This window comes from Mesorhizobium sp. 10J20-29 (genome assembly GCF_054130485.1).
Genome location: NZ_CP199156.1, coordinates 500001 through 554982 on the forward strand (window position 1 = coordinate 500001; position 54982 = coordinate 554982).

54 protein-coding genes, 1 tRNA gene and 1 pseudogene (1 of these 56 running past the window's edge) are annotated in these 54982 nt (G+C 66.1%); 20 read left to right on the forward strand and 36 right to left on the reverse strand.

What is annotated here, in order from left to right; translation table 11 throughout:
- The first annotated feature begins 386 nt into the window (after positions 1 to 386).
- Positions 387 to 2348, forward strand: a complete 1962-nt coding sequence (locus ACT2BZ_RS02415) for a M23 family metallopeptidase (protein WP_457939015.1) — start codon at positions 387 to 389, stop codon at positions 2346 to 2348.
- Positions 2349 to 2498: 150 nt separating this feature from the next.
- Here the strand turns inward: ACT2BZ_RS02415 and ACT2BZ_RS02420 are convergent, their stop codons facing one another.
- From ACT2BZ_RS02420 to ACT2BZ_RS02475, 12 genes are all read right to left on the reverse strand, one after another.
- The gene (locus ACT2BZ_RS02420; RefSeq protein WP_457939017.1) at positions 2499 to 3968 is read right to left on the reverse strand and encodes a L,D-transpeptidase family protein; all 1470 of its coding nucleotides are present in this window, start codon (positions 3966 to 3968) and stop codon (positions 2499 to 2501) included.
- A gap of 135 nt (positions 3969 to 4103) precedes the next feature.
- Positions 4104 to 4505 (reverse strand): MmcQ/YjbR family DNA-binding protein, encoded by a 402-nt coding sequence (locus ACT2BZ_RS02425; protein ID WP_457939019.1) that lies wholly within the window; start codon positions 4503 to 4505, stop codon positions 4104 to 4106.
- A 95-nt stretch (positions 4506 to 4600) separates the two neighbouring features.
- Entirely contained in the window at positions 4601 to 5377 is a 777-nt protein-coding gene (locus ACT2BZ_RS02430) for a hypothetical protein (RefSeq protein WP_457939021.1), read from the reverse strand.
- Positions 5378 to 5781: 404 nt separating this feature from the next.
- Positions 5782 to 6180: an SRPBCC family protein gene (locus ACT2BZ_RS02435; RefSeq protein ID WP_457939022.1), complete on the reverse strand. Its 399-nt coding sequence runs from the start codon at positions 6178 to 6180 to the stop codon at positions 5782 to 5784.
- Positions 6177 to 6500 carry an ArsR/SmtB family transcription factor gene (locus ACT2BZ_RS02440; protein ID WP_457939023.1) on the reverse strand — a complete coding sequence of 108 codons (324 nt, stop codon included), beginning with the start codon at positions 6498 to 6500 and terminating at the stop codon, positions 6177 to 6179. The genes ACT2BZ_RS02435 and ACT2BZ_RS02440 overlap by 4 nt, the downstream gene beginning before the upstream one ends.
- Positions 6501 to 6875: 375 nt before the next feature.
- Positions 6876 to 9488 carry an ATP-dependent chaperone ClpB gene (gene clpB, locus ACT2BZ_RS02445; RefSeq protein WP_457939025.1) on the reverse strand — a complete coding sequence of 871 codons (2613 nt, stop codon included), beginning with the start codon at positions 9486 to 9488 and terminating at the stop codon, positions 6876 to 6878.
- A gap of 226 nt (positions 9489 to 9714) precedes the next feature.
- On the reverse strand, positions 9715 to 10503 hold the full coding sequence (locus ACT2BZ_RS02450; RefSeq protein ID WP_457939026.1) for a DUF4167 domain-containing protein: 789 nt from the start codon (positions 10501 to 10503) through the stop codon (positions 9715 to 9717).
- Between the two features lie 305 nt (positions 10504 to 10808).
- A complete protein-coding gene (gene prmC / locus ACT2BZ_RS02455; protein ID WP_457939027.1) occupies positions 10809 to 11681 on the reverse strand; it encodes a peptide chain release factor N(5)-glutamine methyltransferase in 873 nt (290 codons plus the stop codon).
- A complete protein-coding gene (gene prfA / locus ACT2BZ_RS02460; protein WP_457939028.1) occupies positions 11671 to 12750 on the reverse strand; it encodes a peptide chain release factor 1 in 1080 nt (359 codons plus the stop codon). The genes prmC and prfA overlap by 11 nt, the downstream gene beginning before the upstream one ends.
- A gap of 9 nt (positions 12751 to 12759) precedes the next feature.
- Positions 12760 to 15030: a phosphoenolpyruvate--protein phosphotransferase gene (gene ptsP / locus ACT2BZ_RS02465; RefSeq protein WP_457939030.1), complete on the reverse strand. Its 2271-nt coding sequence runs from the start codon at positions 15028 to 15030 to the stop codon at positions 12760 to 12762.
- Between the two features lie 105 nt (positions 15031 to 15135).
- Positions 15136 to 16389, reverse strand: a complete 1254-nt coding sequence (locus ACT2BZ_RS02470; RefSeq protein WP_457939031.1) for an aspartate kinase — start codon at positions 16387 to 16389, stop codon at positions 15136 to 15138.
- Positions 16390 to 16577: 188 nt separating this feature from the next.
- Complete coding sequence (locus ACT2BZ_RS02475; protein WP_457939032.1) at positions 16578 to 17987, reverse strand: DUF5939 domain-containing protein; 1410 nt, start codon at positions 17985 to 17987, stop codon at positions 16578 to 16580.
- Between the two features lie 187 nt (positions 17988 to 18174).
- Between ACT2BZ_RS02475 and ubiG the strand changes: the two genes are divergently transcribed.
- Positions 18175 to 18924 (forward strand): bifunctional 2-polyprenyl-6-hydroxyphenol methylase/3-demethylubiquinol 3-O-methyltransferase UbiG, encoded by a 750-nt coding sequence (gene ubiG, locus ACT2BZ_RS02480; protein WP_457939034.1) that lies wholly within the window; start codon positions 18175 to 18177, stop codon positions 18922 to 18924.
- Positions 18925 to 18933: 9 nt separating this feature from the next.
- On the opposite strand, the gene ACT2BZ_RS02485 is transcribed toward ubiG, so the two are convergent.
- The 5 genes from ACT2BZ_RS02485 to ACT2BZ_RS02505 all read right to left on the reverse strand — a co-directional run bounded on the left by ACT2BZ_RS02485 (position 18934) and on the right by ACT2BZ_RS02505 (position 22274).
- Positions 18934 to 19824 (reverse strand): DMT family transporter, encoded by an 891-nt coding sequence (locus ACT2BZ_RS02485; protein WP_457939035.1) that lies wholly within the window; start codon positions 19822 to 19824, stop codon positions 18934 to 18936.
- A gap of 81 nt (positions 19825 to 19905) precedes the next feature.
- Positions 19906 to 20331, reverse strand: coding sequence for a DUF1178 family protein (locus tag ACT2BZ_RS02490; RefSeq protein ID WP_457939036.1), 426 nt, complete (start codon positions 20329 to 20331; stop codon positions 19906 to 19908).
- The gene (locus tag ACT2BZ_RS02495; RefSeq protein WP_457939038.1) at positions 20328 to 21185 is read right to left on the reverse strand and encodes a carbon-nitrogen hydrolase family protein; all 858 of its coding nucleotides are present in this window, start codon (positions 21183 to 21185) and stop codon (positions 20328 to 20330) included. Before ACT2BZ_RS02495 ends, ACT2BZ_RS02490 begins: the two co-directional genes overlap by 4 nt.
- Before the next feature lie 9 nt (positions 21186 to 21194).
- Positions 21195 to 21464 (reverse strand): glutaredoxin 3, encoded by a 270-nt coding sequence (gene grxC, locus ACT2BZ_RS02500; protein WP_457939040.1) that lies wholly within the window; start codon positions 21462 to 21464, stop codon positions 21195 to 21197.
- Between the two features lie 33 nt (positions 21465 to 21497).
- On the reverse strand, positions 21498 to 22274 hold the full coding sequence (locus ACT2BZ_RS02505; RefSeq protein ID WP_457939042.1) for a ComF family protein: 777 nt from the start codon (positions 22272 to 22274) through the stop codon (positions 21498 to 21500).
- A gap of 93 nt (positions 22275 to 22367) precedes the next feature.
- Here ACT2BZ_RS02505 and ACT2BZ_RS02510 point away from each other — a divergent pair, with 93 nt between their 5' ends.
- Complete coding sequence (locus tag ACT2BZ_RS02510) at positions 22368 to 23234, forward strand: SAM-dependent methyltransferase (protein WP_457941201.1); 867 nt, start codon at positions 22368 to 22370, stop codon at positions 23232 to 23234.
- 30 nt (positions 23235 to 23264) lie between these two features.
- Here ACT2BZ_RS02510 and ACT2BZ_RS02515 read toward each other — a convergent pair whose 3' ends face one another.
- The 5 genes from ACT2BZ_RS02515 to argJ all read right to left on the reverse strand — a co-directional run bounded on the left by ACT2BZ_RS02515 (position 23265) and on the right by argJ (position 26445).
- Positions 23265 to 23441 carry a Flp family type IVb pilin gene (locus tag ACT2BZ_RS02515; RefSeq protein ID WP_457939043.1) on the reverse strand — a complete coding sequence of 59 codons (177 nt, stop codon included), beginning with the start codon at positions 23439 to 23441 and terminating at the stop codon, positions 23265 to 23267.
- 139 nt (positions 23442 to 23580) lie between these two features.
- A complete protein-coding gene (locus ACT2BZ_RS02520; protein ID WP_457939045.1) occupies positions 23581 to 23886 on the reverse strand; it encodes a hypothetical protein in 306 nt (101 codons plus the stop codon).
- A gap of 120 nt (positions 23887 to 24006) precedes the next feature.
- Positions 24007 to 24420, reverse strand: a complete 414-nt coding sequence (locus tag ACT2BZ_RS02525) for a (deoxy)nucleoside triphosphate pyrophosphohydrolase (protein ID WP_457939047.1) — start codon at positions 24418 to 24420, stop codon at positions 24007 to 24009.
- 1 nt (position 24421) lies between these two features.
- The gene (locus tag ACT2BZ_RS02530; RefSeq protein WP_457939049.1) at positions 24422 to 25189 is read right to left on the reverse strand and encodes a GNAT family N-acetyltransferase; all 768 of its coding nucleotides are present in this window, start codon (positions 25187 to 25189) and stop codon (positions 24422 to 24424) included.
- Positions 25190 to 25203: 14 nt separating this feature from the next.
- Positions 25204 to 26445, reverse strand: coding sequence for a bifunctional glutamate N-acetyltransferase/amino-acid acetyltransferase ArgJ (argJ, locus tag ACT2BZ_RS02535; RefSeq protein ID WP_457939050.1), 1242 nt, complete (start codon positions 26443 to 26445; stop codon positions 25204 to 25206).
- A gap of 76 nt (positions 26446 to 26521) precedes the next feature.
- Here argJ and ACT2BZ_RS02540 point away from each other — a divergent pair, with 76 nt between their 5' ends.
- Both ACT2BZ_RS02540 and ACT2BZ_RS02545 read left to right on the forward strand, forming a co-directional pair.
- The gene (locus ACT2BZ_RS02540) at positions 26522 to 26782 is read left to right on the forward strand and encodes a hypothetical protein (protein WP_457939052.1); all 261 of its coding nucleotides are present in this window, start codon (positions 26522 to 26524) and stop codon (positions 26780 to 26782) included.
- A gap of 56 nt (positions 26783 to 26838) precedes the next feature.
- Positions 26839 to 29376 (forward strand): amino acid permease, encoded by a 2538-nt coding sequence (locus tag ACT2BZ_RS02545; protein ID WP_457939053.1) that lies wholly within the window; start codon positions 26839 to 26841, stop codon positions 29374 to 29376.
- A gap of 86 nt (positions 29377 to 29462) precedes the next feature.
- Here ACT2BZ_RS02545 and ACT2BZ_RS02550 read toward each other — a convergent pair whose 3' ends face one another.
- Complete coding sequence (locus ACT2BZ_RS02550) at positions 29463 to 30401, reverse strand: peptidylprolyl isomerase (protein ID WP_457939054.1); 939 nt, start codon at positions 30399 to 30401, stop codon at positions 29463 to 29465.
- Positions 30402 to 30629: 228 nt separating this feature from the next.
- On the opposite strand from ACT2BZ_RS02550, the gene secA reads away from it, so the two are divergent.
- Positions 30630 to 33368: a preprotein translocase subunit SecA gene (secA, locus tag ACT2BZ_RS02555; protein ID WP_457939056.1), complete on the forward strand. Its 2739-nt coding sequence runs from the start codon at positions 30630 to 30632 to the stop codon at positions 33366 to 33368.
- Positions 33369 to 33436: 68 nt separating this feature from the next.
- On the opposite strand, the gene ACT2BZ_RS02560 is transcribed toward secA, so the two are convergent.
- The 5 genes from ACT2BZ_RS02560 to ACT2BZ_RS02580 form a co-directional block, all read right to left on the reverse strand.
- Positions 33437 to 33838: a hypothetical protein gene (locus tag ACT2BZ_RS02560; protein WP_457939058.1), complete on the reverse strand. Its 402-nt coding sequence runs from the start codon at positions 33836 to 33838 to the stop codon at positions 33437 to 33439.
- Positions 33839 to 33878: 40 nt separating this feature from the next.
- Entirely contained in the window at positions 33879 to 34496 is a 618-nt protein-coding gene (locus tag ACT2BZ_RS02565; protein ID WP_457939059.1) for a hypothetical protein, read from the reverse strand.
- A 29-nt stretch (positions 34497 to 34525) separates the two neighbouring features.
- Positions 34526 to 35842 (reverse strand): hypothetical protein, encoded by a 1317-nt coding sequence (locus tag ACT2BZ_RS02570; RefSeq protein ID WP_457939061.1) that lies wholly within the window; start codon positions 35840 to 35842, stop codon positions 34526 to 34528.
- 115 nt (positions 35843 to 35957) lie between these two features.
- Positions 35958 to 37850: a TPR end-of-group domain-containing protein gene (locus tag ACT2BZ_RS02575; RefSeq protein WP_457939063.1), complete on the reverse strand. Its 1893-nt coding sequence runs from the start codon at positions 37848 to 37850 to the stop codon at positions 35958 to 35960.
- Between the two features lie 130 nt (positions 37851 to 37980).
- Entirely contained in the window at positions 37981 to 38505 is a 525-nt protein-coding gene (locus tag ACT2BZ_RS02580; RefSeq protein WP_457939065.1) for a winged helix-turn-helix transcriptional regulator, read from the reverse strand.
- A gap of 90 nt (positions 38506 to 38595) precedes the next feature.
- On the opposite strand from ACT2BZ_RS02580, the pseudogene ACT2BZ_RS02585 reads away from it, so the two are divergent.
- The 3 genes and pseudogenes from ACT2BZ_RS02585 (at position 38596) to ACT2BZ_RS02595 (ending at position 40781) form a co-directional block, all read left to right on the forward strand.
- Positions 38596 to 39233: pseudogene (locus ACT2BZ_RS02585) on the forward strand (dihydrofolate reductase family protein).
- A 7-nt stretch (positions 39234 to 39240) separates the two neighbouring features.
- On the forward strand, positions 39241 to 39897 hold the full coding sequence (locus tag ACT2BZ_RS02590) for a glutathione S-transferase family protein (RefSeq protein ID WP_457939066.1): 657 nt from the start codon (positions 39241 to 39243) through the stop codon (positions 39895 to 39897).
- Between the two features lie 89 nt (positions 39898 to 39986).
- Positions 39987 to 40781: a GGDEF domain-containing protein gene (locus ACT2BZ_RS02595; RefSeq protein WP_457939068.1), complete on the forward strand. Its 795-nt coding sequence runs from the start codon at positions 39987 to 39989 to the stop codon at positions 40779 to 40781.
- Between the two features lie 36 nt (positions 40782 to 40817).
- Here the strand turns inward: ACT2BZ_RS02595 and ACT2BZ_RS02600 are convergent, their stop codons facing one another.
- Positions 40818 to 41747, reverse strand: a complete 930-nt coding sequence (locus tag ACT2BZ_RS02600) for a LysR family transcriptional regulator (protein WP_457939069.1) — start codon at positions 41745 to 41747, stop codon at positions 40818 to 40820.
- A gap of 105 nt (positions 41748 to 41852) precedes the next feature.
- On the opposite strand from ACT2BZ_RS02600, the gene ACT2BZ_RS02605 reads away from it, so the two are divergent.
- Both ACT2BZ_RS02605 and ACT2BZ_RS02610 read left to right on the forward strand, forming a co-directional pair.
- On the forward strand, positions 41853 to 42302 hold the full coding sequence (locus ACT2BZ_RS02605) for a cupin domain-containing protein (protein WP_457939071.1): 450 nt from the start codon (positions 41853 to 41855) through the stop codon (positions 42300 to 42302).
- A gap of 11 nt (positions 42303 to 42313) precedes the next feature.
- On the forward strand, positions 42314 to 42727 hold the full coding sequence (locus tag ACT2BZ_RS02610; protein WP_457939072.1) for a hypothetical protein: 414 nt from the start codon (positions 42314 to 42316) through the stop codon (positions 42725 to 42727).
- Positions 42728 to 42785: 58 nt separating this feature from the next.
- Here the strand turns inward: ACT2BZ_RS02610 and ACT2BZ_RS02615 are convergent, their stop codons facing one another.
- Complete coding sequence (locus ACT2BZ_RS02615; RefSeq protein ID WP_457939074.1) at positions 42786 to 43046, reverse strand: hypothetical protein; 261 nt, start codon at positions 43044 to 43046, stop codon at positions 42786 to 42788.
- A gap of 83 nt (positions 43047 to 43129) precedes the next feature.
- On the opposite strand from ACT2BZ_RS02615, the gene ACT2BZ_RS02620 reads away from it, so the two are divergent.
- Positions 43130 to 44539, forward strand: a complete 1410-nt coding sequence (locus ACT2BZ_RS02620) for a lipopolysaccharide biosynthesis protein (RefSeq protein WP_457939075.1) — start codon at positions 43130 to 43132, stop codon at positions 44537 to 44539.
- Complete coding sequence (locus ACT2BZ_RS02625) at positions 44539 to 45822, forward strand: GNAT family N-acetyltransferase (RefSeq protein WP_457939076.1); 1284 nt, start codon at positions 44539 to 44541, stop codon at positions 45820 to 45822. The genes ACT2BZ_RS02620 and ACT2BZ_RS02625 overlap by 1 nt, the downstream gene beginning before the upstream one ends.
- Here ACT2BZ_RS02625 and ACT2BZ_RS02630 read toward each other — a convergent pair.
- Entirely contained in the window at positions 45819 to 47474 is a 1656-nt protein-coding gene (locus tag ACT2BZ_RS02630; RefSeq protein ID WP_457939078.1) for an AMP-binding protein, read from the reverse strand. The genes ACT2BZ_RS02625 and ACT2BZ_RS02630 overlap by 4 nt on opposite strands.
- 27 nt (positions 47475 to 47501) lie before the next feature.
- A tRNA-Leu gene (locus tag ACT2BZ_RS02635) sits at positions 47502 to 47586 on the reverse strand.
- Between the two features lie 188 nt (positions 47587 to 47774).
- Between ACT2BZ_RS02635 and ACT2BZ_RS02640 the strand changes: the two genes are divergently transcribed.
- Together ACT2BZ_RS02640 and ACT2BZ_RS02645 are read left to right on the forward strand one after the other, a co-directional pair.
- Positions 47775 to 48362 (forward strand): YqaA family protein, encoded by a 588-nt coding sequence (locus tag ACT2BZ_RS02640; protein ID WP_457939079.1) that lies wholly within the window; start codon positions 47775 to 47777, stop codon positions 48360 to 48362.
- 46 nt (positions 48363 to 48408) lie between these two features.
- Positions 48409 to 48924, forward strand: coding sequence for a disulfide bond formation protein B (locus ACT2BZ_RS02645; protein WP_457939081.1), 516 nt, complete (start codon positions 48409 to 48411; stop codon positions 48922 to 48924).
- Positions 48925 to 48937: 13 nt separating this feature from the next.
- Here ACT2BZ_RS02645 and ACT2BZ_RS02650 read toward each other — a convergent pair whose 3' ends face one another.
- Complete coding sequence (locus ACT2BZ_RS02650) at positions 48938 to 49495, reverse strand: HNH endonuclease (protein ID WP_457939083.1); 558 nt, start codon at positions 49493 to 49495, stop codon at positions 48938 to 48940.
- Between the two features lie 112 nt (positions 49496 to 49607).
- Positions 49608 to 50267 carry a DNA-3-methyladenine glycosylase family protein gene (locus ACT2BZ_RS02655; protein WP_457939085.1) on the reverse strand — a complete coding sequence of 220 codons (660 nt, stop codon included), beginning with the start codon at positions 50265 to 50267 and terminating at the stop codon, positions 49608 to 49610.
- Between the two features lie 44 nt (positions 50268 to 50311).
- Here ACT2BZ_RS02655 and gluQRS point away from each other — a divergent pair, with 44 nt between their 5' ends.
- Positions 50312 to 51199: a tRNA glutamyl-Q(34) synthetase GluQRS gene (gene gluQRS / locus ACT2BZ_RS02660; RefSeq protein WP_457939086.1), complete on the forward strand. Its 888-nt coding sequence runs from the start codon at positions 50312 to 50314 to the stop codon at positions 51197 to 51199.
- 6 nt (positions 51200 to 51205) lie between these two features.
- On the opposite strand, the gene ACT2BZ_RS02665 is transcribed toward gluQRS, so the two are convergent.
- Positions 51206 to 51493, reverse strand: a complete 288-nt coding sequence (locus ACT2BZ_RS02665) for a hypothetical protein (protein ID WP_457939087.1) — start codon at positions 51491 to 51493, stop codon at positions 51206 to 51208.
- 150 nt (positions 51494 to 51643) lie between these two features.
- Between ACT2BZ_RS02665 and ACT2BZ_RS02670 the strand changes: the two genes are divergently transcribed.
- Positions 51644 to 52531 carry a DMT family transporter gene (locus tag ACT2BZ_RS02670; RefSeq protein WP_457939088.1) on the forward strand — a complete coding sequence of 296 codons (888 nt, stop codon included), beginning with the start codon at positions 51644 to 51646 and terminating at the stop codon, positions 52529 to 52531.
- Between the two features lie 6 nt (positions 52532 to 52537).
- On the opposite strand, the gene ACT2BZ_RS02675 is transcribed toward ACT2BZ_RS02670, so the two are convergent.
- Entirely contained in the window at positions 52538 to 53389 is an 852-nt protein-coding gene (locus ACT2BZ_RS02675; RefSeq protein ID WP_457939089.1) for a YihY/virulence factor BrkB family protein, read from the reverse strand.
- Positions 53390 to 53479: 90 nt separating this feature from the next.
- Here ACT2BZ_RS02675 and ACT2BZ_RS02680 point away from each other — a divergent pair, with 90 nt between their 5' ends.
- The 3 genes in view from ACT2BZ_RS02680 to ACT2BZ_RS02690 are tightly spaced (at most 26 nt apart) and all read left to right on the forward strand, a layout consistent with a single transcriptional unit that may run on beyond the window.
- The gene (locus tag ACT2BZ_RS02680) at positions 53480 to 54340 is read left to right on the forward strand and encodes an SDR family oxidoreductase (RefSeq protein WP_457939090.1); all 861 of its coding nucleotides are present in this window, start codon (positions 53480 to 53482) and stop codon (positions 54338 to 54340) included.
- A gap of 22 nt (positions 54341 to 54362) precedes the next feature.
- The gene (locus ACT2BZ_RS02685) at positions 54363 to 54554 is read left to right on the forward strand and encodes a twin transmembrane helix small protein (RefSeq protein ID WP_457939091.1); all 192 of its coding nucleotides are present in this window, start codon (positions 54363 to 54365) and stop codon (positions 54552 to 54554) included.
- Between the two features lie 26 nt (positions 54555 to 54580).
- A protein-coding gene (locus tag ACT2BZ_RS02690; protein WP_457939092.1) for a cob(I)yrinic acid a,c-diamide adenosyltransferase crosses the window boundary here: on the forward strand, positions 54581 to 54982 show its 5' portion. The gene runs 180 nt beyond the window's last position; the window shows 402 of its 582 coding nt (coding positions 1-402); its start codon is at positions 54581 to 54583; its stop codon lies off the right edge, out of view.

Sequence of the window (54982 nt, forward strand, 5' to 3'; positions counted from 1 at the left end):
CCCACAACGGACCCGTCGCCATCCGCCGCTCCGGGCTGGCCGATCACTCCTCGTCGCGGCGCCTTCTTCCGTTTAGCCCGGCAAGCCCGGAGCAATCTCGCCGCGCAATCGGGTGGATAACCGCCGGCGACCAGAACGCGCGCTGGCCACCCTGTCGGCAAGTCGTCACAATAGAGCCGCATTGAGGCCTCACTTCGGGGTTGTGCTTAGTCGACAAGTGAGGGGTGCCCGTCGGTTCGCGGCCGGGTATTTTTGTACAAAGCAAACAGGGGATTGCGCGCCCGTAAGCCGGCTTCGTTGACTTAGCTCGCCACGACAGGCAAATGTCGGGGCACAGACATCAGTCGATCAAGCCGACGCGCCTGGGGAAGAAGCCGCCGTACTGAATGCACGACATGGATGAAACCATAGCCGAGCTCGGCAACGAACCGCCGCTTATTGCGGACGGGCGTAGTGGTCCGCCGGATCGGCGCGAGGTCTCAGCGCGGTGGCTGTCGGGCACTTTCCTCACCGGCGTCACCTCCAGCGTCCTGATGGGCGTGGCATTGTTTGCCGCCCTCGACGGCCGCGAGCAGTTGGCAACCCCACCGGAAATCGCCGAACTCGTCGGCCTCGCCAAGACCGGCGACTCGGGCGAATCGGCCAAGACCGCGCGGCTCGCGCCGCTGCGCCAGATCGCCAAGGCCAAGGACCGGCGGCGCATGGAAGTGTCAATGGTCACCAAGGTCGGTGACCGCGACGTGATCCGCACCATGCCCTTTGTGCAGATCAAGATGGCGCTCGGAGCCGGCCACAAGACCAACCGCGCCTACCCCGCCTTCGACCCGCTCGCCATCTTCGCCGAGGACGGTGCCGCCCAGACGGCGGCGAGTTCCAGCACGACCGGCCAGATCTACGGCGCCAAGGTCGAGAGCGACATGAGCCTCAAGACGGTCGACTTCCCGCTCGACCAGGCGACCTTCGACGAGAAGAGCGGTCTGTCGACCGACGAGGTCGAGCAGGTCGTGCGCGAGACCGGCATGATCCTCAGCGACGGCGCCGTGCAGGTGGCAGCACTCCACTACATCGTCCCGGAGCGCTTCGGCGACACGCTGGCGACGCAGGCGCTCAACGCTTCCTACGGCGTCCGCATCGTGCCGGAGAACGTTTCGGTGACGCCGCGCACGCCGGGCGAGGAGCAGTCGGTCGTCTTTGCCGAGGACATCATTCCTTTCAATGCCGAGGGCGAGATCGCCAAGACCTTCGCCGACGCCGGCTACGAGGGCGATGACGCCACGGGCATGGCCGAGGCCATATCCAAGCTGCTCGAGACCACGAAGCTGAAATCCGGCTCGGTGCTGCGTGTAGGCCTTGAGGTCCGCGGCGACGAGGCCAAGGTCGTTCGCACCAGCGTCTACGACCACCAGAACCATCTTCTGTCCATTGCGCTCGACGATCACGGGCAGTTCGTGCCCGCCGCAGAGCCCGAGCCCAACCCGGAACTGCTGACCGCCTTCGACGACGCGCCGCCCGTTACCGTGCGCGGCAACCTGCCGACCGTCTATGACGGCATCTACCGGGCCGCGTATTCGTACGGGATGTCGAAGGACATGACCAAGCAGCTGGTCAAGCTGCTCGCCTCCGATGTCGACTTCCAGTCGCGGCTGAAGCCCGCCGACCGCGTCGAGGTCTTCTTCTCGCAGCCCAACGGCAATGACGAGATGTCGGAAGACTCCGAATTGCTCTACGTCTCGGCGACCTTCGGCGGCAACACGCGCAACCTCTACCGCTTCCAGCTGGAAGACGGCGCCTTCGACTATTTCGACGAGGACGGCCGCAGCGCCAAGCAGTTCTTGCTGCGCAACCCGCTTCCCAACGGCAAGTTCCGCTCCGGCTTCGGCAGCCGCCGCCATCCGATCCTGGGCTATACCAAGATGCACACCGGCGTCGACTGGGCCGCGCCCACCGGCTCGCCGATCATCGCCGCCGGCAACGGCGTCGTGGAGAAGGCAGGCTGGGCCGGCGGCTACGGCAAGCAGACGATCATCCGCCACGCCAACGGCTACGAGACCTCCTACAATCACCAGAGCCGCATCGGCAACGGCGTCAAGCCCGGCGCCCGCGTCAGGCAGGGCCAGGTCATCGGCTATGTCGGAACGACCGGCCTGTCGACCGGCGCCCACCTGCACTACGAGCTGATCGTCAACAAGCGCAAGGTCGATCCGATGCGCGTGCGCCTGCCGGTCGGCAAGGTGCTGAAGGGCGAGCAGCTCGAGGCCTTCAAGCGCGAGCGCGCCCGCATCGACGAGTTGCTGCGCGAGGAAGAGACCGATCCGCTGAAGGTCGCGAGCGCCAAGGTCTCGGGCTGAGCCCCGCCGCAGGTCGCGGCCCTATCCATACTTCCGAAGTTTCCAGCACCGGCCAGGCAGCGCCCGCCAGGTTTCGCCGCGCGCCATAGGAAAAGGGCGAGGCGGCCCGCAGCCGCCTCGCCCTCAACACATCGTATGGTGGACGGCCGCCTAGTTGATGAACTCGACGTTGACGCCCGGCTTGACGATCTTGGCCAGTTCCTGCGCGTCCCAGTTGGTCAGGCGCACGCAGCCATGGCTTTCCGTCTTGCCGATCTTGGCCGGGTCGGGCGTGCCGTGGATGCCGTAGGTCGGCTTGTCGAGCGCGATCCAGATCGACCCGACCGGGCCGTTCGGGCCGGGCGGAATGGTCAGGATCTTGTTGTTCTCGCCCTGCTTGAAGTTCAGGTTCGGATTGTAGGTGTAGTTGGGATCGACCGCGATGCGCGTGACCGCATGGGTGCCGGTCGGCGACGGCGTGTCGGTCGAACCGATGGTCGCCGGATAGGCGACGATCAGCTTGTTGTCGGCGTCATAGGCGAAAACCTGCTTCTTGCCCTTGTCGGCGACGATGCGCGCGACCTCGCGCTTGGCCGGCGTGCCGATGTTGGCGACCCGGATGATGGTGCCCGGGCGGTTGAAGTTGGCCCCCGGGTTGAGCGCCTTGAGATAATCCTCGTCCATGTGGAAGCGCTCGGCCAGCGCCTCGGGCACCGAGGTGAAGCTCAGCCGCTCGAGCTTGGCCTTCTCGCCATAGTCGGACGGCACCGAGGCGACATAGGGCCCGGCCGCGTCCTGCGGCGTGATCGTGTAGGTGGTGAAAGGATCGCCGCCGGATTCGGCGAGCGCCTTCTTGATGCCTGCCGAATCGGTCGACTTCAGGTTTTCCCGGGTGATGGCGCGGTAGGCGACGATCGCCTTGTCGACATTGGAGCCGAAGCGCCCGTCGATGACGCCGGGCGATGCGCCGCGGCGGTCGAGCAGCACCTGCAGCGCGGCAACCTCCTCGCGCGCGCCGAAGCTGGTCGGCGGCTCGGCCTGTTCCTCGATGATCTCGGTCGTCGTCGGCGTATTCGGCTTCAGCCGGCGATACTCCTCGGTCGGGGCGTTCGGCTCGGCCAGCGGCGCACGCTCGACCAGCGGGGCGCGCTCGATCGGTTCGCGCGCGATGATCTCAGGCTCCTCGCGATAGGTGCGGCGCGGCGCTTCGGGAAAGGTGTTGTCCAGCCCGCGCGGCAGGCCGCGGCCGGAATAGTCGTCATACTCCTCGATCGGCGGCGCCGTCAGGATGCCCTGCTCGCGCAGCCGCTCGCGGCGCAGCCGCTCCATGTCCTCGGGATCGTCGAGATAGTAGCGCTCCTGGCGGCGGTCGCGGCGCGCCTGGCGCAGCTCTTCGCGACGTTCGCGCAGGCGGCGCGGCCGTTCGACCGACAGGACCTCGCCCGTATAGGCGTCGACGATGACGCGCCGGCCGAACTCGTCATAGAAGATCTCGACGTCGCCGGACTGGGCCAGCACGACGCCTTCGGGCCCCGCGGCACGCGGCGCATCCGGCCACAGATTCGCCGAAGCGAGGGCGCTGGTCGACGAAAGTCCGGCGGCGAGCGCCGAAAGCACGATTATCCTGCGAAATTCTGGCAAGTAAGTTCTCCGGTACCACTGCGCCGCAAGGCGGATCTCAGATCGCGCGTCGCCGCGCGAGCCAAACGTGAATGCAAGGATAATGGTTGCAACATGAACCGGGCATGAAAATGGCTGCATCGCGGCGCGCTCCGCCTATTGCGCAGGTTTTCCCTCGCCGGCGCCCCGGCCGCCACGCGGCGCCGCCGCGAGTTCGGCCTGCACCCGCTTCGGCAGCTTTTGCAGGATCATCCCGTAGCTCGCCCGCAGATAGTCCTTCAGCGCGGCGTCGTCCATGCTCTCCTGAGTCCGGCGCTGGATCCATTTCATGCCGCGCGAGGCGAGATAGGGCGCGGGCCTTAGCCCCGGCTGCTCGCGCAGGATGTCGAACGCCAGGTCCGAACATTTGAAGGTGACGCCGGCCAGCGCGCCGTCGCTCCAGCCGGCGATGGCAAACACCTTGCCGCCGATCTTCCAGACATGCGCCCCGCCCCATTGCACAACATGGGTGGTGGGACCGAGCGAGGCGCAGAAGGCATTGTAGTCGTCGAGCGTCATGGGCCCTGTCTCGCACACATGCGCGATCGATGCCACGCGCCGGAATTCTTGGCCGGCGTGCTCCTGCTGCCCGAAAAGTGCTGCGGCAGGGCGCCTCATGAGGTGTCGGGCCGCAGGGCATTGTGCGCGAGCGAATGGGCGTGGGCGAGAATCCGGTCGACCTCGCGGGTTCTGCGCCGGGCCCAGGCGTCGGGATCGTAGCGCGCAAGGCGCCCGCCCGGCGGCCGGCCGGGCCGCAGCGGCGTGGTGCGATGGCGACGTCCAGCAGCCAGCGCCAGGTCGCGCCGCGCTTGCCAGCGCAGGAAGCGTCTTGCCAGCCCCGGCAGGTCGTCGAGCGCCCGGCCGAGCGCGTCGAGCCGCCCAAAAAGCCGGCCGGCATCGAGCGGATCGTCGGGCAGCGGCGGCCGCCACGCCGGGATTTCTTGCCGCGCTGCGCCATCGAAGAGCGAGATGCGCGGCACGCCGGGCCGCCAGCGGCGGCGGCCGCCGCTCCAGCGCGGCAGCGGATCGAGCAGCGGCAGGCAAAGCGTGCGGGACGCGGGTCTTTTTGGCGGAGCAAGCGACGCCGGAACCGGCGCGCCGGCTTTCCAGACAATGCCGGTGCCGACCCCGTCGCGCACCAGGATCGACGGACGCGGCTTCTGCGGGGCGCGCCTGCGCCGGACCGGCGGCAGGGAAAGCCCGCGCGACAGCACGATGGCCAGCCGCCGCGCCGCCGATTCGGCCGGCCGAAGCAGGCTGAGCACGGCGCGGTGGAGGTGGCGCGGCAGGCTTTTGGGCGCGCCGCCGCCAAGCGACACCATGGCGACCAGCCCGGCCAGAATGGACTTCAGCGCCTCGCGGTGTTCCTCAATTATTGCAGTCCAGACCATCCTCGGCTCCTTCGGCCGGCGATTATGCGGGAGGCGCGGAGGGTGTGGATGAAATGGGGGAGCCGAGGGGACGAAGCGGAGTTGGCTGGCTCGCAGGACCGGTCGTTGCGCGGTGCGCTCACGCAACGTTGGATATGGCCGGGAGAGGACCGTCCGGTTTTTTGGGGGCACCCAGCGGTAAGCTGTTTTTCGGGATCTGCCTGACAGGCAAAGTTCGCCACCCCCGTGAAACTGATGACCGCTTTTCCACGCTCGTCGCTATCCGCGTTCCAACTGACTTTTCCCCTTCAGTATCATGTCACGTGCTTGCCATCCGGTTCGTTCGAGTTTCCGGTCGCCGTTCGGCCTGCCATCTGGCATCACCGCGCAACGATTCAACAGTGATCGCGGTCTTTTCGAACGCGTCAGCCCATCTTCGCCAAGACGCCTTCGAGGTTATCGAGAAACCGTTTCCACCCATGTTCTGCACCGTTGCGGGCTTGGTCCTGACCGGTGGCGAAGCCTGTCTGTTCCATTCGAAGGCGGGTTCCATTCCCAGTTGGGGTCAATTCCCAGGTCACCACAGTGTTGATCCCCATGCCAACCCACGTGTAGGAGAGTGACTTGCCGGGTTCATTCTGCAGGACTTTGTAATCGACTGAACCCCAGTCGCCGCTCATCGTGAAGGTCTGGCCGGGCTTGGCCGAGAAGTTGTTCTTCATTAGCCACTCCTCGATCAAATGTGGTTGGGTCAGTGCGCGCCAAATCCTGTCTGGCGGAAAGGCGAGGTCTCGTTCGATCACGACGGATTGCAACTGTTTCATTGGTCTATCCTTTTCAGCAGGTCTTCGAGATCATCAAATCGCGCTTCCCAGAAACCAGCCATCTCCATGGTCCAGTTTGTGAGTGGCACAAGCGCAGCAGGTAAGGGTGAATAGTGTGTCTTGCGACCGTCCTGGCGATCGCGCACGAGGCCCGCACGCTTCAGCACGCCCAAGTGCTTGGAGACGGCGGGCTGAGAGATTCCGGCATGCTCCGTCAGGGCCACGACCGTCAACTCACCCCCGCGACACAAGCGCTCGAAGATCGCGCGGCGGCTTGGATCAGCAAGAACCTTCAAAAGCGTGCTTACATTCTCGGACATTATTCATAACCCGTCAGATATGATTCATTTCATAGCCGCACAGTTATGATTAAGTCAAGGTCGCTTCCGGGCATTCGACCGGGCCGGGTTGCGAACAATGGTGTGAGATGCGGGAAACAAAAAGGCGACTTTGTCGCCCAAAGCAACCTCCGACAAGAAATTCCCCGCCTTGCGACGGGACATTCTCGTCTGCCCGTCGACCGCCCTGGTTGCAGACCATGACCTCTTCGCCAGTTCGCGCTGCGGCCATCGGATCGCGGCGGCTTGCCGCCGGAACAAAAAAATGCCCCGCCTTGCGACGGGGCATTCTGGTTTGTCCGATAGGCCACCCAGGTGGAATAGCCAGGGCCGCCGGATGCCGGGCGGTTCTGCCCCTTAGGCCGCTTCTTCTTCTGCGGCGGGGGCGACCATCGGCTTGGACCGGAAGTTCAGCCGGTCGGAGCCGTTGGTGATCTTCACCACCGAGCCGTCGCGGACCTCGCCGAGCAGGATCTTTTCCGACAGCGGATCCTGCAGCTCCTTCTGGATCACCCGCTTCAGCGGGCGGGCGCCGTAGGACGGGTCGTAGCCCTTCTCGGCCAGCCATTCGAGCGCGTCCTTGTCGAGCTCGAGCACGATCTTGCGATCCTCGAGCAGCGATTCGAGACGCTTCAGCTGGATCTCGACGATCTTCGCCATGTGCTCGCGGCGCAGCCTGTGGAACAGGATGATCTCGTCGACCCGGTTGAGGAATTCCGGCCGGAACGACGCGCGCACCACGCCCATGACATCGTCGCGCACCACGTCGACATCCTGCTCGTCGGTCAGCGCCACGAGATATTCGGAGCCGAGGTTGGAGGTCATGATGATCAGCGTGTTGCGGAAGTCGACCGTGCGGCCCTGTCCGTCGGTCAGGCGGCCGTCGTCGAGCACCTGCAGGAGCACGTTGAAGACATCCGGGTGCGCCTTCTCGATCTCGTCGAACAGCACCACCTGGTAGGGCCGGCGGCGGACGGCTTCCGTCAGCGCGCCGCCCTCCTCGTAGCCGACATAGCCGGGAGGCGCGCCGATCAGCCGGGCGACGGAGTGCTTCTCCATGAACTCCGACATGTCTATACGCAACAGCGCGTGCTCGTCGTCGAACAGATAGTCGGCGAGCGCCTTGGTCAGCTCGGTCTTGCCGACGCCTGTCGGCCCGAGGAACATGAACGAGCCGATCGGCCGGTTCGGGTCCTGCAGGCCGGCGCGCGCCCGGCGGACGGCCTTCGACACCGCCTGCACGGCCTCGCCCTGGCCGACCACCCGCTTGCCTAGCTCATCTTCCATGCGCAAGAGCTTGTCGCGCTGGCCTTCCAGCATCTTGTCGACCGGAATGCCGGTCCAGCGCGAGACGATGTAGGCGACGTGCTCGGAAGAGACCGTCTCCTCGACCAGCGTGCCCTTCTCTTCCTGCGTCTCGGCCACCTTCAGCTGGGCTTCCAGCTCGGGGATGCGGCCATAGGCGATCTCGCCGGCCTTCTGGAACTCGCCCTTGCGCTGGGCAATGGCGAGTTCGTTGCGGGCGTCGTCGAGCTCCTTCTTGATGTCGGCGGCGCGGCCGAGCTTGTCCTTCTCGGCCATCCACAGGCTGGTCAACCGCGCGGATTCCTCCTCGATCGAGGACAGCTCCTTCTCGATCTTGACCAGCCGGTCCTTCGACGCCTCGTCCTTCTCGAGCTTGAGCGCCTCGCGTTCGATCTTCAGCTGCATGATGCGCCGGTCGAGCTCGTCGAGCTCCTCAGGCTTGGAATCGATCTGCATCCTGAGACGCGCGGCCGCCTCGTCGACGAGGTCGATCGCCTTGTCGGGCAGGAAGCGGTCGGTGATGTAGCGGTTGGACAGCGTCGCCGCGGCGACCAGCGAGGAGTCCGAAATGCGCACCTTGTGGTGCTGCTCGTACTTCTCCTTCAGGCCGCGCAGGATCGAGATCGTGTCCTCGACGCTCGGCTCGTCGACCATGACCGGCTGGAAGCGCCGCGCAAGGGCTGCGTCCTTCTCGACATGCTTGCGGTACTCATCGAGCGTGGTGGCGCCGACGCAGTGCAGCTCGCCGCGCGCCAGAGCGGGCTTCAGGAGGTTCGACGCGTCCATCGCGCCGTCCGACTTGCCGGCGCCGACCAGCGTGTGCATCTCGTCGATGAACAGGATGACGCCGCCGGCGGCCGACGTGACCTCGGACAGCACGGCCTTGAGCCGCTCCTCGAACTCGCCGCGGTATTTCGCACCCGCAATCAGCGCGCCCATGTCGAGCGCCATCAGCTGCTTGTCCTTCAGCGTTTCGGGCACGTCGCCATTGACGATGCGCAGCGCCAGGCCCTCGGCGATGGCCGTCTTGCCGACGCCCGGCTCGCCGATCAGCACCGGGTTGTTCTTGGTGCGCCGCGACAGCACCTGGATGGTGCGGCGGATTTCCTCGTCGCGGCCGATCACCGGGTCGAGCTTGCCGGCGCGCGCGTCGGCGGTCAGGTCGCGGGCGTATTTCTTCAGCGCGTCATAGCCCTGCTCGGCACTTGCCGAGTCGGCGGTACGGCCCTTGCGAAGGTCGTTGATCGCCTGGTTCAGCGCCTGCGCGGTGACGCCGGCCTTGGAGAGGATATCCGAAGACTTCGCCGACTTCTCGACGGCCAGCGCGGTGAGCAGGCGCTCGACCGTGACGAAGCTGTCGCCGGCCTTGGTGGCCATGTCCTCGGCGCTGGTGAAAACCTTGGCGAGCGGCTGCGCCATGTAGAGCTGGCCGTTGCCGCCTTCGACCTTGGGCAGTGCGTTGAGTGCTGCCTCGACGCCGAGCTGCACGGCCTTGGCGTCGCCGCCGGCGCGCGAGATCAGCGAGGCCGCAAGGCCTTCCTGGTCGTCGACCAGGACCTTCAGAAGATGTTCGGGGGTGAACTGCTGGTGATTGCGCGAAAGCGCCATGGTCTGCGCCGACTGGATGAAGCCGCGCACGCGCTCGGAGTATTTCTCGATGTTCATGTCTTCCTGTCTCCACTCCAAATCCGACCTGATTGCAGCATCGGAAAGGCCAAAGGTGACGGACCCGCTCGATGAGCCGAATCCAACTTGGACCTGATATGGGTACTGGCCCGGATGGGCTCAAGAAGCATTGACCGGCGTCAATGAAACAAAACAGGCGGACAAACAAAATCGGCGGGGACTTTCGCCCCCGCCGCCGGTAAATGCTGCTAAATTCGCCGGACGCCTAGCTGTCGGCGTCGATCAGCGGTGTGTCGGACTTTTCTGCCTTTTCGGCGACCGGCTCCGGAGGAGCGCCCCGCGACAGGGTCTGCGCGAGACCCGAATCCGGGGCGACCTCGTCATCGCCTTCGGGGCGGGCGCGTTCACCGCGGCGCGGACGGCGGCCGCGGCGCGGCGCCGGGGCGTCGCCATCCGGCGTGCTGCCGTTCTGTCCCTTGGCGTGGCGCCCGGAGCTGTCATTGCCTTCGCCCGAAGCGTCCGAATTGAGGGCCACCTCGGCCGGCGTTCCGTCGATCACCGGCTGCGGGCCGGTGCCGTGGCTTGCCTGGCGGTTCTGGTCGCCGTCGCCGTCACCCTGGCCGCTGCGCTCCTGATTGCCGCGATCCTGGTTGCGGTCCTGGTTACGATCCTGTCCGCCCTGGCCGGCATTGTCGCCGCTGCCCTGGTTGTCGAAATCGTCGCGATCATCGTCGTTGTCGTTGTCGTCGGAGTTGTCGCGCGCGTTCTGGTTCTGGATCGGCAGCTGGGCCTGAGCGGCCGCGATGATGCGGTTGTAATGCTCCGCGTGCTGCAGGTAATTCTCGGCCATGACGCGGTCGCCGGAGCTGTGCGCATCGCGAGCAAGCTGGGCGTATTTCTCGGCGATCTGCTGGGCCGAACCGCGGATCTTTACGTCCGGGCCGTTGCTCTCGTAGCTGCGGGTCAGGGGATTTGGGCCCTTGCGGTTGTTATTATTGTTGCCGCCACTGTTGTTGCGGCCGCGCATGCGCCTGTTCTGCTGTTGTGGCCTCATTAGACTCTCTTGGGTTTGCAATAAAATGCGGTATCGGGGGCGCTCAAGCTGCCAGCCGATCCGTGGTGTTCTTAACGGTGTTCGCCCGCAATAGCGTCGGCGCCACGTCCATCCCGATCCAGTTACTTGTTAACCGCCGGATATCCCCGCACGAAGCTCAGGCGATATTCCCGCAAGAAGGCAGTTTGCATCAAAAAGGAAACCGAATTGATAACAGCACTGCCTGCTTCGTTTCATCCGGTGCCGGGACCCTAGCCGCTATCGCCATCCTTGCCAAGCGCTTTTTGCGTTGCGGTAAGTAAGCGTTAACGCTGGAAAACCAACACCCTGTCATGCCCGGCGAGATCGCTCCTGGCCTCGACGGCACGGTAACCGGCCGCCTCGAACAGGCGCGTCACCGCCTCCTTCTGCGTATGCCCTATCTCGAGCGCAACGCGCCCGGACGGTTCAAGATAGTTCTCAGCCTGTTTCGCGATCACCCTGTAGGCATCCAGCCCGTCGGCACCGCCATCAAGGGCCCTAGCCGGATCGAAATTCCTGACCTCGCGCTGCAGGGATAGGAGGTCGTTTGTCGGTATATAGGGCGGGTTTGCGGCAATTGCATGGAATTTGCCGTGGATTTCGGTAAACCAGTCCGACTTTTGCACAGAAAACCGCGCGCCGAGGCCCAGACGCTCCGCATTGCCGCGGGCGGTCGCCAGCGCATCCTCCGACAGGTCGACGCCGGTGGCCGTTGCCAGCGGGACTTCCGACAGCAGCGCCAGCGCGATCGCGCCGGTCCCCGTGCCGAGGTCGATGATGCGGCAGCCGCCTTCGCGGGCCGCGACGTCGCGCAGGAAGGGCAGCAGCGCGTCGACAAGAACCTCGGTGTCCGGTCGCGGCTCGAGCGTTTCTGCCGAGAGCGCAAGCTGCAGGCCGTAGAACTCGCGAAAGCCGAGGATCCGGTGCACCGGCTCGCCGGTGATTCGCCGGCCAAGCGCGGCGTCGATCGCCATGACCGCGTCGACGGCGACGATTCGATCCGGCGCCGAGATCGCATCGGCCCGGCTCGTCGCGGAAAAATGTTCGACGATCAGCCTGGCGTCGAGTGCGGCATCGGGGATTCCGGCCTTGGCAAGCAAGCTGCGCGAAGACGCCAGCAGTTGCGCCAGAGAGCGCGGCGTAGTGTCAGCCGTCATTGCCGGCATTGGCGAGCAGCTTCGACTGGTGGTCGGAAACCAGCGCCGAGATGACCTCGTCGAGCTCGCCCATCATCACCCGGTCGAGCTTGTAGAGCGTCAGGTTGATGCGGTGGTCGGTAAGCCGCCCCTGCGGGAAGTTGTAGGTGCGGATGCGCTCCGAGCGATCACCCGAGCCGACCTGCAGCTTGCGCGACTCCGAGCGTTCCTCGTCGGCCTTGCTGCGCTGCATGTCGTAGAGCCGCGCCCGCAGGATCTGCATGGCGCGGGCACGGTTCTGGTGCTGCGATTTTTCCGCCTGCACCACCATGATGCCGGTCGGCAGGTGGGTGATGCGGACCGCCGAGTCGGTGGTGTTGACGTGCTGCCCGCCCGAGCCGGAGGCGCGCATCGTGTCGATGCGGATCTCGTCCGGCTTGATGTCGATGTCGACCTCCTCGGCCTCCGGAAGCACCGCCACCGTCGCCGCCGAGGTGTGGATGCGCCCGCTTCCCTCCGTCGCCGGCACGCGCTGCACCCGGTGCACGCCGGACTCGAACTTCAGCTTGGCGAACACGCCCTTGCCCGAGACGGTGGCGATGATTTCCTTGTAGCCGCCTGCCTCGCCCTCGCTCGCCGATGCAACCTCTATGCGCCAGCCCTGGGCGGCGGCGTAGCGCTCGTACATGCGGAAAAGATCGCCGGCAAACAAGGCCGCCTCGTCGCCGCCGGTGCCGGCGCGGATTTCGAGGATGGCGTTCTTCTCGTCGGCCGAATCCTTGGGCAGCAGCAGGATCTGGATTTCCTGGCCGAGTTCCTCGATCTGCTCCTCGACGCCCGGCAGGTCGGCCTCGGCCAGATCGCGCATCTCGCGGTCGGTCGCCTTGTCGGCAAGCATGGCTTCCAGATCTGCCAGCTCGCCCTCTGCCTTCGTCAGGTCCCTGATCTTGCCGACCAGTTCCTGCAGGTCCGAATATTCCGACGCGAGCTTGACGTAGGCCTCCGGGTCGGGGCCGGCCGCCATCTGCGCTTCGAGCATGTCGAATCGCTTGACGAGTTGGTCCATCCGGGCACGGGGCAGGCTGATCATGAGCTGGCTTTACAAGGGAATCGAGCGGTCGTCTGCAAAGGCCTGCAGCAGCGCACGCATCGGCAGCCGGGCGGACATGCCGGTGAGGTTTTCCTCGAAGAATTGTTCCAATTCCCCGACGTTGAGCTCGGTCAGCATGGCTTTCACCGGCCCGATCGATGCCGGCGACATCGAGATCGAACGGTAGCCGATGCCAATCAGTGCCATGGCGGAGATCGGCTTGCCGGCAAGTTCGCCGCACAGCGTCACCGGCGTGTGGTTGCGGCGGCCGGCATCGGCGATCTGCTTCAGCGCGCGCAGGAAGGGCACCGACAGCGTGTCGAAGCGGTCGGACAGCTGCGTGTTGCCGCGGTCGGCCGCCATCATGAACTGGAACAGGTCGTTCGAGCCGACCGACACGAAGTCGACGGCCTGCATCAGCTCGTCGAGCTGCCACAGCAGGGTCGGCACCTCGAGCATGGCGCCGACCTTCAGGCTGGTCGGCAAGTGATGCGCGAAACGAGACAAATGGCGCACTTCGCGGTCGATGATCTCGCGCGCCTGGGCGATCTCGCCAAGCTCGGTCACCATCGGCAGCATCAGCTTGAGCTCGCGCCCGCCCGCAGCCTTCAGCAGCGCGCGGATCTGCGTGCGCAGCAGGCCCGGCCGGTCGAGCGTCAGGCGGATGGCGCGCCAGCCGAGCGCCGGGTTCTCCTCGTGCGAGGTGTTCTTGAAGTAGGGCAGCACCTTGTCGCCGCCGATGTCGATGGTGCGGAAGGTCACCGGCTTGTCGCGCGCCGCGTCCAGCACGTCGCGGTAGAGCCCCTCCTGCGCTTCGGCGCGCGGGAAGGTCGAGGCCACCATGAACTGCAGTTCGGTGCGGAAGAGGCCGATGCCGGCCGCACCCGATTCGACGAGTTGCGGCAGGTCGACGGCAAGCCCGGCATTCATCATCAGGTCGATGTGCACACCGTCCCTTGTGTCGGAGGGCTTCTTCCTTAGTTCCCGGTAGAGTTCCTGGCGGCGCGCCCGGAAACGCACCTTCTCGGCATAGGCCGCCTCGAGGTCGGACTGCGGCCTGAGGTGGATCGCGCCCTCGTCGCCGTCGACGATGATGGCGTCGCCGTTCTCCGACATAGACACCGCGCCCTTGACCTGGCCGGCGACCGGAATGCCGATGGCGCGCGCCACGATGACGACGTGGCTGGTGATTGCGCCTTCCTCGAGCACCAGACCGCGCAGCTTGTCGCGCGGGTAGTCGAGCAGTTCGGCAGCGCCCATCGAGCGGGCCACCACGATGGCGTCCTTGGGCAGCGTCGCGGCGACCGTGTCAGGCCCGCGCCCCATCAGCTGGCGCAGCAGACGGTTGGCGAGGTCGTCGAAGTCGCTCATCCGCTCGCGCAGATAGGGGTCGGTCATGTGCAGCATGCGCGCGCGCATGTCGCTCTGCACCTTCTCCACCGCGGCTTCCGCCGTCAGCCCGTTGCGCACGGCCTCGTCGAGCCGCCGCGCCCAGCCGCTGTCATTGGCGAACATGCGGTAGGCTTCGAGCACGGCGCGGTGCTCGCCCTCGAAGGCGACGTCGCGGCGCGACAGCATGTCATCGATCGACAGCCGGAGCGAGCCGAGCGACGCCTCCAGGCGGCGCATTTCCTCTTCGGAATCCTCGTTGAAGAGGTTGGTGACGACGATGCGCGGCTCGTGCAGCACGACGTGGCCGAGCCCGATGCCCTCGTTGAAGGAGACGCCGGTGAAACTCGCAGGGCGGCTGAGGTCGAGTTCCAGCCCCGGCCGCGTCAGACGCGCCAGGTCGCCCGCGGCGATCATTTCGGCGATTACCATCGCCGCTGTCTCCAGCGCCTCGACCTCGTCGTCGCGGTACTGCCGCTTGGTGCGGTTCTGCACCACCAGCACGCCGAGCGTGCGGCCGGCGCGCAGCACCGGCACGCCGAGGAAGGAGCTGTAGATCTCCTCGCCGGTTTCCGGGAGGTAGGTGAAGGCTGGATGCTGCTGGGCTTCCGACAGGTTGAGCGTGCGCGCGCTGGACGCGATCGTGCCGACGAGGCCCTGGCCGAGCCGCAGCTGCGCAAGGTGGACCGAACCGGGGTTCAGGCCCTCGGTAGCGTAGAGCTCAAGCACGGAGTCGGCGCGCAGCACATAGAGCGAGCAGACCTCGGCCACCATGTTCTGGGCGATGTCATGCACGATCCTGTCGAGCCGCTCCTGAGGCTCAAGCGCCTCCGCCATGAGCTCGCGGAGGCGTTTCAACAGGACGCGCGGGCCAGCGGTCATGTCACGCATAAAGCGTCGTCTCCTGCGGCGGAGCCTGAAAGCCCCGCCAGAACATAAGGCGCCTCATTCCGGAAGATGCATAAGGCCGGAAACGCGAGACCGAATTACCTGTTTCTACTGCTTATCCAGACCGTAGACGGAATGCAAAGTGCGAACTGCAAGTTCCGTGTAGGGACCGTCGATCAGGATGGAAATCTTGATCTCCGAGGTGGTGATGGCGCGGATGTTGATGCCCTTGTCGGCTAGTGCCCTGAAGGCGGTCGCCGCGACGCCCGCGTGGCTGCGCATGCCGATGCCGATGACCGACACCTTGGTCATGCCGGCCTCCGACTGCACGACGTCGAAACCGATCGTCGGCTTGGCCTTGTCGAGCACGGCCAGCGCCTTGTCGACATCGCCCGACGGGACTGTGAAGGTCATGTCGGTGAAGGCGCCGTCCTCCGAGATGTTCTGGACGATCATGTCGACGTTGATGTTGGCCTCGGCAAGCGGGCCGAAGATGCCGGCCGACACGCCAGGCCGGTCGGCCACGCGCCGGAGAGAGATCTGGGCTTCGTCCTTGGCGTAGGCGATGCCGGTGACAACCTGCTGTTCCACGATTTCATCCTCGTCGCAAATGAGCGTACCGGGCGGGTTGTCGAAATCCCCCATCCCCGGCGCATCCGGATCGTCAAACGAAGAGCGCACGAAGGTCCGGACCTTGTGCACCATAGCAAGTTCGACCGAGCGCACCTGCAGAACCTTTGCCCCGAGCGAGGCCATTTCGAGCATTTCCTCGAACGACACCTTGGCCAGCCGGCGCGCCTTGGGCTCCATGCGCGGGTCGGTGGTGTAGACGCCGTCGACGTCGGTGTAGATGTCGCAGCGGTCGGCCTTCACGGCAGCCGCGATGGCCACCGCGCTGGTGTCGGAGCCGCCGCGCCCGAGCGTCGCGATGCGGTTGTCGGGCCCGATCCCCTGGAACCCGGAGACGACTGCCACCTGGCCGATCTTGAAGCGCTCGATCAGCCGGCTGCCGTCGATGTCCAGGATGCGCGCCGCGCCGTGCGAATTGTCGGTGCTGATCGGGATCTGCCAGCCCTGCCAGGAGCGCGCGTCGACACCGATATGCTGCAGCGCCGTCGCCAGCAGGCCCGAAACGATCTGCTCGCCGGTCGAAACCACGGTGTCGTATTCGCGCGCGTCGTGCATGGGAGACGCCTCGCGCATCCACGCCACCAGCTCGTTAGTCTTGCCGGCCATGGCCGAAACCACCACCGCGACCTCGTGGCCGGCGTCGACCTCGCGCTTGACGTGGCGCGCGACATTGCGGATGCGGCCAATGTCGGCCACGGAGGTCCCGCCGAATTTCATCACGATGCGCGCCATGGAAGTGGCAGGTCCCCGTCTGCGGGCCGCCGTTCCCCGGCGGCACATCTAAGCAAAGCGCCCCGGCAAAGCGGGGCGAAGTCGCGGCCTCCATAGCCAAAAGGACAGCCGTTCGCAAGCTGACGTCGTCAGCCTGATGCCGGTCGGGTCCTGCGCCGGCGCAGGATCCCTGAACGGTCAGGGCAGCCTCAGGGAATCTCGTAGACGCGCAGCTCGCGCTCGATGCCGCGCAGCGAAACGTCGTGCGACTGCGGCGTCAGCGCCTTTTGCCTCAGCAGCGTCGCCGTCTGCAGGTCGTCGACGACGGCGCCTGTGGCGAAGATGGACTGCGAATTGGCCAGTCCCTGGACGCGCGAGGCGATGTTGACGGTCTGTCCGAAATAATCCTGGCGCTCGTTCATCGAGACGGCGATGCAGGGGCCTTCGTGCAGCCCGATCTTGAGCAGCAGGTCCTCCCGCCCGTGCTTGCGGTTGAGGTCGCGCATGGCCTCGCGCATCCGCAGGGCCGCGGCGATCGCCCGCTCGGGCGTCGGAAAGGTCGCCATCACCGCGTCGCCGATCGTCTTGACCACCGCGCCGGCCTCCGCGGCGACGATTTCGTTCAGCACCTGGAAATGCGCCCGCACGAGATCGAAGGCAACGAGGTCGCCGACCCTTTCGTAAAGCTCGGTCGAGCCCCTGAGGTCGGTGAACAGGAAGGTCAGGCTGGTGATCTTCAGCCGCTGTTCGACGGCAAGCGTATCGGTCCGGTAGAGGTCGCGGAACGTCTGGTTGGACAACAGCCGCTTGGCCGTCAGGAAGGGCCGGCGGCGGCCGAGCAGGTCGTGCAGCGTGCCGCCGGCGATGCAAACGCTGGGCAGCGCGCGGGCGTCGCTGCGGTTCTCGACGGCGATGCGCAGGGGACCCGGGCGCATCTCCATCTTCTGGTTGTGCACGTGGTCGCGGTCGTAGATCATCGACAGCGTCTGGCGCTCGCGGGTCGGCTCGCCCCTGACATCGATGAACTGGGCCGAATGGCTGACCGGCTCGAAGACGACGATGAATTCCGCCGGCAGCTGGATCGACAGCACTGCCTTCTCGCCGGGCGCCAGCTCGACATGGTCGATGATGAAGTCGTTCACGATGGCGTCGTAACCCTCTTCGGGGAGATCGACGCCCGATCCCCAGTACATCTGCCGGTAGTACTCGGCGAGCGGCAGCCCGTCGGGGTTGTGTGCCGCGATCCGGCGCAGCCTCGGGCTGACCGTGAAGGTGACGTCGACCATCTCGTCGAGCGTCGGCGCGTAGGAATCGGCGCACAGCGAGCAGGCATACGCCTCCTTCTGCAACGTCTTCAGCGAGGCATTGGTCTCGAGCACGCCGCCGCAGCCGGGGCACAGCACGTTCCAGGCGATATCGAACATGCCGATGCGCGATCCGTGCAGGAAGGCGGCGATGCTGGCCTCCTCATCAAGGCCGTTGCGCGCCGCGAAGGCCAGCGGGTTGATGCGGCAGAGCCGGTAGTCGGGTTCGTCGGCGACCAGCCGTTCGATTGCCTCGACGACCCCGGGATCGGCCGACTGGCCAAGCAGTGCAAGGAAGTCCGTGGCTTCACTCATCGGAGTGGCTCCGGGCGGCGGTCCGGCCTCCCGGCCATCCGCTTTCGCCCGCTGCCATGATACACCCGCGCAGTTCCGGGCGCCATGGTCAAAGGACACTCGCCGCGGTTGCGTCACGCGCTAGATTGTTGTCTTGACTTTCGCACCGGGGGACACGACTTCCTTGGGCCGAAGAGGAGACCCGACCATGGCTGAAGCCCGACGAACGACCATCGATACTGCGGAAGTCGAGCGCTTTTCGGCATTGGCTGCCGAATGGTGGAATCCGAACGGCAAGTTCCGGCCGCTGCACAAGTTCAACCCGGTGAGGCTGGCCTATATCCGCGACCAGGTTGCAGCGCGCTTCGGCCGCGATCCGCATGCCGCAAAGCCCCTCGAGGGCCTGCGCATCCTCGACATTGGCTGCGGCGGCGGGCTGCTCTGCGAGCCGCTGGCCCGGCTCGGCGCAACGGTCGTCGGGGCCGATGCGTCCGAGACCAATATCGAGGTGGCGAAGCTGCATGCCGCCCAGTCGAACGTGGCGATCGACTACCGCGCCACCACCGCCGAGGACCTTGCCGACGCCGGCGAAAGCTTCGACATCATCCTCAACATGGAGGTCGTCGAGCATGTCGCCGATGTCGGCCTGTTCATCGGCAAATGCGCCGAGATGGCGAAGCCTGGCGGCATCATGTTCGTCGCCACCATAAACCGCACCCTGAAGGCGCTCGGCCTGGCCATTGTCGGCGCCGAGTACGTGCTGCGCTGGCTGCCGCGCGGCACCCACGAATATGGCCGGCTGGTGCGCCCGGACGAGCTGGAGAAGGCGCTGTCGGAGGCCGGCATGGCGGTCGTGGACCGGACCGGCGTCGTCTACAACCTGCTCGGCGATCGCTGGCAGCGCTCGAAGGACATGGACGTCAACTACATGGTGATTGCGGAGAAGCCGGCCGGCTGACGTTGCCGGTCAGGCCTTCCGGGCCTGCGCCAGGGTGGTCATGATCACGCCGGCGACGATGACCAGGGCGCCGAGCCAGGTCAGCGCCTGGTACCGCTCGCCCATGTAGAGCGTACCGGAAACCAGGCCGACGGCTGCCGCCACGTAGCCGATCTGACTGAGATAGACCGGCCCGCCCACCGCCTGCAACCTGAAGAAGAACGCAAACATCGCGGCCGCCGACGCGACCTGCGCGGCCGCGACCAGCGGAACGTTGGCGAGCGTGGCAAGCGACCCGCCGCCCGTCAGGACCAGCGTGCCGGCGAGCAGCAACAGGGCAGCCGCCAGGTGGCTGCCGACGGCAAGCTCGATCGGACCGGTCCCTTCCGGCCAGTCGGCGGTCCGGTAGATGTTGCCGACGGCAAGGCTGACCGGCACCAGCAGCCCGATCATGACCCAGAAAAGCGCTGCCGGCTGTCCCGCCTCGCCGCGCGTCCACGCCACCATGACGGCGCCGACGAAGCCGACCGCGATGCCGGCAACGCCGAGGGCATTGGGCCGGCGCACGCCCGACAGCACCGACAGGAGCAGCGTGATGACCGGCGACAGGGTGAACATGATGCCGGTATAGCCGGCGCCCAGATGCGGAATGGCCGAGAACATCAGGAGGTTCGGGAGCGCATAGGACACGGCGGCAGTGACGAAGAAGTAGCGCAGCTTGTGCGGCGTCAGCCGCGGCCGCTCGCCCCGGGCAAGCAGCGCGGCCAGCAGCACGCTGCCGGCGCCGAAGGAGATCAGGAAGGCCCAGACGATTGCCGGGACACCGGCCGCTGTGCCGATCTTGGAAAACGGCAGGATAAGGCCGAGCAGGCCGCCGGTGACGATGAGGAGGCCGATGGCCGAATTCCAGAGGCGTTTCATGTCTCTCCCGGAGCGATTCGGCGGCGACCTGATCAAAAATCGGGTCGCCGCGAATGAACCAGACCCCCGGAAAGGGCAGGGTCAGTTGCGGTCGTCGGGAAACACCGGGATCGGCATGAAGCCGACGCCGTCCTCGGCAAGGCCTTCTGCTTCTTCCTGCGTGGCCTCGCCGTAAATGCCGCGCGCCTCGGATTCGCCGAAGTGGATCTTGCGCGCCTCCTCGGCGAATTTCGGACCGACATAGTCGGCATTTTCGCGGATCTTCTCGGTCAGCGCCTTGATCTGCGCCATCGCCTTCTTCTGCTCCTCGCCCATGGCGAGCGCGATCTTCTCGCGCTTGCGCCCGGTCGAGACCGCCGGCGCCATCAACGCCTTCTCGACCTTCTTGGAGCCGCAGCTGGGGCAGGCGACGAAGCCGCGCTTCTTCTGCGTGTCGAAATCATCATTGCTGCGAAACCAGGCCTCGAAATCATGATCCTTGTCGCAGCAGAGCGAGAAGCGGATCACGAGGCTGCCCCCCGGAACTGAGCCGCCATTGTCGGGCCGGAGAAATCGCGCGCGTTCCTGAGGTTGGGGATCTTGCGCCGCGCCGCGGCAGATTGTTCGGTGTCGATCTCGGCGACGATCACGCCGGGCTCGTCATGGTCCGCTTCGGCCAGGACCCTGCCCCATGGATCGATGATCATCGAATGGCCGTAGGTCTCGCGGCCATCCTCGTGCTGGCCACCCTGCGCGGCCGCGATCAGGAAAGCGCCGTTCTCGATGGCCCGCGCCCTCAGCAGCACGTGCCAGTGTGCCTCGCCGGTCTGGCGCGTGAAGGCCGCCGGAACGGTCAGGACATTGGCGCCGGCAAGCGCCTGGGCGCGGAAGAGCTGCGGAAAGCGCACGTCGTAGCAAATGCCGAAGCCGAGCTTCGCCAAGCCGATATCGGTGACCACGGCCTCGCAGCCCGGCTCGTAGGCGGCCGATTCCCGCCAGCTCTCGCCATTGTCGAGATCGACGTCGAACATGTGGATCTTGTCGTAGCGGGCAAGAACGGCGCCCTTCGGCGAAACGAGCAGCGCCCGGTTGGCGACCTTGCCGTCATCGCGCAGGATGGCGGTCGAGCCGACATGCAGGTGGATGCCGAGTTCGGCCGCCAGCCGCATTGCCGCAGCGGCGATGAGGTCGTCCTCTTCTTTCCTGAATATCTTCCTGCGCGCCTCGGGGTCGCGCACCATCGCCCCGGTCATTTCCGGCGACTGGACGAAACGCACGCCCTTGCCGGCAGCCTCGCGCACCAGGGCCTCGAAATCGGCGGCGTTGCGCTGCGGATCCATTGTCGAGCGCATCTGTATCGCGGCTGCGGTGAAAATGCCCATGCGAAATCCTCAGCCTTGACCGTTCGTCTCGAGAAGCGCGTCGAGCCGGCCCTCGCGCTCAAGTTCGTGCAACTCGTCGCAACCGCCGACATGGTGGTCGCCGATGAAGATCTGCGGGAAGGTGGAACGGCCGCGGGCGCGCGTGATCATCTGCTGGCGCAGGTCGGGCGAGAAGCTCGCATCGTGCTCGGTATAGGCAACGCCCTTCTTGTCGAGCAGGCGCTTTGCCGCCGAGCAATAGCCGCACATCATGCGGGTATAGATTGTCACATCGACCATTCACGGGTTCCGTCGGCCAGGAAGTGTTCGAACCTATATAAGGTCTTGATCGTCCGGCTGAAAGTCCCCCGGCAACACGCGCGCGAAGGTCAGCACGTCGACCGCCGCGGCGCCACCTTTCCTCAGCGCCTTCGTCACCGACGATACGGTCGCACCCGTCGTATAGACATCGTCGACCACCAGGACGCGCCGGCCGCGCACCGCGATCTCGCCTTCGGGCGGCACCGCGAAGGCGGCACGTACGTTTTCCTGCCGCTCGCCAAGCGCAAGCCCCACCTGCTTGCGCGTGCGCTTGACGCGCCGGATCGCTGCCGGTTCGAAGGGCAGGCCCGACAGTCCGGCGATTGCGCGCGCCAGTTCGGCCGACTGGTTGAAGCGCCGCGACAGGAAGCGCCAGCGATGCAACGGCACCGGCACGACGACTTCGGCATCCGCGATCAGTTCGGCGCCGGCGCGCAACATCCAGCGCGCCATCCATGGAGCGAGGTCGGTGCGGTCGGCATATTTCAGCCCCTGCACCATCCTGCGCGCCACGCCCGAATAGGCGACGGCGGACCGTGCCCGCTCGAAGGGCGGCGGGTTGGCGATCGCCTCGGCCGACAGGAACCCCTCCCCCATATCGTAGGTGAAGGGCGTGCCCATCACGGCGCACCACGGTCTTTCGAGCAGCCGGAGCTTTGGCCAGCAGGTGCCGCACAACGCCCCCGGCTGCGATACGGTGCGCCTGCAGCCGGCGCAGACCGCCGGGAACAACAGCCTCGCAGGCGCGGCCAGCACGCTCAGGGCAAGGCTCTTCGCATGCGGCATCATATCGGCGCCCCTTGCGGTTCTGGCCGCAGGATAGCAGATACGGACCGTAGCGTGGCGGGCAATTTCGCCAGCCGCCCGACTGGCAGGACAAGCGTGCAGCCGATCATCGACACCGACCTTCTCATCAGCCGCAAGCGCCGCGCGCTCATGCGCGCCGTGCCCGGCGCCGATTTTCTCATGCAGCGCGCCGCCGAAGACCTCGCCGAGCGCCTGTCCACCGTCGAGCGGCAGTTCGGCAAGGCCGCCGTGCTGTTCTGCCAGGCGCCGGCAGCCGAAGAGGCGGTGCGCGCCTCGGGCAAGGTCGCCGAAACCCTGCGCGTCGAGGCGGACGAGGCGCTGCTCGGCGAGGCGGAAGGCATCGTCGCAGCACCCGGCCACGTGCCGCTCGAGCCGGAAAGCCTCGGCCTCGCCGTCTCGCTGCTGTCGCTGCAGGATGAGAACGACATCCCCGGCATGCTGATCCAGATTCGCCGTTCGCTCCGGCCCGACGGGCTGTTCCTCGGCGTCCTGGCCGGTTCCGGCACGCTGGCGGAACTGCGCGAGAGCCTGCTGGCGGCCGAGGCGGAGCTGACCGGCGGCGTCACCCCGCGCATCCTGCCCTTCGCGGATGTGCGCGAGGTCGGCGCCCTCCTGCAGCGCGCCGGCTTCGCCCTCCCGGTTACCGACGTCGAGACGGTGACGGTGCGCTATTCCACCATGTTCGGCCTGATGGCTGACCTGCGCGCCATGGGCGCCACCAACCCGCTGCTCGAACGCACGCGACGGCCGGCGACGCGCGGACTGTTCGCACGCGCGGCAGAAATCTACGCGGAACGCTTTTCCGACCCGGATGGCAGGATCAGGGCGACGTTCTCTCTGGTCTGGATGTCTGGCTGGGCGCCCGATGCGTCACAGCAGAAACCGCTTGAGCCGGGCTCGGGCAAGGTCTCGCTGGCCAAGGTTCTCGGCAACGCGGAATAGGGCGCGAGGGGACGGATGCCGTCCCCTGTCTCAGTCGAAGGCCTGCTGCAGAGCGCGGTCCTGATCGGAGAACATAGACGACAGTTCGTTGCCGACATTGCCCACCGCCGCCGTGATGACGAGGGAGAGCAGGGCGACGATTAGGCCGTATTCGATTGCCGTGGCACCCGATCGGGACTTCAGGAAGCTAAGAATCTTGTTCTTCATGGCTGGGGTCCATCCTCTTTCACCCCGATCCTAGGCTGCACCCGTTAAGAAAGGTTAACGGCACAGAGTTAAGGAAAGCTGGGGCGGCAGCGTTAACCGCAGCTTAGCGCCATGAAGGATTCCGGATGCGAATCCGCCCTCAGCAGGCGCCGCTTCGCAAGCCGTTGTCGCGGATGATGCAGACCTCGCCCGGCGCCTGCATGACGCTGCGCCGGATGACGTATCCGCCACGCTTGCCGACCGACCCGGTGCTCATGAAGTCAAGCTCGCCATGGCTTGCGACCTTCGAACGCGTGAGATTCTCGGCTACTGGCGCGAGCACGAGAGCGAGCGCCACTGCCGCCGAACCGAACAGCAGGACCACGCGCAAAGTACCTGAAGCACCGATCCCGAGCAGAGGCGCCCGTTCGTTCTGGATCAGGTCCCATTCCTTCTCTGGTGTCATTCGATCATCCCCACGCTATCCCAGGACGCGAACCGGCGACCCTGGCTGCAGTCTGTGGAACCAGTTTTCCACGCCTCAGCTAAAGGATTCATTAACGCTGATGGAAAAACACCGCGCCGGTCAGAGCAGATCGATGAGGAAAGGGATCAGCGGCGGGTCGGCCGGAGGCATCGGATAGTCGCGCATCTGCAGCGGCCGCACCCACTTCAGGGTCTGGCCTTCCTTCGGCTGCGGCGTACCCCAGAAGCGCCGGCAGATGAACAGCGGCATCAACAGGTGGAACGTCTCGTAGCTGTGGCTGGCGAAAGTCAGCGGCGCCAGGCACGCCTCCTTCGTCTCGATGCCGAGTTCCTCGCGCACCTCGCGGATGATGGTCTCCTCCGGCGTCTCGCCGGGCTCCATCTTGCCGCCGGGAAATTCCCACAGGCCCGCGAATGTCTTGCCCTGCGGCCGCTGCGCGAGCAGGACGCGGCCATCCGCGTCGACCAGCGCCACGGCCGCCACCAGCAGGACCGGCTTCTGGTGTCCGCTCATCTCAGCTCTTTGCCGGGCGGCGATAGTGGTAGCGGTATATCTCGCTGAAGCCGATCGACTCGTAGAGCCGGCGGCCGGCCGCGTTGTCGGCCTCCACCTGCAGCCAGGCCCTGCTGGCGCCGCGCAGCCGCGCCCATTTCAGCGCCGACAGGATGACGCGGCGGCCAAAACCCTTGCCGCGCTCGCTGGGCTGCGTTGCGACCTCGAACAGACCGGCGAGATCGCCCTCATGCACGCAGATTGCCGTCGCCAGCGGCTCTTCGCCGCGTTCGAGAACGAACAGGCCGGCTTCCGGCTGGATCGAGCCGATGATCTCCGACAGGCCGGGCCTGAGCGCCGGGTCCATCGACTGGGTCTGCATCGCCGCCACGACGAAGCGGCCCATGTCCTTCATCGGGATCTGGTCCATTGCCGAATGGACGGCCTCATTGTCGAGATCGAAGCCCATCACCAGCGATTCCGACAGGGTCGACCAGCCCTCCTTGTCGAGATGGGCCGACAGTGCCGCCCCCGAAAGCGGCGACATGCGAAACGTCATCGGCCGGCCATAGGCCTTGAAGCGCCGGCCGGCACGCTCGATGCGTTCCGGCAGATTGCGAAGATCGCCAGGGTCGAGCGGGTTGACCGAGTTCAGGCGCTTGGCCGGGTGGCCCGCCGTCAGGCGCACGACCCAGGTGCCGTCGTAATGGACGGCCGAGGCCGGCCAGGCACGGAAGCCTGCTGCTTCATATCGGCGAACGGTCGCCAGGTCCGCGAGCGGAGCGCCCATGGGACTGCCCTCCGTCAACTGCGGTAGTCGCCGTTGATCTCGACATAGGCCTTGGTCAGGTCGCAGGTCCAGACCGTCGCCTTGCCGCTGCCGATGCCGAGGTCGGCGACGATGCGGATCTCGTCGCGCTTCATGTAGGCCGAGGTCGCCTCCTCCGAATAGTCCGGATCGCGTTCGCCCTTGTGCGCCAGGCGGTTGTCGCCGAACCAGATCGACAGGCTGTCGCGGTCCGCCGGTTCGCCGGCCTTGCCGACCGCCATCACCACCCTGCCCCAGTTGGCGTCCTCGCCCGCCACCGCGGTCTTGACCAGCGGCGAGTTGGCGATCGACAGTGCGACGCGCTTGGCCGAGCGGCTGGACTTGGCCCCGGTGACCGTGATCTCGACCTGCTTGCGGGCGCCCTCGCCGTCGCGCACGACCTGCAGCGCCAGCGACTTCAGGAGCTTGCCAAGCGCCCGCTTGAAGCCGGACAGGCGCGGGTCCTTGAGGCTGCCGATGCGCGGCGCGCCGCGCTTTTCGGCCGCGCCGGTCGCAAACATCAGCAGCGTGTCGCTGGTCGAGGTGTCGCTGTCGACGGTGATGGCGTTGAACGTCTTGCCGACGCCGCCCGACAGCAGGGCCTGCAGCACGGGTGCCGCGATCGGCGCGTCGGTCGCCACGAAGGACAGCATCGTCGCCATGTCGGGTGCGATCATGCCGGCGCCCTTGGCGATGCCGTTGATGGTCACTTCCGTGTCGCCGAGCCGGGCCGTTGCCGTCGCCACCTTCGGGTAGGTATCGGTCGTCATGATGGCGCTGGCGGCTTCCTGCCAGAGGCCCGGACGGGCGTCACGGACCATGCCGGCAAGAAGATGCGAGAAGCGCCCCGCGTCGAGCGGTTCGCCGATCACGCCTGTCGAGGCGAGAAAGACTTCGTTCGTGGCGCATCCGGCCGCCTCGGCGCCCGCCTTGCCGGTCTGTGCCGTCGACTCGCGGCCCTTTTTGCCGGTGAAGGCATTGGCATTGCCCGAATTGACAACCAGAAGGCGCGCCTTGCCGGCCGGCAGGTTGGCGCGGCAGAAATCGACGGGCGCGGACGGGCACTTGGATCGCGTGAAGACGCCCGCCACCTCGGTGCCCTCGTCGAACGCCATCACCAGAACGTCGGTGCGGCCGCGATACTTGATGCCGGCCTCGGCTGTTGCCATGCGCACGCCCTCGATGTCGGGCATCCTGGGGTACTTCTTGGGGGCAAGCGGCGAAATCGTTGAAGACATGGGGCCTCACTCAGCTTCCGAAGGCAAAGCAGGCACCGTTTGCCCGATAGTACCCTGGCAGGCAAGGCGTTTCGGAATGAATGCGCATGAGACCAAAGTCCGTCGGCTTTCGGACGGAAGCCCGATATCGCCCGCCGCCATTAGCTCCTATGGTGCGCTGAACCTGGATTCTTCCGTGCAACGCTTCAACAAGCTCCGCGAAAAGTGGCGTTCCCAATCCCTGGCCGTGCAGTTCCTTCTGGCCGGCGGACTCGTCTCCTTTGCGGCCATGCTGATTGTCGGCCTGCTGGTCTGGCGGCGCCACAAAGGGCAAGACGCGCAATGCCGTCGATGCTAGGAATCCCGGCGTAATTCGGGACTGCGCCGGTCCGGCGCCAACAGGGTGAACCAGGCATGGCAAAGGCGATTTCGAAGCGCGGGCGCCTCGGCACGTTCGGCGGAGTCTTCACGCCCAGCATCCTGACCATTCTCGGCCTCGTTCTGTTCCTGCGCATGGGCTACGTCGTCGGCACCGTCGGGCTCGGCGAGGCGATCCTCATCATCCTGCTGGCCAGCGCCATCTCGGTCCTGACCAGCATCTCGATGGCCGCCATCGCCACCAATCTCGAGATCAGGGGCGGCGGCGTCTACTACATCATCTCGCGCACGCTCGGCCTTCCCTTCGGCGGCGCCATCGGCCTCGTGCTGTTCGTCGCGCAGGCGATTTCGGTCGGCTTCTACTGCGTCGGTTTCGCCGAAGGCATCGGCTCGGTCGCCGGCATCGAGAGCACGCTGGCGCAGCAGGCGATTGCCGCCGTCGCCGTGGTGGCCATGCTCGGCATCGCCTGGTTCGGCGCCGAATGGGCGACGCGCTTCCAGTATGTCGTGATGGCGCTGCTGGTGGCGGCGCTGGTTTCCTTCGCCTTCGGTGCGGCCGAGGCCTGGTCGCCGGGCAACGTGCTCGACAATTTCGGCCCGATGCTTGGCTGGAGCGACTTCTGGATCGCCTTCGCGATCTTCTTCCCGGCGGTCACCGGTTTCACCCAGGGCGTCAACATGTCGGGCGACCTGGCCAATCCGGGCCGCAGCATTCCGCTCGGCACCGCGCTTGCCGTCGGCCTGTCGATCATCATCTACCTCGTCGTCGCGCTGCTGCTCGCCGGCGCGCTGCCTCGCCTCGACCTGATCACCAACTATGCCGCCATGAAGGACGCTTCGGCGGTTGCCGCGGCGGTCGATGCCGGCATCATCGCCGCGACCCTGTCGTCGGCGCTCGCCTCGCTGCTCGGCGCGCCGCGCATCCTGCAGTCGCTCGCCACCGACCGCGTCTTCTACTTCCTGCAGCCTTTTGCCGAAGCCGGTCCCGACAACAATCCGCGCCGCGGCATCCTGCTGACGGCGGCCATTGCGCTTGGGATCATCGGCCTCGGCAGCCTCAACCTGATCGCCATCGTCGTGTCGATGTTCTTCGTCGTCACCTACGGCCTGCTCAACTACGCGACCTATTTCGAGGCGAGCGGCAAGAGCCCGTCATTCAGGCCGAGCCTTACCTGGTACCGGCCGTGGATCAGCCTTGCCGGCTCGATCGCCGCCGTCGGCGTCATGCTGGCCATCAACCTTGCCGCCGGGCTGGCGGCAATCGCGGTGGTGTTCGGCATCTACCAGTACCTCAAGCGCGGCGCCATCGCGGCGCGGTGGTCCGACGGCCAGCGCTCCTACCACCTGCAGCGCGTGCGCGAGCACCTGCTGCAGGCCAGCTCCCGCCCCGAGCATGCGCGCGACTGGCGTCCGCAGGTGCTGGCCTTCTCGGACGACAGCGAACGGCGGCCCATCCTGCTGACCTTCGCCGACTGGATCGAGGGGCAGAGCGGTCTGACCACCGTCATCCGCGTCATCGAGGGCAAGGGGCGCCACGCCAGGCGGGCGCGCGACAAGGCCGAACTGGACCTGGCCAAGGAACTGGCCGACAAGAAGCTGAAGGCCTTTCCGCTGGTTGTCGTGGGCCCCAGCCTCGACAATGTCGTGCCCACCGCGATCCAGGCGGCGGGCATCGGCCCGACACGCATCAATACCGTGCTGGTCAACTGGCCGCGCCAGGAAACCACCGACACCACCTCGCCGGAATACCGGCGCTATTTCCGCAACCTCAATGTCGGCTTTTCGCTTGGCTGCAACCTCCTGATCCTCGACAGCGGCGAGGCCGAATGGGAGGCGCTTGCCGATCTCCGCCCGGACGAGCGCGTCATCGATGTCTGGTGGGTCGAGAACCGCACCGGCCGCCTGATGCTGGTGCTCGCCTATCTGCTGACGCGCAACGATTCCTGGCGCAGCGCCACCATCCGGCTGATCGTCAGCGCCAGTGCCGCCGACGCCGATGCCGAGCGCGCCCGCGTCGAGAAGGTGCTCAAGGACGTCCGCATCCCCGGCGAGATCGTGATCGTCGAGCCGGCAGAGGACCATTGCGCCCAGGTCGTCGAGATTTCGCGCGATTCCTCGATCCTCTTCCTGGCACTCGGCTTCGGCCGCGAGCGCTTCGTCGACTGGCTGGGCAACGACATCATGGCGATGATGCCGCAGCTGCCGCTCTGCGTGCTGACCATGGCCGCCGAGGAGGTCGACCTGTCGGCCGATCCCGACGCCGGCGAGGAAAGCGCCCGCGCCCGCGCAAAGGACGCCTTCGACGACGCCGCTGCCAGCCGCAAGGCGACCGCCCGCTCGCTCGACAAGAGCGTGGCGGCGCTAGAGAAGGCCGAGGCCGACACCTCCGAGCGCGCCGCCGAACTGCGCGTCGCGGCCGGCAAGGATGTCGAGAAATACCGCGCGCGGCTCGCCGAGGACGAGCAGTCGCTGGCGACGGCCCGGCTTGTGGCCGAAAATCTCGGCGTCAGCTTCGACGACGAGCCGTCCGAGGACGAGGCCGGCCAGGACCAGGCGGCCGCGCCGACGGGCTGACATGGTCCGCGCCAAACAAAAACGGCGCGGTTGCCCGCGCCGTCGTTCCGTTCCGCGTCTGCCCGCCGCAAGCGGCGGTGCCGCGACTACTGCTTCTGGGCGGCGTCGATCGCGTCGATTGCCTTCTTGAGCTCCTCGTCTGCGATCTCGACCTTGGCGGCGGCCCGCAGCTCGTTGACCAGCGCGAAATATTTCTCGCGCAGCAGAAGCTCGTTCATGCGCGACTTGACCTGCTCGTAAGCCGGCGGCTGCTGCGCGCGCTTGTCCTCGAGCTTGATGATGTGCCAGCCGAAGTCGGTCTTGACCGGCTCCTTGCTGTAGGCACCGATGTCGAGCGCCATGGCGGCCTCCGAAAACTCCGGCACCATCTGGCTGGCGGTGAAATAGCCGAGGTCGCCGCCGCTGGTCTTGCCGCTCGGGTCGAGCGTCTTCTCATTGGCGAGCTTCTCGAAGTCCGCGCCTTCATCGAGCTGCTTGATGATCTCGCGCGCTTCTTCCTCGGTTTTCACCAGGATGTGGCGCGCCTTGACCTCGTTGACCGGCGGCGTCTCGGACACGGTCTTGTCGTAGCGTGCCCTGATGTCGGCCTCGGTGATGCTGTCGGCGACATTCTTCTCGATCACCTCGCCGTGCAGTGCCCGGTCGTGCAGGAAGGCGAGCCGCTGCTCGACTTCGGGATCCTTGTCGAGGCCGTCGGCTACCGCCTTGGCGACCAGGAGCTTGATCTCCATGACGGCCATGAAGGCCGCGGCGCGGCGCTGCTCGGTCGCCAGCTGCGCGTACTGCTGGTCAACGCTGCTCAGCGCCAGCGCCAGTTCGCCCTCGGTGACGGCCTGGCCGTCGATGGTCGCGACGACCTTTGCGGGGTCGACGGCTTCGGCTGGAGCGGCGGCTGCCGCAGGCGCGGTCTCGGCGGCCGGAGCGGCGGCCGGTTCCTCGGCCCGGGCGCTGCCGGCGATGAGGGCGGCAAGGCCGACGGACAGCGCGAGCTTGGCAAATGCGCCGTGGCGGTACGAAAACAGCATGGAAACTCTCCAGTGGGGATTCTCAAGCGCCTTGAAGCCCACCCGATTGTGGCGGAATTTGGCGCGGTTGCGCGTGTTAGAGCGCGTTGACATCGGTTCAGGCCCCTCTTATCTGTCCTTCGACTTTGCGTCCAGAACCGTTTTCCGGGCGCTTTTCGCTGTTGCCCCAACCCTTGAGGGTTCCACCGGTTCCCAGCCGGCAGGATACGGAATTGAAAGGACCACTTGATGGTCAATCTCGGCGTCATCGCCCGCAAGATCTTCGGCTCCTCCAACGACAGAAAGATCAAATCGACGAGGCCCCGCGTCGAGGCGATAAACGCCATGGAGAACGAGTTGCAGGCGCTTTCGGACGCCGAACTCGCGGGACGGACCGAGCAGTTCCGCAAGGACCTCGCCAACGGCGCGACGCTTGACGATCTGCTGGTCCCGGCCTTCGCGACGGTTCGCGAGGCGGCGCGCCGCGTGCTCGGCATGCGCCCCTTCGACGTCCAGCTGATCGGCGGCATGGTGCTGAACGACGGCGGCATCGCCGAGATGCGCACCGGCGAGGGCAAGACGCTGGTCGCCACCCTTCCCGTCTACCTCAACGCGCTGTCCGGCAAGGGCGTCCACGTCGTCACCGTCAACGACTACCTGGCGACGCGCGACTCCGAGTGGATGGGCCGCGTCTACAAGTTCCTCGGCCTCTCCGTCGGCGTCATCATGCACGGGCTTTCCGACGAGGAGCGCGCCGCAGCCTATGCCTGCGACGTCACCTACGCGACCAACAACGAGCTCGGCTTCGACTATCTGCGCGACAACATGAAGTACGACCGCGAATCGATGGTCCAGCGCGGTCACAACTACGCGATCGTCGACGAGGTCGACTCGATCCTGGTCGACGAGGCACGCACGCCGCTGATCATCTCGGGTCCGCTCGAGGACCGCTCGGAGATGTACAACACCATCGACGCCTTCATGGGCCAGCTCGAGCCCGCCGACTACGAGGTCGACGAGAAGCAGCGCACCGCGACCTTCACCGAGGAAGGCACCGAGAAGCTGGAGAACCTGCTGCGCGACGCCGGCCACCTGAAGGGCGCTTCGCTCTACGACGTCGAGAACGTCGCCATCGTCCATCACGTGAACAATGCGCTGAAGGCGCACCGGCTGTTCCAGAAGGACAAGGACTACATCGTCCGCAACAACGAGATCGTCATCATCGACGAGTTCACCGGCCGCATGATGCCGGGCCGCCGCTATTCCGAAGGCCTGCACCAGGCGCTCGAGGCCAAGGAGCACGTGGCGATTCAGCCGGAGAACCAGACGCTCGCCTCGGTTACCTTCCAGAACTACTTCCGCATGTATGACAAGCTGGCCGGCATGACCGGCACGGCGGCCACCGAAGCCGAGGAGTTCGGCAACATCTACGGCCTCGAGGTCATCGAGGTGCCGACCAACATGCCGGTCCGCCGCATCGACGAGGACGACGAGGTCTATCGGACCGTCGAGGAGAAGTACAAGGCGATCGTGCGCGAGATCCGCGCCGCCGCCGAGAAGGGACAGCCGATCCTGGTCGGCACCACCTCCATCGAGAAGTCGGAACTGCTGGCCGAGCGCCTGCGCCAGGAAGGCATCAAGGAGTTCGAGGTGCTGAACGCGCGCCACCACGAGCGCGAAGCTTCGATCGTGGCGCAGGCCGGCAAGCCGGGCGCCATCACCATCGCCACCAACATGGCCGGCCGCGGCACCGACATCCAGCTCGGCGGCAATGCCGACATGCGCATCGCCGACGAGCTCGGCGACATGCCCGAGGGGCCGGAACGCGCCGAGAAGGAAAAGGCCATCCGCGAGGACGTCCAGCGCCTCAAGGAGAAGGCCATCGCCGCCGGCGGCCTCTACGTGCTGGCCTCCGAACGCCATGAATCGCGCCGCATCGACAACCAGCTGCGCGGCCGCTCCGGCCGCCAGGGCGACCCCGGCCGGTCAAAATTCTTCCTGTCGCTGCAGGACGACCTAATGCGCATCTTCGGGTCCGAGCGCATGGACGGGATGCTGCAGAAGCTCGGCCTCAAGGAAGACGAGGCCATCATCCACCCCTGGATTAACAAGGCGCTGGAGAAGGCGCAGAAGAAGGTCGAGGCGCGCAACTTCGACATCCGTAAGAACCTCCTGAAATACGACGACGTGCAGAACGACCAGCGCAAGGTGGTGTTCGAGCAGCGCATCGAGCTGATGGAAGGCGAGCACCTCACCGAGACGGTCGCCGAGATGCGCCAGGACGTCATCGACGACCTCGTCGCCAAGCACATTCCCGAAAACGCCTATTCCGAGCAGTGGGATGTCGCCGGCCTGAAGGAAGGCATCCAGACCAACCTGAACCTCGACCTGCCGGTCGACGAATGGGTCAAGGAAGAGGGCATCGCCGAGGACGACATCCGCGAGCGCATCACGCAGGCAGCCGATGCGGCCGCCGCCGACCGCGCCGCCCGCTTCGGCCCCGAGGTAATGACCTATGTCGAACGCTCGGTGATGCTGCAGACGCTCGATCATCTGTGGCGCGAGCATCTCGTCAACCTCGACCATCTGCGGTCGGTGGTCGGCTTCCGCGGCTACGCGCAGCGCGACCCGCTGAACGAGTACAAGGGCGAGGCCTTCGAGCTGTTCCAGGCCATGCTGGCCAACCTGCGCCAGGCAGTGACCGCGCAGCTGATGCGCGTCGAGCTGGTGCGCCAGGCAGCCGACGCTCCACCGCCGGAAGCGCCTGAAGGCGAGGGCCACCACATCGACGGCACCACCGGCGAGGACGATTTCGCCGAAGGCGAATTTGGCGGCGCCTCGGTGGCTATCGCCGCCGACAACCGCACCGTGGCGCCCGAGGAACGCGATCCGAACGATCCGTCGACCTGGGGCAAGGTCGGCCGCAACGAAGCCTGCCCCTGCGGCTCAGGCAAGAAATACAAGCACTGCCACGGTACGTTTGCGTGAGGCTGCTGCCTGGCGGCGGCACTCAGCGCTGCCAGGACGCAACGACCCGGGTCACAACTCTGAGGCGTTCAAAAGTCTGCGAAGTCGATAGGGTCAGTGTAAAGGTAGCAGGTATCGAGCGCCGCCACCGCCCCCTTGTCGCGTGGCTTGGACCCGCCATAGTTGCATTGGCTGACGTCGTCTCCTGGCAATCTGACGAACAGGCGGTACTTTCCGGCTTTCAGCCCATCGAACGGCTCCACCAATATTGGAAACCTTGCCGCGGAAACATCGTCAACGTCCGGCGATACAATGTGCAATATAGGCTCGCCCTTAGAGTTTTTCGCCGGCACGACCTTGCCTTTGTTGTCGACGAAGCCTGCTTCGAGCCCCACCAGATTGAGCCCCTCGCCAGCGATCACCGCTGGCTGTTCTCCGCCTCCCTTGACGAACTTGCGCGGCTCGACATTTTCAATCACGACCACTGCCATTGCAGCCTCCCATATTCCCGATTTCTAGCGTGTGCGGGTCCTACTTCTCGGTCTTCCTCGGCATCCATCCGCTGGACCGCCCCATGGCGCCGCTCGACCTGCCGCCACTGGATCTTCCCATCGCACCGCTCGACCGCCCGCCGCTTGACCGGCCGAAGCCGCCGCCAATACCTGCGTCATCCTCAGCAGCAATCTCGGCTTCCAGCAGGATTTGCTCGAAAGCGCCCGACTCGACATCTAGCCGCAACGAAAGATCGGCCTTGTCGTAGACCCACACCTTCATGTCCATGGCGAAGGAACCGAAGTGCCGGCCGACGCCATTGCGTGTGATGCGACCGGGCGAGCGCGCCAGCCGTTCGAAATCGCCGCTTGGAGGTGGCGGCGCGTCCGGGTCGTCGCCATTGCCGTGCACCAGGAAGATCGCCGGTCGGGCCAGTTCGTAGAACGTCCCTTCAAATGCAAACGAGAAAATACGCGCCAGCTTGGCTTGCTTGCTTCTCAACTGCTGGACAAGAAAATTGTTGTTTCCCCGCCGCTTCGGTCGATCCGAATCGGAAGGATCATTGAAAACGACTTTCATGTCGCTTAGCACGCGACCGAAAAGATATACGGACGATGATCCTAAAATGGATTCGTCAACTCCAAGTAACTTAGCCAATTTTCCCTCCTTAGGTATCAGTCATGTTCTCACCCCGCCCGCGCCAGCAGCATCCTCTCCCGATAGCTCATGCGCGGCAGTCGGGCGCCGTCGAACGGGATGAGGTTGCGTGACATACGTGAGCCCTGCTTGCGGCTCTGGATGCGTGGACCGGCATGCAGGTCGCCGATCTGCCGGCGGGCGAAATTCCGGGCGATGATGGCGCCATAGCGGCCGCCGGTCTCGGCCGCGTCGGCGGCGCGCATCACCCGCGCCACCGCGCCGTAGTCGAGATAGTCGGCGTCGAGATGCCAAAGTGTCTCGGAAAGAAGCCCGCCCACGATGTCGCGCGCGTCGAGCAGCGCCTCGCGAAAGCCGTCGGCGTCACGCGCAAAGGCCGCGTCGAACGCATCCTGCAGCGGCGCCATGGCCCGCGCGTCGACTTCCGCGATGTCGGCGAGTTGCTCGACCTCGGGCGAGATCAGCCGGCGCTCGACCAGGCTCTCGTGAAAGATGTCGGCCAGCACGTCGAAGACGGCGCCGGTCAGCGGCTGCGACAGCTCGTGCTCGTTTTTCCAGCCGTGCACGAACTCGGCCATGGTGTGCGTGTTGTTGGCCGAGCGCAGCTGGCGGTGCGGCGCCGATTCCGAGAAGCGGGTCAGCCGGTTGGCGAGGTAGAGATTGCCGCGCGTCTCGGCGAGCACCGTGTCGACGACCGAGGGAAAATGCATCGCCGCCACCAGTGACACGCAGTCGGCGAAGGATTCCTGGAAGCCGAGATATTCCGGGTACTCGGCACCCGGCGCCGGCACGCCCAGCACGCCGTAGATCACGGCGTGGCCGACCTCGTGGGCGATGATATCGAAGTCCAGCGCGAAGGGCAGCGGCCGCCCGAAAGGGTCCTCCTGGCTGCCGACCTCGAGAAAACCGTAGCCGTACTGGGCGTTATTCCATTGCGGCAGCAGCGAGATTTCCAGCCGGTCGTAGCCGTCGCGGAAATGCCATTCGAGCGGCTGGCCGAGATAGCGCTCCCAGACGTCGAGTGTGAAGCGCACGCAGCCGAAGACATGGGCCGCCATGAAGCCGGGCTCGCCCGGCCTGTAGTGATCGAAATGGCCCTGTGCATCGGGAAGCGCCGGCGCCGCCGCTGGCCCGGCCCATGCCGGAAGATAGAGATATGGCGTGCCGAGCGGGCCGCGGTTGAGCCCGTAGGCGCGCGTCTTGCCGAGCGGCTCAACGACATACATGCGCTCGTCCGAGGGGCCGGGGCCGATGCTGCCGGCCGGCGACGCGACGGTGACAAGTTCAGGGCGGGACCGGGTGTCCTCGAAGGGCGACTGAACGAAGAGACTGAACCGGGTAGCCATGTATTAGGCACTCCCTGATCGCTCTCGCACCATACGTTATTTTTGTTTGCTTGGCGAGAGCGGCGCAAAGCGGCCGTCTAGACTTTCTATCCTTCGACTTTTCGGAGAATTGTCTTTATTTCTCGCGGTCCGATTGTATCCCGCCGGCGAGGCTCGCCAGCGACTGGTAGCGGGGATGGTCCCGGATGCCGTCGAGATCGGAATCATTGTGGAACCACAGCCGCATCTCGGCCCCGACCAGCGGCACCCAGGCCTCGAGCAGGTCGATGGCGCGCTCGGCCTCGCCCAGCAATGCGTAGGTGCAGGCGGCGTTATACTTGATGTTGAGGTCGCCGGGATCGGTCGCCAGCGCCCGTGCCAGCCATTCCGCCGCGCGTTCCGTCTCGGCGAGATAGGCCAGGACGGTGGCGCCGAGGCAGGCGCAATTGGCATTCTCCGGATGCAGCCGCAGTTCCTCCTCCGCCTTGCGGATGGCCATGCGCGCATAGCTCTGCGCCTTGTTCTCGTCGCCCAGCGAGCGGAAGACGTTGATCAGCATCAGCGGCGAGCCATAGTCCGAGGGCTTGATCTCGGTGGCCCGGATGAACAGCTTCGCCGCCATTTCGAACCGCCCGGTGGTGACGCAGAACTCGGCATAGTAGCGGTTGGCCTCATGGTTGTCGGGATCGATCGCCAGCGCCGTCTCGAAGGCCGCCGTGGCCTCCTCGCGGCGGAGCGCCAGCGCCAGCGCAAAGCCGCGCGCGGCGTGCGCCTCGGGCAGTTTCGGGTCGATCGCCAGCGCCTTCTCGGCGGTCGCCAGTATGTCGTCGACGCTGATCCCCGTGCCGTAGTTCGACTGCAGCCGCACGTCGCAGATGGCGATGCCCGCATAGGCGCGCGCATAGCGCGGATCGAGCTCGGTCGCCCGCACGAAACTCTGCCGCGCCATCAGGTGGTTGGCCCTCGACGCGATATGGTAGTACTCGCGGCCGCGCAGATAGTGCGTGTAGGCATCGACATTGGCGGTCGGCGCCTGCTCGATCGCCTTGCGCTCTTCTGGCAGCAGCTTGACCTTGAGCTGTCTCACGATGGTCGTGGCGATCTCGTCCTGCACCGCGAAGATGTCGGTCAGGTCGCGGTCGTAGCGCGCCGCCCAGATGTGCCCGTCTGTCGCGCCCTCGGTCAGTTCCGTGTTGATGCGCACGCGGTTGCCGGCCTTGCGCACGCTGCCTTCCACGACATATTCGACGCCGAGTTCACCGGCGATGCGCTCGAGATCCTGCGCCCGGTGCTTGTAGGCGAAGACGGTGTGGCGGCTGAGCACGAAGAGGCCGGACACGTCGGACAGGTCAGTGATGATGTCCTCGGTGATGCCGTCGCTGAAGAACTCCTGCTCCGGGTCGTTGCTCATGTTGGCGAAGGGCAGCACCGCGACCGACGGCTTTGCCGGGCGCAGCCCAGCCATCGTGCGCTGACCGGCGCCCGTCGCCGCCGCGCCCCCGCCCCAGTCGGCGAAATAGACATGCACCGGGTGCGAGATGTTCTTCACCCGGCGATCGCCCTGGTCGGAAAAGCCGAGGTCGAGCTTGTTGCCGATCTCGTGGCGCACAGCCGCCGAGCAGGCGATGCCGCCCGGCCCGGCCAGGGACTGCAACCGCACCGCCATGTTGACGCCGTCGCCGTAGAAATCCTCGCCGTCGACGATCAGGTCCCCGAGGTTGATGCCGATGCGGAAACGGAAATGGCGGTCGTCGGGCACGCCGTCATTGCGTTCGTCCATGCCGCGCTGGATGTCGACGGCGCAGCGCGCCGCGTTGAGCACGCTGCCGAACTCGACGAGAAAGCCGTCGCCCATCACCTTGAAGATGCGGCCGCCATACTCCGCGACCGTCGGGTCGAAGAACTCGCGCCGGTGGCGGCGAAGCTGGCTAAGGGTTTCCTCCTCGTTGGCTTCCATCAGCCGGCTGTAGCCGACGACGTCTGCGGCAAGGATCGCCGTCAGCCGTCGCTCAACCCGGTCCTCGTGCATGCCATCTCCGATACGCATGGAAGGCAACGCTACCCGCTTGCACCGGCGCCGCCCGCGCCGCTGAAAAGCCCGGATTCATTGTGGCACGGGAAAGCTCTGCTTCTCAAGCGCCGGCGCCGGCACGCAAGCGTCAGGTGCCCGAAACACCGTCTTCACGCGCCATCACGTCGAGGTAGGCCTTGGTCAGGCGTGCCAACACATTTGACGTGAGCGCGCCATTGGCGCCTTCGACGGGGTCCTCGACATGGATGACGCGCAGCTCCGCCATGAATTCCTCCCACAACTGCGGACCACCCTCTTCCAGCAATTCGGCCCTGACGCTCAGTTGGCGGCTGACCGGCAGGTGCCGGCGCCCCCAGGCGCCGATCATAGCCAGCACCGGCACCAGCTGGATACTCGGCTCTGTCAGGCTGTAGATCGTCTTCTGGCTGTGGCTCGGGTCGTCGCGCCGGCTGATCAGGCCGAGCGCAAGCAGCCGCTTCAGCCTCGCTGCCAGGATGTTGGAGGCAATCCGCTCCTCCGAATGGGTCAGCAGGTCGCGAAAATGCCGCCGGTTGCCAAACATCATGTCGCGAATGACGATCAGGCTCCAGCGATCGCCCAGCACTTCCATCGTCAGGTTTATCGGACAGCCCGAGCGCCGGTCGATGTCCAAAACAGATCACTCCCGCAAGAACCGATTGCAAAAAAAGTTCGGTTATATAGTCTCAAACCAGTTGCATAATGCAATCGGCAGGAGGATGCCATGTCAAGGGTCCGCGTTGCGGGATTTTCGCTGTCCATCGACGGCTTCGGCGCCGGTCCCGACCAGAGTCTGGCCGATCCGCTCGGCAGGCGCGGCATGGAACTGCACCAGTGGATCTTTGACACGCCGACATTCCGGACGATGATCGGCAAGGAGGGCGGCACGCAAGGCGTTGACGAAACATTCGCCGCAGGCGCCATGGCCGGCTTCGGCGCCTTCATCCTCGGGCGCAACATGTTCGGGCCGCAACGCGGCGCCTGGCCCGACGATGGCTGGCAGGGCTGGTGGGGCGACAATCCGCCCTATCACGCCCCGACCTACATTCTCACCCACTATCCGCGCGACCCCATCGTCATGCAGGGCGGCACCACCTTCCATTTCGTCACCGGCGGCATCGAGGAAGCGCTCGGCCTGGCCCGCGCTTCCGCCGGCGAACTCGACGTCAAGATCGGCGGCGGCGTCGAGACGGTCAGGCAATATCTGCAGGCCGGCCTCGTCGACGACATCCACCTTGCCATCGCGCCGGTCGTCCTCGGCAAGGGCGAGGCGATGTTTTCCGGCACCTGCCGGGCCTCGGCTTCCGCGTCAACGAGAAAATCACCACAGAGCATGCCATGCATGTCGTACTGGCCAGGTAACCCCGCCATGCCCCTCTTCCTCTACAACCACCCATTCTCCTCCTATTGCCAGAAGGCCAAGACCGCCTTCTACGAAAAGGGCATCGCTTTCGAGACGAAGATGCTCGACGGCAGCGAACCCGTCGCCGGCGAGTTCGCGGCACTCTGGCCGATCGGCACGTTCCCGCTGCTGACGGACGGAGACAGGCGCGTCTTCGAGGCGACCGGCATCATCGAGTATATCGACGCCCTCCACCCGGGCCCCGCGCGGCTCATCCCCGCCGACCCGCTCGCCGCGGCCGAGGTGCGCATGTGGGATCGCTTCTTCGACAATTACGTTAACTATCCGCAGCAGCGCATGGTCTACACGGCCATCGGCCGCGAGGCCGACGAGGGCGATGGCGGCGCCCGCTGGAAGGCAGCCTTCGACAAGGCCTTCACGGTACTCGAACGGCGCATGGAGGGCCGCGAATGGGTCGCCGGCGATAGCTTCAGCATGGCCGATTGCGGCGCGGCCCCTGCCCTGCTCTATGCAGACTGGACGGTCGCCATCCCGAAGAGCTTCGCCAACGTCTGGGCCTACCGCGACCGCCTGCTGGCGCGGCCGAGCTATGCAAGAGCGCTCGACGAGGCACGGCCCTACCGCCAGCTTTTTCCGCTCGGCGCGCCAGAGGGCCGCGATTGAAACCGCAGGACTTGCCGGCTCGAACGGATGTATCGATTCTGCCTACCCGTGGAGCCAAGCGTTAACTTTGCAACGCTACAGTCGGCGGCATGGAAAAAATCCGCCGCATCGGCTTCAACCTGGCGCCCACCAGCACCATCAAAGTCTACCTGCTGACGGCACTCGGCACGCTCGTCTGCATCGCCATCGCCATGGCGATCGACAGCTATTCCTTCGAGGCCGGCTGGGCGCTCGAGGAGCGCTGGGCGAACAACATCATCATTCCGATCGTGCTTGCGCCGCCTTTCTTCTACCTGCTGCTGTCCAAGCAGCGGCAACTGTCGATGGCTCACCGCGATCTGCTTGCCATCGCGTCGACCGACTCGCTGACCAATTGCCTCAACCGCCGCGCCTTCTCGACGCTGGTCGAAGCCTATCTCCAGCGCTTCGAGGACGACCCGGCCCGCGCCGACGGATCGCTGCTGATCCTCGATGTCGACCACTTCAAGGCGGTCAACGACCGTTTCGGCCATGACATCGGCGACGAGGCGCTCAAGCTGATTGCCGACGTGATCAAGGCCAATGTCCGCGACCTCGACCTTGTGGCGCGCCTTGGCGGCGAAGAATTCGGCGTTTTCCTGCCCGGCCTCGATCCGGGCCGTACACAGACGATCGCCGAACGCATCCGCAGCGCCGTGCAGGCGGCAAGCTTTGCGCCGGTCGGCGAACGCCATCCGCTGTCGATCAGCATCGGCGGCGTGACCTTCAGCCCCCCGGTCACCTTCCCCGAACTCTACCGCGACGCGGACAAGCGGCTCTATGCCGCCAAGCATGCGGGCCGCAACCGCGTCGACATTGTCGGCCACAGCGCCTGGCACCAGCAGCGGGCCGCGGGCGCGGCCTAGGGCCGCTCGTCAGGCTTCATGCCGCTGCCGTCACCGTCACAGCCGCGATAGCAGGACCGCGATCTGCTCGCGCAGCCAGGCATGCGCCGGGCTCGACGCGTAGCGGCGATGCCAGATCATCGAGATGGTGACCAGATCGATCGCCATGGGCGGCTCGAAGACGTCCAGGCCTACGCTCGGCGCCAGATGATGCGCGAGTTGCGCCGGCAGGAGCGCGATCAGATCAGACCCGGCGACCGCCCGGCTGACCCCCGAAAACACCGGCAGCGTCATCACCACGCGACGCTCGCGCCCGACCCTCGCAAGCGCCGCATCGCCCATGGCCCGGGCGTTGCCCTCGGGCGAGAAAAGCACGTGCCCAAGGTCGCAGAACAGGTCTATCGGGATGGTGCCGCCCGGCGCGATCTTCGCCCGCCGGATGCGCGGGTGGTCCCTGCGCGCCACCACGGCGAAGCCCGAGGTGAAGACCGGCCTGCTCTGCACCCATTCCGGCAGGGTGGTCTGCGGGATCAGCGCGATATCCACCTCGTAGCGTTCCAGCGTGTCGACATAGCTGTCAGGCACGAGGTCGACGAGATGCACGCGGATCGACGGCGCCGTGCGCGCCAGATGCTCGGCGAGCGCCGGCATCAGCATCTCGGCAAAGAAGTCGCTGCCAGATAACCTGAAGCGGGCATTGGAGCGCGCCGGGTCGAAGCGGTCGGGCCCGCTCAGCAGCGCCTCGATCGTGTCGAGCGCCTCGCGCAGCGGCCCTTCGAGCGAGCGGGCGAACTCCGTCGCTTCCAGTCCCTGCCCGCGACGGAAGAATAGTTCGTCGCCGAGGGCCGCCCGCAACCGGCCGAGCGCTGCCGAGACCGCCGGCTGCGACAGGCCGAGCCGCCTGCCCGCCCCGACGGTGGACCCCTCATGCAGAAGCGCATCAAGCACACGCAGGAGGTTCAGGTCGAAGCCCGGTAAATTCACCATACAAATAGCTTATATACGATCAATCGATTTTTCATATGTCTCTAATGCCGCTATGGTCGGTTCATTCGAGAGCTCTCGTTTCCACCCCTGTTTCCGGAGGAAGCGATGAAACATTCAGTCCTTGGAGCCGACGCCATCGAGTGGCTCGGCGTCCATTATCGAACCATCCTGACCAGCGCCGCCAGCGGCGGCGCCATGTCGATCGTCGATTCCGTGTCGCCGCCCAGGTCCGGCCCACCCCGACACGTGCATCACGACGCCGACGAAACCTTCGTGCTTCTGACCGGCGACACCGAGTTCTGGCTCGAAGGCGAACGTTTCACCTGCGGCCCCGGCGGCACGGTGTTCGTGCCGCGCGGCAAGGAGCACACGTTCCGGGTGGTCAGCGACGTTCCCGGACGCCATCTCGTGATCATGACGCCGGGCGGCTTCGAGGGCTTCTTCGCCGAAATGGCCGCCGGCCAGTTGCGCATCCCCGAGGACATGCCGGCCATAGAGGCCAGCGCCGGCAGGCATCACCTCACCTTCACCGGCCCGCCGCTGACCGACGCATAGGAGGACAGGACATGCGTTCCATTTCCACATGGTTCTTCGCCACCGCCGGCATCTTCGCGCTCTGCGGCATGAGCTGGGGCATCCAGATGTCCGCCACCCAGGACCACAGCCTTGCCCCTGCGCATGGCCATCTCAACCTCATCGGCTTCGTCGCCCTGTCGGTATTCGGCGCCTACTACGCCCTCTCGCCATCGGCGGCGGCGAGCCGGATGGCGCGCCTTCACTACGCGCTGGCCACCGCGGCGGTGCTTGTCATCACGCCGGGCATCGTGTTCGCCCTCACCGGCGAGGGCGAGATCCTGGCCAAGATCGGCTCGGTGCTCGCCCTGGCCTCCATGGCGCTGTTCGTCTGGATGGTCGTCAGGCACGGCACCGGCCGCGAGCCCTCCGCCGAAGGCCGCAGGACTGCCGTCCCGGCGGAGTGACTGCCGTCCTAGGCCCGCTGACGCCGGCTTGCGGGGGTGGGGCAGGCACGCCGCGGGCTCAGGACTTCTCGGCGAGTTCGATCAGGTTGGCCAGCGCCGCCAAGCCTTGCCGGTTCATGTGCCGGCGACCGAGCGCGATGTCGATGCGCATGGCCAGTTCGTGCGGGTCGGCGCCGCGCAGGTCAGACAGCTTCTCGATGCCGATCTCCTGCAGATAGCCCACCATGGTCGGGCCGATGGAGTGCGCCGCCAGCATTTTTCGCCGTTCACCATGTTCGATCAAAGCAGATTCCCTCGCCGCAACCGGGTCCTTGTCCAACCGTTTCTTAAACTGTCTTGCCTAGGGTGCTGGACGATATGAAACGCCTTTCTCAGGGCCGCACGGAAGACGGAGTTTAGTGAGTGCGCTTTTCCGCGGCAACAACGGCCGACAGGCTTTTGCCGGAGCGCCTCGCGCTGCGGGCAAGGCCCCTGCTCGGCCGTCTTGACGACGTCGTGTTTGCCGCCGACGAGCGCGGCGAAGCCAGCCGCGTATCGCTCATCGCCTTCGTCATCCGCATCGTCTCCGCGGCCATCGCCTTCGTCAGCCAGGTTTTTCTGGCGCGCTGGATGGGCAGCTTCGAATACGGCATCTTCGTGCTGGTCTGGGTCACCATGGTGATCGCCGGCAACGTCTCGTGCCTCGGCTTCCACACCTCGGTCATCCGCTTCATTCCCGAATACCGCGAGAAGGGCATGATGGCCGAACTGCGCGGCATTCTCGTCGCCAGCCGCGTCTTCGTGCTCGTCGCCTCGACGCTGATCGCCGCCTGCGGCGCCGTCGGCGTCTGGCTCGTCTCGCCCCATATCGAGAGCTATTACGTCGTGCCCTTCGTTCTCGGCTTCATCTGCCTGCCGATGATCGCGCTGTCCGACGTGCTGCAGGGGCTGGCGCGCGCCAACAGCTGGGCGCTGTTTGCCCTGTCGCCGACCTACCTCGTGCGCCCGGTGCTGATCCTCGTCTTCATGGCAGCGGCCATCCTGGCCGGCTATCCGGCCAACGCGCAGACCGCCATCATCGTCGCCATCGTGGCGACCTACGCGACCACGCTGGCGCAGTTCGTCGGCGTCACCAACCGCATCGACCGCAAGCTGCCGGCCGGCCCGCGCAAACTGCATTTCGGCCTGTGGTTCGCAGTCTCCATGCCGATCTTCCTGGTCGAGAGCTTCTTCTTCCTGCTGACCAACGCCGACGTGCTGATGGTCGGCTTCTACATGGAGCCCGACGACGTCGCCGTCTACTTCGCCACCGTCAAGGCGCTGGCGCTCGTCCACTTCGTCTATTTCGCCGTCAAGGCCGGCGTTGCCCAGCGCTATGCTGCCTACACGCATGGCGAGCCGGAGAAGCTCGCAGCCTTCGCCCGCGAGACCGTCGCCTGGACCTTCTGGCCCTCGCTGGTCATGGCGCTTCTGGTGCTGGCGCTCGGCGAGCCAATCCTGATGCTCTTCGGCCCCGGCTTCGAGGCCGGCTACCCGTTGCTTTTCCTGCTTGTCATCGGCGTCGTCGCGCGCGCCGCGGTCGGTCCCTGCGAGAGCCTGCTGACCATGAGCGGCAACCAGAACATCTGCGCCCTGGTCTATGCGCTGACGCTCGCCGTCAACGTGGTGCTGAGCCTCGCCCTCATCCCGCAATACGGCCTGTGGGGCGCGGCGATCGGCACCGCCGGGGCCATGCTGTTCGAGGCCTCTGCCCTGTCGTTCACCGTGTGGCGCAGGCTCGGCATCCTGATGCTCATCTTCGCTCCCGCAGCGACCACCCAGGGGAGCCGCTGATGGCCGCCGTACCGCTTTTCGAGGAAATGACCGGCGGCCCGTCCGGCACGCTGATCGCCGGGCTCGCCGGGATCGGCGGCCACCACGCCGACCCGGCCCAGGTCGAACTGCTGGCCAACAACCGGCCGCGCCGCCAGCTTGCCATCTACCCGGCGGCGGCCGGCTTCGACCTCGTCGACGAGCTCGACTATCTCTGCAACCGCACCATCGAGCCCAACATCTTCTTCAACCCGCGTTTCCTGGCGCCGGCCATGCCCCGGCTCGAGGACCGCGAGGTTCGGCTCGCCGTCATCCGCGACGGCGACGAGCACAAGAACCGCCTGCGCCTGCTGGCGCCCTTTTCCGTCGAGAAGCCCGCCGTGCCGATCGGTGTTTCGGTGATGCGCATCTGGGCCAATGATTTCGGGCCGCTCGGCACGCCGCTGGTCGATCGCGACGATCCGCAGGGCGTCATCGAGGATTTCTTCGCCATGCTGTCGCGCCCGCATCTCAAGCTGCCCAAGGTGCTGGTGCTGCCCGACATGCGGCTCGACGGTGCCGTCGCGACGCTGCTGGCCAGCGTCGCCGAAGCCCGCGGCCTGCCGCTCGTCACGACCAACGACGTCGAGCGCGCCTTCCTGGAGAGCGATCTCGAGGGCGACCAGTATCTCAAGGCCTCGCTGAGTTCTCACCATCAACGCGAATTCCGCCGCCTGAAGCGCCGCCTCGCCGACCAGGGCGCGCTCGAGCACCACGTGGCGCGTGGCCCCGAGGACATCCGCCACGCCGTCGAGGGCTTTCTGGCGCTCGAGGCCTCGGGCTGGAAGGGTCGCCGCCGCACTGCCATGGCCGTCGACCGCTACCGCGCCGCCTTCGCCCGCGAGGCCGTGCACGGCCTTGCCGAGCAGGATCTTTGCCGCGTCCATTCACTGACGCTGGACGGCAAGCTGATCGCCTCGCTCATCGTCTTCGTCGAGGCTGGCGTCGCCTATACTTGGAAGACCACCTACGACGAGGCCTATTCCGCCTATTCGCCCGGCACGCTGCTGATGATCGAGGTGACGAGGCAGCATCTCGACGACCCCAATATCGAGCTTACGGATTCCTGCGCGGTGCACGACCATCCGGTGATGACGCGCCTGTGGAGCGAGCGCAAGCCGATCGGCACGCTGGTCATCGGCATGACGCCGTCGACCGACCGCATCACCCGCCAGGCCGCCTCGCAACTGCATCTATACCGCGAGTCACGCAACCTCGCCCGCCTGGTGCGCAACCGCGTGCGCGGCCTTCTGCGCCGCCGCTAGGCCGGGTCCGACGCGCGCGCCTCGCCTGCCTCCCGCCGCGCGCGGTCGCGAAAGATCCGGCGGATCACCTTGCCGCTGGTCGTCAGCGGCATGGAATCGACAAACTCCACCTCGCGCGGATATTCATGCGCCGACAGCCGCTCGCGCACCCACCGGCTGATCTCGCCGGCCAGGTCGTCGCTGCCGGCGATGCCATCCTTCAGCACCACATAGGCCTTGACGATCTCGGTCCTCAGCGCATCGGGCTTGCCGACCGCCGCGGCGAGCGAGACCGCCGGATGCCCCGACAGGCAGTCCTCGATCTCCGTCGGCCCGATGCGGAACCCGGCCGAGGTGATGACGTCGTCGTCACGACCGAAGAAATGCACGTAGCCGTCGCCGTCCTCGACGCCCTGGTCGCCGGTCGTCATCCAGTCGCCGATGAATTTTCCAGTCGTCGCTTCCGGGTTCTGCCAGTAGCCGAGGAACATCACCGGGTCCGGCCGGGCAATGGCGATCTGGCCGGTTTCACCGGTCTTCACTCGGCGCCCCCCGGCGTCGACGATGGCGACCCTGTGCCCCGGCACGGCCCGGCCGATGGCGCCGCCGCGGCTGACACCGATCGCGGCACAGGACGACAGCACCAGGTTGCACTCGGTCTGGCCGTAGAACTCGTTGATAGTGATGCCGAACTCTTCCCGCGCCCAGTCGTAGGTCTCGCGCCCGAGCGACTCGCCGCCCGAGCCGACGGTGCGCAGGTCGAGCCGGAAGCTGCGGCGAATGTCGGGCACGCCCCTCAGCATGCGCAGCGCCGTCGGCGGGATGAAGGCGTTCCTGACGCGCATCTTCTCGGCCAGGACCAGCGCCGTCTCGGGATCGAATTTCTCGAAGCGGGCCGCCACGACCGGCACGCCGAAATAGAGACCGGGCAACAGCACGTTGAGCAGCCCGCCGGCCCAGGCCCAGTCGGCGGGGGTCCACAGCAGGTCGTCCGGCTGCGGCAGGAATTCGTGATGCATCTGCACGCCCGGCAGGTGGCCGAGCAGCACACGGTGACCATGCAGCGCGCCCTTCGGCGGCCCGGTCGTCCCGGAGGTGAAGATCATCATCGCCGGATCATCCGGACCGGTGGGCTCCGCTGCGAATTCGGTCGGCCCGTCGGCAACCAGCCGCTGAAAATCCGTGGCGCCGCCGATGGCGCCGTCGGTCACGACGATATGCGTCAATGCGGGCAGCCGGCCGCTGATCCCGGCGAGCTTGGCGTGGCCCGCGGCCGTCGTGAAGACGGCCTTCACGCCCGCGGTCTGCAGCCGGTATTCGAGCGCCTCGACGCCGAACAAGAGCGCCAGCGGCACGGCGATGGCGCCGAGCTTGTAGATCGCGACATGGGCAATGACTGTCTCGAAGCTTTGCGGCAGCAGCAGTGCCACCCGGTCGCCCCGTTGCACACCGAGCTTCCGCAGGCCGTTGGCCAATGCGTTGGAGCGCGCGGAAAGCGCGCGGAAGGTCAGCCGGTCGGGCGTGCCGTCGACATGGTAGTCGAACACGGCCACGCGGTCGGGAGCCTCCGCGGCCCAGCGGTCGGACACGGCGACGCCGATGTTGAAGCGTTCCGGAATGGTCCAGCGGAAGTCGTCGTAGAGGGCGTCGTAGCTGTCGCGCCGTTCGAGCATGAATTCGTCTCCGCCTCCCGGCGGGTTTGGTGCCCCCTGCCGGAATCGAACCAGCACTCCTTTCGGAACCTGATTTTGAGTCAGGCGCGTCTACCAATTCCGCCAAGGGGGCCACACCCGCAAGGGCGTCAACGGCAGCGGACTATACGGAGAGGCATAGCTGCGTCAACATGTTCCGGCCGAATTGGCAGCGTCGGGCACGGCGGCTGCGACACGCCGGTTGCGCGGCCGGCCGGCAGCGGCCATTGTGCACCGCGTCAAATCTCCCTAAACACGCCGGGACCGCCAACGGGGATGCCGATGCTTCGACGACTCTATGACTGGACCCTGTCACTTGCCGCGCGCAAATCCGCCGAATACTGGCTGGCCTTCATCGCCTTCATCGAGAGCTCGGTCTTTCTCGTCCCGGCCGACGTGCTTTTCCTGCCGATGGCAATCGCCCGGCCGGACCGGGCCTACCGCTACGCGCTGATCGCCACCGTCGCCTCGGTTCTGGGCGGCATCGCCGGCTGGTTCCTCGGCCACTATGCCTACGAGGCGGTGGCCAAGCCGGTGCTGGAGTTCTACGGCAAGCTCGACGATTTCGAGGCGCTCAGGATTTCGTCGGGTACCGGCTTCATCCTGCTGATGCTGGTGACCTCGGGACTTGCCCACCTGCCGCCGATCAAGGTGGTGACGATCCTGTCCGGCGTCATCGGCGTCAATCTGTGGATCTTCATCCTGTCGGCGATCGTGGCGCGCGGCGCGCGCTTCCTTTTCCTGGCCTGGCTGCTCCGCAAATATGGCGAGCCGATCCGCCATTTCGTCGAGGAGCGCCTGGGTCTGATCGCCGCAGCGGCGGCGGCAATCCTCATTTTGCTCTACATTGTCGTCAGATATGCGCTCTGACGGCACGGCCGACCGAGCCACCGATGACCCGCATGGAACCAGCCGCATGACATCCCTGACCGCTCCGACCGACCGCTTCCAGCTGAATGTCGCGATCTTCCTCGCCCTCGCGCTGGCAGCGACCGTGGGAACCGCGCTCGGCTTCGAGCACATCGGCGGCTACATTCCCTGCAAGCTCTGCCTCGGCCAGCGCATTCCCTATTACATCGGCGTGCCGGTGCTGCTGCTGGCGGCGGTGTCCGCCGGGCTTCGCTGGCCGCCGGCATTGGCGCGTGGGCTCCTGCTCGTCGGCGCCCTGCTGATGGTCTGGAGCCTGTTCCTCGGCATTCGCCATTCCGGCGTCGAATGGGGATGGTGGGCCGGGCCTACCGACTGCGGCGCGGTGAGTGGGCCTGCCGATACCGGTGGCAAGGGCGTGCTCGACGCCATCGACGCCTTCGTGCCGCCCTCATGCGACAAGGCTGCGCTGCGCGTGCTCGGCCTGTCTTTCGCCGGCTGGAACGCCATCGCCAGCGCGATATTTGCGGTGATTGCCGTCCGCGGCGCCCTCGCCCGCAGGTAGGCCCTGCCGGAGCCTAGGGCTCCAGTTCGACGTCCCAGTAGAGATAGTCCATCCAGCTTTCGTGCAGATAGTTGGGTGGGAAGCGCTTGCCGTTGTTGTGCAGGTCGTGGACCGACGGCTTGTAGGGCTTCTGCAGCGGCCACATCTTGGCCTGCGCCGGCATCATGCCGCCCTTGCGCAGATTGCAGGGCGAGCAGGCCGCGACCACGTTTTCCCAGGTCGTCGCGCCGCCGCTGTGGCGCGGGATGACGTGATCGAAGGTCAGGTCTTCCGGCGTGCCGCAATACTGGCACTGGAAGCGGTCGCGCAGGAACACGTTGAACCGGGTGAAGGCGGGATGGCGCGACGGCTTGACGTAGCTCTTCAGGCTGACGACGCTCGGCAGCCGCATCGAGAAGCTGGGCGACGAGACCTGGTTCTCGTATTCGGCGACGATGTTCACGCGGTCGAGAAAGACCGCCTTGATCGCGTCCTGCCAGGACCAAAGCGAGAGCGGGTAGTAGCTGAGCGGGCGGTAGTCCGCATTCAACACCAGCGCAGGGAGCCCGTCTGGAGATACCGCGATAGTCACTTGCGATGTCCTCCTTGGCTCGCGTAGCGATCGGCCGGGATATTGTAAGCCTGAGGTGACAGGAATGTGAAGCGGCCCGTGCGACACACGAGCCGGAAAAAACGCACGAACCTCAGGGTTTTGACAGCGTAGACGAAGGCGGCGCGCCCTCCCTTCCCTTGATGACGCGATAATAGGCCCAGAAAAGCCGCGACGCTACCCCTCGGTAAGGTGCCCATGATTCGGCGATGCGAATCAGCTCCTTCTCCCCCGGCCGGGGGTCGATGCCGAGCGCGTGGCCGACGGCACTCTGCAACGCCACGTCGCGAGCCGGAAAGATGTCGGGGTGCCCGGCCGAGAAGAGCAGGTAGACCTGTGCCGTCCATGGACCGATGCCCGGAACGGCAATCATCTCGGCCATCGCCTCCTCCGCGCCGATGCCGCAAAGGCGGTCGAGGTCGAACCCGCCGGCAACGGCCTGCGACAGCGCGACGAGCGTGCGCTGCTTGGGCCGCGACAGCCCGGCCGCCCGGTAGAGGGCATCGCCGCCATCAAGCAGCGCCTGCGGCGTCAGCGGCGAGGCAAGCGCCGACAGCCGGCCGAAAATGGCGTCGGCGCTGGCGCGCGACACCTGCTGCGAGACGATGATCGACACCAGGCTGGCAAAGCCGGGTTCGGACAGCCGAAGCGGAATCTCGCCCGACATCCGCCGGACCGCTTCGAGCCGCGGATCCTGCAGGCAGAGCGCGTCGAGCGCCGCCGCGATATCGTCGAGCGTTGATATGCGCTGCATTTGACACCTTGTCCGCCGGAGACGGTCAAAGTAGCAATCGCCCGATGTCAGGCACAACCCGAAACGCGCCGGTCTTCCGCTTCGCCCCGAGCCCCAACGGCGCGCTGCATCTCGGCCACGCCTATTCGGCCCTGCTGAATGCCGGGATGGCGAGCCGTGCCGGCGGCAGGCTGTTGCTGCGGATCGAGGACATCGATGCGGCGCGCTGCACACCGGAATTCGAGGCGGGGATCCTGCGCGACCTCGCATGGCTGGGCATCGCCTGGGAAGAGCCGGTGCGCCGCCAGTCGGACCACCTGCACGAGTATGAGCAGGCCCTGGCGCGGCTCATCGCCGACGAACTGGTCTACCCGGCCTTCATGAGCCGCGGAGAAGCCCGTGCGCACATTGCCGAACTCGAGGATCGCGGACGCGCCTGGCCGCGCGACCCCGATGGCGCGCCGATCTATCCCGGTCTCGACAAGGCGCTGGGGCAGCGCGAACGCCGCCGCCGCATGAGCGAGGCCGAGCCTTTCGCCTGGCGGCTCGACACCGACGCGGCGATGGCCGCGGCGGGACCGCTGCACTGGCGGGAATTCTCGGGCGAAGACATGCTGCGGGCCGATACGGTCGCGGCACGGCCGCAGGACTGGGGCGACGTGGTGCTGGCGCGCCGCGACGTGCCGACCAGTTACCATCTATCCGTGGTTACCGACGATGCCTTGCAGAGGGTTACGCATGTGGTGCGCGGCCTGGACCTTCGCCCGGCGACGAGCATCCATCGGCTGCTGCAGCGCCTGCTCGGCCTGCCGGAGCCGGCCTATTTTCATCATCGGCTGATTTTGGGGCCGGATGGCCGCAAGCTGTCGAAGAGCCTGCGCGATACCGGGCTCGCAACGTTGAGAGACGCCGGGCATACGCCCGGCGATATCAGGAAGACGGTCGGCCTCTGACGAGGCTCAGACTCGGCCCAGCCCGGCCTTTGCCAGGGCCATTGCGCTGACGAGCGAAAAGGCACCGCCAAGACCCCAGGCGACGGCGAGCTTCAGGTCACGCAGGTTGATGCCGTAGGTGTTCGCAATGATGACCGCCAGGAAAAATCCCGTGGTGAACAGCAGCATGTTGCCTGTGGGCCCAAAGCCGTCCTCGCGCATGATGGCGTCGAGCGCGGCACCGAAGAAGAAGGCAATAACCGCAACGATTGCGATTGCCATCATCAGCCAGCCGGTATCAAGATTCCATATCATGTCCGCCCTTTCAAGAACGCGGCACGAAGCGCCTCTCGAACCCTCCCGGTTCAATTCGGCACACTATATGGATCAATCGTTTAGTTTTGCTTGCGAAAAACTTTCGCATTAGAGCGGTCGCGGGTGCGCAAGCGAGGCTCTTTCCCCGACATGACATTCTCCAAGCGGTTCATACCGGCGCTTTTCGTGATCCTGTGGGCCACCGGCTTCATCGGTGCGCGCTATGCCATGCCCTGGGCCGAGCCTTTCACCTTCCTGGCGGCGAGATTCGCGATCGCCTTTGCCCTGCTTGCGCTGCTCTCCCTATGGCTCGGCGCGCGTCGGATCGGCTGGCGCGGCGCGCTCCACGCGGCCTTTGCGGGCGCGCTCATGCACGGCATCTATCTCGGCGGGGTCTTCTGGGCGATCCGCCACGGCATGCCGGCCGGGCTGTCGGCGCTGATCGTCGGCCTGCAACCGATCATCACCGCGGTGCTTGCAGGCACGCTGCTCGGCGAGCGGATCCTGCCGCGCCACTGGATGGGGCTCGCTACCGGATTCGTCGGTGTCGTCATCGTGCTGGCGCCCAAGATCGGCGAGATCGGTGGCGGCGTGACCGCGGCGACCTTGTCGGCCTGCCTCGTCGCCGTCATCGCCATGAGTGCGGGCACCATCTGGCAGAAGCGCTTTGCCACGGGCGGCAACCTCGTTGCCGGCACCTGCCTGCAATATGCCGGCGCCGCGCTCGTCATGGTCATCGCGTCCTTTGCCTTCGAGACGCGGCAGTTCACGCTGAACGGCGAGCTGGTCTTCGCCATGGCCTGGCTGGTGCTGGTGCTGTCGATCGGCGCCATCTTCCTGCTGATGGTGATGATCCGCGACGGCGAGATGTCGAAGGTCGCCTCGCTGTTCTATCTCGTGCCGGCCGCCACCGCGATTATCGCCTGGGCGCTGTTCGGCGAGGACCTGTCGCTGGTGCAGATCGCCGGCATGGCGCTGGCGACCTTCGGCGTCGGGCTCGCCACGGCGCGTGGTCCGGCAGCCAGGCCGGCCCTGTGAAATCGCTCAGCCCTCGACCCGGGCGCGCGCCTCGAAATAGCGGCTGATCGAGGCGTTGAGTTCGCCGCCGAGGATGAAGATCAGCGACACGATATAGAGGAAGACCACCGCGATCATGATCGAGGCCAGACCCGCATAGGTCGAGACATAGGACGAGAAGCGGTCGAGATAGGCGGCAAACAGCGTCGAGCCGGCGAGCCAGCCGACCAGGGTGAAGATGATGCCCGGCACGATGTCGACGAAGCGCCGCTTGCCGGCCGGCAGCCAGATATGCACGGCGATCAGGCCGAGAACGATCACCGAGGAGGCGATGACGAAGCGCCACAGCGTGATGGTGCCCATGTAGGGGCGGATCCATTCGAAATTGGCCACCGCCAGACGCCCGAGCAGCGGCGCGAAGACGAGCAGCACGCTGATCGCCAGAAAGCCGATGGTGGCGATCACCACGAAGGCGAGGCTCTGCACGCGGCGGAACAGGAACGACCTGGTCTCGACCACGCGGTAGGCGCGGTTGAGCGAGGTGCGCAGCGCCTCGATGCCGTTGGAGGCGAAGAAGGCGGCCAGCACCACGCCATAGGTGAGCAGGTCGCTCCGCTGCACGGTCAGAACGTTGATCACCTCGCGCGAGATCGGCGCGGCGATCTGGTCGGGCCATGTGTCGAAGACCAGATGCACCGCCGTGTCGCGAAACGCCTGGGCTCCGAGAAAGCTGGCAAGCGTGGTCGCGAAGATGAGGAACGGGAACAGCGCCATCAGCGCGGTGATCGCCAGGTGACTGGCCATCGACCATCCGTCGTCATTGTTGAAATGGCCTAGCGCGTCGTAGAGGACGCGCCGGACGGCAACGATCCTGCGCATTCAGTGTGCTTCCGCAGCGGATTTACCCAGAAGCACTCCGGCCTCCCTCGATTGTGTCCCACACGCGAATATGTGAAGGGATTGCCGCAAATGGCAAGTCTGGGGCGCCACCGCGGCATGGAAGACAAGCGTACGATCATCGTCACGGGTGCCTCTTCGGGAATTGGCGCCTATTGCGCGCGGGCACTTCAGGCCGAGGGCTGGCGCGTCTTCGCCACCGCGCGCAAATCAGGGGATATCGACCTGCTGTCTGCCGACGGGCTGGAGGCGTTCTACCTCGACTATCGCGAGCCCGAATCGATTGCCGCCTTCTTTGCCGGCGTGATGGAACGGACCGGCGGCCGGCTCGACGCGCTGTTCAACAACGGCGCCTATTCGCAGGCCGGCGCGGTGGAGGACCTTTCGGTCGCCGCCATCCGCGAGCAGTTCGAGGCCAATTTCTTCGGCTGGCACGACCTGACGCAGCGCGCGGTCCCGGTCATGCGGGCCCAGGGCCACGGCCGCATCGTGCACTGTTCCTCCATCCTCGGCCTGGTGCCTTACAGGTTCCGCGGCGCCTACGCTGCGTCCAAGCATGCGCTCGAGGGGCTGATGCTGTGCCAGCGCGTCGAACTCGCCGGATCGGGTGTCCATGTCTCGCTGATCGAGCCCGGCCCGGTCAAATCGAAGATCGCCGCCAACGGACTGGCCTGGTTTCTCAAGAACATCGACCACGAGCATTCCGTCCATCGGGAGGCCTATGCGGCCGAGCTTGCCCGGCTCGAGGCGGGGGGCAGCGTGTCGCGCGCCAAGCCCGGACCGGAGGCGGTCCATGCGGTATTGCGCCACGCTCTCCTTTCTCGCCGGCCAAGACCGCACTATGTGGTGACGTGGCCGGCACGCATCGGTGTCGCGTTGAAGCGCCTTCTGCCGGCCGGATTGCTTTACAGGGTGCTGGCACGCAACAGCTGACCGCGCACAACGGGGAGAACCAATGGCGACCGTCTTCAACATTCTGGCCATACTTGTCATGGTCGCCGTGGTGATCGTGCTGATCCGCGGTCTCGCCAACATGCTGCGCGGCGGCTCGGGCACGACGTCCAACAAGCTGATGCAGGCGCGCGTGCTGCTGCAGTTCATCGCCGTTGTCCTGCTGCTGCTGACCGTCTATTTCTACCCGCGCTAGGGCCCTGGGCGCGCGGTGATTGTGAAATGGTGAAACTCAACAAGATCTACACCCGCACCGGCGATGACGGCACGACGGGACTGGGCAGCGGCGCGAGACGGCTGAAGTCGGACCTGCGCGTCGAGGCCTACGGCACGGTCGACGAGGCCAATGCCTGCATCGGCATCGCGCGGGTGCACACGGCGCGCGCCCATGTCGACCTCGATGCGATGCTCGGCCTGATCCAGAACGATTTCTTCGACCTCGGCGCCGACCTCTGCATGCCCGATACCGGCGAGAAGACGGACTATGAGCCGCTGCGCATCGTTGCCGCGCAGACGACGCGCGTCGAGCAGGACATCGACCGGCTGAACAAGCACCTGCGGCCGCTGAAATCCTTCATCCTGCCGGGTGGATCGCCGGCCGCCGCGGCGCTGCATCTTGCCCGC

What these genes read in the sequence shown, in the direction of transcription:
- ACT2BZ_RS02415 (WP_457939015.1), top strand. Translation starts at nt 387, where the DNA reads ATGCACGACATGGATGAAACCATAGCCGAGCTCGGCAACGAACCGCCG.
- ACT2BZ_RS02425 (WP_457939019.1), bottom strand. Translation starts at nt 4,505, where the DNA reads ATGACGCTCGACGACTACAATGCCTTCTGCGCCTCGCTCGGTCCCACC.
- ACT2BZ_RS02430 (WP_457939021.1), bottom strand. Translation starts at nt 5,377, where the DNA reads ATGGTCTGGACTGCAATAATTGAGGAACACCGCGAGGCGCTGAAGTCC.
- ACT2BZ_RS02435 (WP_457939022.1), bottom strand. Translation starts at nt 6,180, where the DNA reads ATGAAACAGTTGCAATCCGTCGTGATCGAACGAGACCTCGCCTTTCCG.
- ACT2BZ_RS02440 (WP_457939023.1), bottom strand. Translation starts at nt 6,500, where the DNA reads ATGTCCGAGAATGTAAGCACGCTTTTGAAGGTTCTTGCTGATCCAAGC.
- clpB (WP_457939025.1), bottom strand. Translation starts at nt 9,488, where the DNA reads ATGAACATCGAGAAATACTCCGAGCGCGTGCGCGGCTTCATCCAGTCG.
- ACT2BZ_RS02450 (WP_457939026.1), bottom strand. Translation starts at nt 10,503, where the DNA reads ATGAGGCCACAACAGCAGAACAGGCGCATGCGCGGCCGCAACAACAGT.
- prmC (WP_457939027.1), bottom strand. Translation starts at nt 11,681, where the DNA reads ATGACGGCTGACACTACGCCGCGCTCTCTGGCGCAACTGCTGGCGTCT.
- prfA (WP_457939028.1), bottom strand. Translation starts at nt 12,750, where the DNA reads ATGATCAGCCTGCCCCGTGCCCGGATGGACCAACTCGTCAAGCGATTC.
- ptsP (WP_457939030.1), bottom strand. Translation starts at nt 15,030, where the DNA reads ATGCGTGACATGACCGCTGGCCCGCGCGTCCTGTTGAAACGCCTCCGC.
- ACT2BZ_RS02470 (WP_457939031.1), bottom strand. Translation starts at nt 16,389, where the DNA reads ATGGCGCGCATCGTGATGAAATTCGGCGGGACCTCCGTGGCCGACATT.
- ACT2BZ_RS02475 (WP_457939032.1), bottom strand. Translation starts at nt 17,987, where the DNA reads ATGAGTGAAGCCACGGACTTCCTTGCACTGCTTGGCCAGTCGGCCGAT.
- ubiG (WP_457939034.1), top strand. Translation starts at nt 18,175, where the DNA reads ATGGCTGAAGCCCGACGAACGACCATCGATACTGCGGAAGTCGAGCGC.
- ACT2BZ_RS02485 (WP_457939035.1), bottom strand. Translation starts at nt 19,824, where the DNA reads ATGAAACGCCTCTGGAATTCGGCCATCGGCCTCCTCATCGTCACCGGC.
- ACT2BZ_RS02495 (WP_457939038.1), bottom strand. Translation starts at nt 21,185, where the DNA reads ATGGGCATTTTCACCGCAGCCGCGATACAGATGCGCTCGACAATGGAT.
- grxC (WP_457939040.1), bottom strand. Translation starts at nt 21,464, where the DNA reads ATGGTCGATGTGACAATCTATACCCGCATGATGTGCGGCTATTGCTCG.
- ACT2BZ_RS02505 (WP_457939042.1), bottom strand. Translation starts at nt 22,274, where the DNA reads ATGATGCCGCATGCGAAGAGCCTTGCCCTGAGCGTGCTGGCCGCGCCT.
- ACT2BZ_RS02515 (WP_457939043.1), bottom strand. Translation starts at nt 23,441, where the DNA reads ATGAAGAACAAGATTCTTAGCTTCCTGAAGTCCCGATCGGGTGCCACG.
- ACT2BZ_RS02520 (WP_457939045.1), bottom strand. Translation starts at nt 23,886, where the DNA reads ATGACACCAGAGAAGGAATGGGACCTGATCCAGAACGAACGGGCGCCT.
- ACT2BZ_RS02525 (WP_457939047.1), bottom strand. Translation starts at nt 24,420, where the DNA reads ATGAGCGGACACCAGAAGCCGGTCCTGCTGGTGGCGGCCGTGGCGCTG.
- ACT2BZ_RS02530 (WP_457939049.1), bottom strand. Translation starts at nt 25,189, where the DNA reads ATGGGCGCTCCGCTCGCGGACCTGGCGACCGTTCGCCGATATGAAGCA.
- argJ (WP_457939050.1), bottom strand. Translation starts at nt 26,445, where the DNA reads ATGTCTTCAACGATTTCGCCGCTTGCCCCCAAGAAGTACCCCAGGATG.
- ACT2BZ_RS02540 (WP_457939052.1), top strand. Translation starts at nt 26,522, where the DNA reads ATGAATGCGCATGAGACCAAAGTCCGTCGGCTTTCGGACGGAAGCCCG.
- ACT2BZ_RS02545 (WP_457939053.1), top strand. Translation starts at nt 26,839, where the DNA reads ATGGCAAAGGCGATTTCGAAGCGCGGGCGCCTCGGCACGTTCGGCGGA.
- ACT2BZ_RS02550 (WP_457939054.1), bottom strand. Translation starts at nt 30,401, where the DNA reads ATGCTGTTTTCGTACCGCCACGGCGCATTTGCCAAGCTCGCGCTGTCC.
- secA (WP_457939056.1), top strand. Translation starts at nt 30,630, where the DNA reads ATGGTCAATCTCGGCGTCATCGCCCGCAAGATCTTCGGCTCCTCCAAC.
- ACT2BZ_RS02560 (WP_457939058.1), bottom strand. Translation starts at nt 33,838, where the DNA reads ATGGCAGTGGTCGTGATTGAAAATGTCGAGCCGCGCAAGTTCGTCAAG.
- ACT2BZ_RS02570 (WP_457939061.1), bottom strand. Translation starts at nt 35,842, where the DNA reads ATGGCTACCCGGTTCAGTCTCTTCGTTCAGTCGCCCTTCGAGGACACC.
- ACT2BZ_RS02575 (WP_457939063.1), bottom strand. Translation starts at nt 37,850, where the DNA reads ATGCACGAGGACCGGGTTGAGCGACGGCTGACGGCGATCCTTGCCGCA.
- ACT2BZ_RS02590 (WP_457939066.1), top strand. Translation starts at nt 39,241, where the DNA reads ATGCCCCTCTTCCTCTACAACCACCCATTCTCCTCCTATTGCCAGAAG.
- ACT2BZ_RS02595 (WP_457939068.1), top strand. Translation starts at nt 39,987, where the DNA reads ATGGAAAAAATCCGCCGCATCGGCTTCAACCTGGCGCCCACCAGCACC.
- ACT2BZ_RS02600 (WP_457939069.1), bottom strand. Translation starts at nt 41,747, where the DNA reads ATGGTGAATTTACCGGGCTTCGACCTGAACCTCCTGCGTGTGCTTGAT.
- ACT2BZ_RS02605 (WP_457939071.1), top strand. Translation starts at nt 41,853, where the DNA reads ATGAAACATTCAGTCCTTGGAGCCGACGCCATCGAGTGGCTCGGCGTC.
- ACT2BZ_RS02610 (WP_457939072.1), top strand. Translation starts at nt 42,314, where the DNA reads ATGCGTTCCATTTCCACATGGTTCTTCGCCACCGCCGGCATCTTCGCG.
- ACT2BZ_RS02625 (WP_457939076.1), top strand. Translation starts at nt 44,539, where the DNA reads ATGGCCGCCGTACCGCTTTTCGAGGAAATGACCGGCGGCCCGTCCGGC.
- ACT2BZ_RS02630 (WP_457939078.1), bottom strand. Translation starts at nt 47,474, where the DNA reads ATGCTCGAACGGCGCGACAGCTACGACGCCCTCTACGACGACTTCCGC.
- ACT2BZ_RS02640 (WP_457939079.1), top strand. Translation starts at nt 47,775, where the DNA reads ATGCTTCGACGACTCTATGACTGGACCCTGTCACTTGCCGCGCGCAAA.
- ACT2BZ_RS02645 (WP_457939081.1), top strand. Translation starts at nt 48,409, where the DNA reads ATGACATCCCTGACCGCTCCGACCGACCGCTTCCAGCTGAATGTCGCG.
- ACT2BZ_RS02655 (WP_457939085.1), bottom strand. Translation starts at nt 50,267, where the DNA reads ATGCAGCGCATATCAACGCTCGACGATATCGCGGCGGCGCTCGACGCG.
- gluQRS (WP_457939086.1), top strand. Translation starts at nt 50,312, where the DNA reads ATGTCAGGCACAACCCGAAACGCGCCGGTCTTCCGCTTCGCCCCGAGC.
- ACT2BZ_RS02665 (WP_457939087.1), bottom strand. Translation starts at nt 51,493, where the DNA reads ATGATATGGAATCTTGATACCGGCTGGCTGATGATGGCAATCGCAATC.
- ACT2BZ_RS02670 (WP_457939088.1), top strand. Translation starts at nt 51,644, where the DNA reads ATGACATTCTCCAAGCGGTTCATACCGGCGCTTTTCGTGATCCTGTGG.
- ACT2BZ_RS02675 (WP_457939089.1), bottom strand. Translation starts at nt 53,389, where the DNA reads ATGCGCAGGATCGTTGCCGTCCGGCGCGTCCTCTACGACGCGCTAGGC.
- ACT2BZ_RS02680 (WP_457939090.1), top strand. Translation starts at nt 53,480, where the DNA reads ATGGCAAGTCTGGGGCGCCACCGCGGCATGGAAGACAAGCGTACGATC.
- ACT2BZ_RS02685 (WP_457939091.1), top strand. Translation starts at nt 54,363, where the DNA reads ATGGCGACCGTCTTCAACATTCTGGCCATACTTGTCATGGTCGCCGTG.